This is a genomic window from Pedobacter sp. SG908, assembly GCF_011759615.1.
GTDB classification, from domain to species: domain Bacteria; phylum Bacteroidota; class Bacteroidia; order Sphingobacteriales; family Sphingobacteriaceae; genus Pedobacter; species Pedobacter riviphilus.
In genome coordinates this window covers 576,683-634,353 of record NZ_JAAOYY010000002.1, presented here as the reverse complement: position 1 = coordinate 634,353, position 57,671 = coordinate 576,683, and the positions used below count along the sequence as shown (strand labels likewise).

Here is a 57,671-nt window from a genome sequence, read left to right as displayed (position 1 = left end):
TTGGGATACCTGTTTTATAGGCCACAATGGAAGCGATGTCCTGTTTGGTAATGCGGTCGCTTTTTTCTGCCGCATATTTTTTTAATTCCTGCAGGCTACTATTGATATAACCCTGATATTCATCCGCTGTTTCGAAAGCATCTGTTTGCGTTTCGTCGGTTAACCGCCCTAACAAAACCGGACTTAATTTATTTTGAAGCAAAGAAAAAAGCCACTTATAATCTGCAAATTTCGCTGTCTCCGCCTGTTCTGTATTGGCATTTAATGTTTCCAGATCAGCTTCCAGACTTTCAATTACCTGATCGGAAGTGTCATTCATCATTTTCATTGCCGCCATGGTTCTATCCAATAAATCGAAAGCAGAATCAGGGAGACGTCTATCTTTCATATACCGCTTGGCTAAACGAACGCATTCGCCCAACGCATCAGGTTCGATCGTTAAAATATGATGTTCTTCATATTTTACAGCCAGTTTTTGCAACATTTTTATCGCGCTTTCCTCGTTCGGTTCATTTACCTGAAGCACTTCGAACCGCCTGCTAAAAGCCTGTTCAGGTTCAATAATTTTGCGGTATTCGTCAATAGTGGTTGCGCCAATTACCGTGATTTCGCCCCGGGCAAGTTCTGGCTTTAGCAAATTGCCAATTCCGGCACCCAATGGGCCTTTGCTATCCAATAACGTATGGATTTCATCAATAAAGAGCACTGCTTTTTCGAACTGTTTTATTTCTTTGATGATGTTTTTTAAGCGGTCTTCAATCTCTCCTTTATAAGATGCTCCTGCTATTAACGAGCCCAGATCCAATTCAAAAAGCTGTACAGGTTTAAGACTTTCTGGCACATTCTGGTTCACAATATCAATGGCAAATCCATCAACAAGTGCGGTTTTACCCACACCGGCATCGCCAGTAAGAATTACATTTGGCTTGGTGCGGCGACAAAGGATTTCCATCATCATCCTGGTTTCTTTATCCCGACCGATTATCGGATCGGTTTTACCATCGCGAACCATCTGTAACCGATCTATACAGTATTTATATAATGCGTTGCCTGTACTTTTATTTTCTACAGATGAAGTTGCCTGACCTGGAGAAACAGCTCTCGAAATTTCTTCATCCTTTACATAAAGGTCTAAAATCTCGCGTTCCTTTATTGGAAAAGATTTTAACTGATCGGGCTGAAAACCGATTCCAGGTTTAGCCAATGCAGTCAGCACACACACAGGCGTAATTAAATCCAACCCTAATTTAATGCGTACGTTATCAGCTTCTTCAAAAATAACGGCAATTTCTGGTGCACCACTAACAGAATCACTAAAACTTGCAGATTTTGTCTGTTCATCAATCCGAACTTCTGCCCACTCACTAATATATTCTTCATCCTTCCCAATTGAAGTGATAAACGACCGTAAGCCAACATCTTTATGCATTAAGCCTTTGAGCAAATGAGCTGCAGAAAATGTTTCATTTCTGTATTCTTTTGCTAATGACTGTGCGATATGCAAGGCCGTTTTAACCGATTCGCTTAAATTTGTAACTGCCATAGCCCTTAGTTGGTTGTAGGCAAAACTGCCGGGTTAAAATTATTTTCGGTGATGTAGTAATATATTTTTCCGTTTGATACAAATTGTTGTTCAATCTGTGTCGCCCTTTTGATCTGTTGTACCGATTGATTTAACATCTTGATATAACTCTCAAACTGATCGAGGGGCATTCTAGAGGTGCTTTTTAAATCGTTTACAGTATATTTTGACAAAAACTCGTTATTTAAAGGTAAACCTGTTACCAATTTGATGTAGCTGGCCAAAGTCATTGCTTTAATATCTCCTGAAGATACTTTCATCCCCAACAGCTGTTTAGGCATTTTGACGTAGTTTTTAACGAGTTTGCTTCTGAAAGAAGACTGATCTGCCTGTAGGTTTTGCCCCAACATAATCGAAAAAACATCTACAATCTGCTTGTATTCCATATTATTTAATACAATGGCATACTGCAGCGTAGAGCGGTTGTTTTTTACAACATCGGCTGATACGTTGGCGGTACTGTAATATTTAAAGGCATTGTGCGGCATACGGTCAGCTACTTCTGCGCCAACAGGTGCAGGTAATAAACCTTCTACATCAGCTGATAAGTTTTTGCGCGATATACCTGTTAAACGGAATGCGCTATCCAAAGAGCTGATCTGGTTGTAGATATCCATATTGGTTTCTTTCACAAAACGGCGCAAAGCGATGGTCATGCTCTGGTTTGAATTTACTGAACCTTTAGTTGGGAAAACCACCCCACCTTGTATTAAACTGTTTTTAGGATAATCTAAATAATAAGAAATTGAATCCTGGAGGCTGGTGTTATAAGGCTGGAAGCTTTTTAAACCTTCTCCTTTAACCATGGTTTTTTTTCTGTATTCGGCAGCACGGATAGCTGATTCTGAAACCAGTTTTCGCGACTGAATTACAAAATCATTAAACGACTGGTTAAAATCGCTATAAACTTGTAGTGCTAAAATTCGGGCATCGGCAAGTGCAACCTGCTCACTCAGTTCGTTAATAAGGTAATTATTGGTACCGCCAACATTACCCGTACTACCAACCAAAACAATTAAATTGGTTTCGTTCTTTTTCGTTTTAAACAAGTTTAATCCGGCCTTTAATGCTGCAAATACAGGTTCTTCGGCAATTTCGCCGTTACACCTCAGGGTATTTTTTGCCTGGTTAGACAGGAAAGTCATCAACTGTCGGTAATCATCCTGAATCGGACTAACAAAAATCCCTTGCAATGAGCATCCCGTTTCGCCACGGTATACTACACCGCCATAATTTACTTTAGTCCCTTTACCAAAATCGCCCATTATGTTTTCAAAAGAAGCAATAGTATTGGTCATTCCGGAAAGATACTTCGTCATCGGGCTTCCTCCATCAACTACAAAAACAACATTAACCTTATTTTTATTTTTACGCAGATTCACATAATCCTGATAAGAAAGTGCTGAACCATTAATGGTTAATATTTTATTGTCTTTTTTATTGTAAACATCGGCAGCTATCCCCACGGCATACGCACCGGCATCATCAGAAACTACAGGAACACTTCTTAAAATCAGGTTTTCTCTTGGCAACAGAGGATCGACCACGAAAGCTGTTCCATTGTTTATTCCATTTTTAATAGCTGTTGAAGTAGAATCATCGTTATCGTAATTACCAGGCTTAACAGATGTTATATACAGCCGATCTCCCCAACTGTGTACTGCCTCAGCAGAAACCCATCCATAAATACTTTTTAAAGCTGTATCAGCAACCAACTGATCATCAGAACCGATCAGATATTTTTTGCCATCTTCCGATTTTTTATAGATATAAGCAATTTCATGCAACCTTACTTTGGTGCGCCTGTCTTTAAGTTCGGGTGTGTTGTAAACCAAAATGGAGTCGGTAGTATCGAAATAAAATTTTGGCTCTGTAAGTGCGTTTTTACCGTTTATAATGCCAATAGCTTTTTCGGCATAACCTGTTTTTTGGTTAGAAAAAGCACGCTGCCACAAAAGAAGTTTAGATTTTGCTATCCAGCCGTAACTGATGGCGCTCTTTTTATCGTTAATTTTTCTTCCTCTGATCATTCCTGCTTTATACTTGATCAGTTTCAGGTATCCGTTTTCTTCCTTTGAAACATAAAAAGGTTCCATGAAGCTGATTTTTTTCATAATCAGGCTTCCACCTGGAGCAGTGGTGGTATAGTTGTCTTCGCGATCGGAAAAAACAATCCAGGGTAAACTGCTGCTACTGGTATTATCGTTAATGTTTATGGTTTCGGCTGGCTTTTCATACGATTTGGGCATGTATTTCACTTTTTTGCCAAAGGATGCCGGTGATTGTGCATAGGCAAACGATATTCCTAAGAACAGGATGGATAAGGCATAATATTTTTTCATAATATTGTAGATGAGCTTTAAAATTAGGTTCAGATGTTAATCTATTTTGTTTTTGCCGGAGCATCGGTAGTTGCTGTTGCTGCAGGCTGGACTGTTCCAGAATGTTGCTTAATGTTTAACAAACTGGCGCAGGTAGAATTTGGCTTAATGGTTAACTGCGCTTCGTCAACCGCGATTTCGCCGCCAAAAGTTAAGCCCATGCAATAAGAGTAAATATCAGTCTGCTTTTTCTTTCCGTTCATCTCCACATTTACAGTTACTTTTTCGTTGCTGCACATGTATTTGTTAATGAGATAATAATAGTTGGAGTTAAAATCAGCACCATTTGCAATAGCTTGTAGGCGGGCTCTGATATCATCAATGGTTTTACGTTCTCCATCTCCGGGTGCAACCAGATCTTCCACTATTTCGGCATTAGGATCGGTAATCAGGATATTTAAAAAAGCTGGTTTACGTGCTTTATCCGATCGAAGGCGTACCACATATTTCCCAGGTGCACGGTAGGTGTATAAAGCGGTTTTTCCTTTAACATCTACACGGCCGGTTTCGCCGAAAGACCATTCGAAATCTTTTCCTTCTCCATCGCCCTCCAGCCTGATCTCTTCATTAACCAGACCGGCAGTTGGCCCGCTTATGGTGAGCACGCTATCGACAACTACTGCTTTTACAGTATCTCGCACGGTTATTGGAAATTCCTGACGTAATTCGCCATCAACGGTTAAACGTACAATATAAGTATCGGGCTTAGTGTAATGATAGGAACCGGTTTTTGTAGTCGCTTTTTCGCCATTACCGAATTCCCATAACCATTTAGTGGCTTTAGGTGTATTATCAGTAAAAACTAAATCCTCGTTTAAATAAATTTCATCTTTGAGGATTCTTGCATCGATGGCTCTTTTTTCGAACAAAGAGCTTTTAAATAAAAAAATCAGGCCTGTTAAGAGCAATACAGCCAAAAGGATGTAAAGGATAACGTAGCCTTGCGAATTTGAGTTAACTTGCTTGGTGTTTGTGTCAGACATAGGTAGCGTTTTTTATAGGTTGTAGGATGTTTATCTTGCAGATATTGTTTGCTGCAGCTGACGCCTGTTGGTAATACAGTCGTCTAATTGCCTTTTGTGCAGTTCAATATCTGTAATATTTCTATTTTGTTCTTGTCTATCGTAAAATAACCTGTCGTACAGTTGCGAGGTTTGAACGAAGATTTTATATCTCGAATCTGATGCTTTTCGATCAAACGCAGCTTTAATGGAGCCCAACGAAAGCTGGATATCATTCTTTAAAAATACCGCTTGCACATTTGGGTTATAGCGTGTAATCTGCTTAAAAGTCGTATCAACGGTAGGCATGGTTTCTTTCACCATATTTTCAAAGGCATCATTTTCACGGATCTTCACTTCAAGTTCTTCTTTAGAAATTTCGTACCGGGATGTACCGCTATAAAAAATCCCAAAGCTTAAAAGCCCAACAGTAAAAACAAATAAGGCTAAAAAAAACAAGAATTGTTCCCGTCTTTCTTTTATGCTAAGTTTTATCATAATCTTTAATTATCGGCCGAACCTACCATTTCTAATTTTGTTAGCTGCTGATTGGTTTGCACGATGGCAGTCGTTTATTTGTTCCTTGTATCTTTGAATATCACCTCTAGATTTAATAAGAGAATCTTGTAAATCGGCCATTGCGCCAACATTGTTATTCAGTTTCCCATATAGGTCGAAACTGGGACTGGATTCGGTCTTCTTCGTAATTAAATCTTTTATCCTGTTGTTTGCGGTTTGAATATCGCCAAGCAAAATGCTCTGTTTGCTCATTTCGTTTGCATTATAATCACGGTATTGGGCAAGCTCTTTAAAGCGGACTAAAATGAGATCGAAATTGGTATTGATATCTTTTCGTAAATAGGATAATTTTTCGGTTTCTTTTACTTTTTTATCGAGTAGTGTGTACTCGTAATCAGAAGCTGCAAAAAAGAGATAAATGCAAAGAATAGAGAAGAGTGTTAGGAAAACAAAGTTTAAAATAAACTTGGTGTATGAATTCCTAATTTCGGTAGCGTTAATGGGTTTCATAAAGATTTAATAGTTTCACATAGCAATAGCCTAATAATTAATCCGACAATCAACCTCACTAAGAATCACACAAACCTTTTCAAATTAACATTGTACTATAACAATTTTTAATATTTGTTGTTTGGTTATTAAAACGGTTTTATTTATTTTACTTTTAACAAACTTTAAGCCAAACATCCATGTCTGAAAATTTTTTCAACAAACCCTTCAGATTTAACGCCGTATTTTCAGGTGCTGGCCTACAGGCAACAGACCTTGGAAAATCGATTTCTAACCACATTGAATTGATTATTTTTACCCGGTTTGGAGAGCATCGATTCCATCATGATTTTGGATGTGAAATATGGGATCTGGATTTTGAGTTAATCGTGAGCGAGAGCATTTGGGAGGAAAAATTCCGCAAATCGTTGCTAAAATCCATAACCAATAGTGAATTTCGGATATATAATACCGAGGTAGAGGTCCGTATTACTGAAGTAGAAAACGTATATCCGCTACGTAAGATAACTGAGATTAAAAAAAAGGTAGATATTAGTGTTAGGGCACTAATAAAAACCACAGGAGAAAAATATTTTTTCAACACCGCTTTATTTCTTAGCCCGCTATCAACTTAATCTAAAACGCCCAAAATATTCTACACATGAAACCAGTTTTTTATTCATCAAAAGATGAGATCCGGAACAGAATTTTAAAAAATGCCGAAGACTTTTGGAGCGTTAAGGATAGTAATGATTTTGATCCGCTTGTAAAATTAATTATTGAAGCCTTAAGTAACGAACTTTTTAATGTGGCCAATGATGTTAAAAATCTTGAGAATAGAATTTTCGATAAGATTAGCCGCATTTTAGCTCCCGATCATTTAACTTCATCGTTACCTGCGCACGCCATTGTCCACGCCAGGCCAATTGAATACGAAGATTACCTTTCTCCATATACACAGTTCGCTTTTAAGAAAAACATCCAGCAAGAAAATGATAAGGCAAAAAAAATAGACATTTTCTTCAGCCCCTTGCACCATGTAAAAGTTCAAAATGCTACTATAAAATATATCGCAACCGGAACTACCCTTTTTAATGTAGAACAATTAAGCAGGCAACCTATTTTAAATACTTTACCTGGATCAGCAATAGAAAAAAACACCATTTACATCGGTTTTAATGGGATAAAAAACTGGATGGACTTTAACAAACTAAATTTATTTTTTGATTGGAAAAACTATTCGGTACCAGAGAACACTTACGATCTGTTATCCTTGGGAAAATGGTTCTATAAAGATAATGAGCTTAGTGCCTATACCGAACGTTTTATGGATGAGCCATTAACCGGGAAACACGAAGCGCCCTTTCAGCATAAACAGTTGCTTAATCTAATTAAGGCTGATGTGCTCCAGTTTTATAGCAACAGGTTTATTACCCTTGGCGATCTTAATGATTTTAATATTGATGAAAGCAAGGAGCTGCCTGCTGCCTTTGCAAACATTTTTCAGCCAGCAAGCTTAAACCAGATTGATGAAAAAGTAAAATGGCTTAAAGTGGTTTTTCCTGCGGCCATCAATCAGGAAATGCTGAATGAGCTTCATATCTATACCAATGCATTTCCGGTGGTAAATAAAAAGTTAAGCCAGATCAAACACCGGCTTAAAACGATGAATAATATCATCCCGATTAAAACCGAAGCTATAGACCAAATGCTGGCTGTAGAAAATCTGAAAGACAATAAAGGCAAAAGTTATAACGAAATTCCATACACCAATGAGAACGATAAAGGCGACGGTTCCTTCTCGATCAGGTATGGAGGCACCGAGCGCTTCGATACCAGAAATGCAAAAGAATTGGTCGATTATCTGTTTGAACTGCTCAGAGATGAGAAGGCTTCTTTTTCTGCCTATGGCCCCGATTTTTTAAGCACCGTGCTTAAAAATTTAGAACAGAATATTGCCCTTATTGAACAGAAGAGTCGCTCGGCATTAAAAGACATCAAAGAATTACCAAGCTATATTGTATTAAAACCGATTGATGATGCCGATATTCTGTTTTTAGATATTTGGGTTACACAAGCTGAAGAGGCTAACCACATTAATGCCGGTAGCCGTTTAGTGGTATACGAAAACAATAAGGTAAATGCAGAAAGCATCTTTTTATTAAGCCAAACAAAAGGCGGACGGTCGAGATTGAATGCAACCAACAGGGTACAGGCTTATAAGTATGGGCTAACCACTGCAGACCGGATTATTACCAAGGCAGATGTGATTAACTTTTGCCGATACGAATTAGGCCAAAAGCTTAAAGGCATTACCCTAGCCAAAGGCATTGTGATGGATAATAAACCCAATGCTGGATTTATTAAAACCACTGATATTATAATTGAGCCAGCAGATAACCTGCAGCTCACTGTGCCGGACTGGGAAGAACTGCTTGGCCTTACCTTGGCCAAATTAAACTTAAGAAGTACCATGAATGTACATTACCGCATGTTATTAAAGCCAACAGTATATAAAATGGTTTAAGTTTTTGTAAGCCGTTACCGAATTAAGGGTAAATAAAAAAGTCGTCAATACGAACCTGGGGGCTGGTTTTAGAAGGATGCGTAAAGTACGCCATTTCATTTTTGACAGCTTAATTATAGAATTTAGGTTATTAATAAAAGTACTTCATATTTGGAGCGCAAGGGCTGTACAACACCATAAGTTCATCCCCGTCTTCCGCTTTTACGCTTCGCCGCCTCGTTCCTCGTTGCTGCAGGGTAACGCTTCAACCGGGGCTAAGTGGCCACAATAGTATTTCATTTGTTGGGCTGCAGGGCGCAAAAACCTTTGTTTCTAAACCCGATTGCAGCGAACACGGAGTGCAACGCAGTAAAGCGTAAAGCGGGGCTGTTGACCTCCAAGAACCACAGGCTACTCATTTCCTAACCCTAAAACACTAACATCACTTGAAGCGCAATACTTATGCATAACAAAAAGTTCCTTCCCGTCTTCCGCTTTTACGCTTCGCTTCCTCGTACCTCGTTGCTGTAGGGTAACGCTTCAACCGGGGCTAAGTGGCCACAATAGTATTTCATTTGTTGGGTTGCAGGGCGCAAAAACCTTTGTTTCTAAACCTGATTGCAGCGAACACGGAGTGCAACGGAGTAAAGCGTAAAGCGGGGCTGTCGACCTCCAAGCACCACAGCTACTCATTTCCTAACCCTAAAACACTAACATCACTTGAAGCGCAATACTTGTGCATAACAAAAAGTTCCTTCCCGTTTTGCGCTTTTACGCTTCGCTGCCTCGTTCCTCGTTGCTGCAGGGTAACGCTTCAACCGGAGCTAAGTGGCCACAATAGTATTTCATTTGTTGGGTTGCAGGACGCAAAAACCTTTGTTTCTAAACCTGATTGCAGCGAACACGGAGTGCAACGGAGTAAAGCGTAAAGCGGGGCTGCAATTGCCAAGAACCACAAAGCGCTCATTTCCAAATAACCTGAAATCGATTATTTCTATTGTTCAATAAGCAAACTTAAAGAGATGCTTGTTGTTCCTTCTCGCAATTAAATATATACAGTATACCCTAAATAAGCGCTTTCTCCATCTGTACTCAGCACTGTTTCCTGATAATCGGTTGCGGTAAGCAAATCAACATTTATTTCTGCATCAAGCGGCATCAGATAACTCATCGCCATATCCAAAATAGCCCTATTCTTTTGGCCCGGAATAAAGCCAATCAATTCTTGCGGTGTGGTGGGGCCAATATTAACGTTATAGGCCTCATGCTCCGGCATAAAACTATCGCCAATAATGGTATCAATGCCCAAGGCGCTGGCACCAAGTTGCATCTGCAGTTCATCCGCAATTTTTAAAGGGCTAATGTTGGCAGTGGTATCAACAAGATTTATGGGCAAATTAAACAAGGCAGTAAGCACCTTAGATACAAAAGTAATATCATTTCTTTTTTGTTGGATTTCGGGCAACAGGTGCATCCAAATAATACTCTGTTCTTTATTCAACAAGTTAAATTCATCCCAGCCGAATTCGAATATCTGGCTTAAATCCGAATAAGTAGTTTTTTTATCGAGCCTGTTTTCATAAAGCTCGGTCATAATCCTTACATGATTAATTTCAGCATCAAATGGAGTAAAAAACAACCTGGCGTGTTTTTCTTCTTCTCTCCTATCCCTGATATCCTTAATCATCGATTCCTCATCCATCCCGGCACTGCCTGTTGGCGGCTTATGAAAAAGTCCTTCAGGCAACATATCGTACAAACTCTCTCTATTGGTATTGATGCGGATACGATCGTGCCTTCTTTTTTCTGTATAGTAGGTGGTTGTATTTTCAATATCCTTTGCAAAAGCGCGCTTATCAGGGCCTACAGGAATAACTTCAATACGATCGGCATCTATCACCTTACGCTCTATTAAGTCGGCGGCATGAGCCACCGCCTTGTAATCTGTAAAGAGTTCGTTATTAATCAAAGTTTCTTTTTTCATTTAAACTTTAAGCTTGCTTATTTGTTATAGGTTAAATTTGTATTATCGAAAAAAATTAGGATTATAATCAAATACTAAAGATACTATATTTGCAGTACATCACATCTATCAAATTTAATGGACGTTCAATCATTTTTTATTCGCTTTCTCTTATTTCCGTTGATATTCATCGTCTCAACGGCAGTACTCTCTATTATCAATAAAAAGAACCAGTTTCTTAATAACAAAAGACTTATCGTAAGTGTTCTGCTCATCGGTATTATTTTAGCTGTTCCCGGTTTCTTAGGTTTTCTGAACTTTAATTTTATGCCCTGGGGTTATATTATTTGCTGTATTTTTTACCTGTTAATGGGTTCGGTTTTCGTTTATCTGTTAACGAAATACCACCCTAAAGATGTACTGGAGCGCAAGGTTTTTATCTTTTTCGCCACTTTAATTTCGGCTATTTTAGCTACCTATTTATTTCAGTTGGCCTTTAATTGGTTAAGCTCGGTAAATTTTGGCTGGTTTGGCGCAGGCAGTATCACTTGCTTTTTTATTCCGCTTATTTTTTGGTGGGCTTACGTTTCGCTGCTCGGCATTCCTTCAGAAATCTACAAAATCTGGAGGTATCCTGATACTCCGTTGGACATTAATATGGACCATGTAGATTTTAACCGTTTACTGGTATTGGAGCTTGAACTATACAAAAAAAGCAGTGATCCTGAACCTTTAAAAGTAAAGGTAAAGGCGGTAGAAAATATGAACTTCGGTATCTGGTTCCATAAGTTTATTGATGACTACAATTTAAAGTTCGCCAAAAGCCCGGTAGAGTTTAGAGGTGATGATATGGAGAACTATAAATGGATTTTCTTTATTAAAACCTCCTTTTTTAAACGGAATATCTTCATTGATCCGGATTTGGATATCATTGAAAACGGCATTACCGAAAAAATGACGATTTACGCTAAACGCGTTTCAGAAAATGTAAATAAGCCTAATGAAGTTGGAGAAAGTGCTATCTTTATCTAACCTATATAAAAACATTTACCATGATAAAGCCACTAAAATATAAATCCATCAACTGGATTAATGGCATGAAACTTTCTAGTGATCATTTTACAGTAAGTGACCTGTATTTACAGGATTTTGTTCGAGATGCCGTATCAATACATTTAAACAATAGCAATTACGGATTCTTACCGCCATTTACAGGTTACAAAAGTTCACACGATATTGAGATTATCGAAAAAGCCACAAATCACATCGAAATTAGGGTAAGGTACTGTAACGCTGTAACTCCAGAAGGCTGTCACATCGATATTGTGCAGTCAGATCATATGATGGATACACTGGTTCATAACCATTATTTTGGCCAATCAGAACCCCGTAACTACGTTATTTTATTGGTGGTAAGTCCATTTAACCGCATTCCAACAGGCACCCCAAATCCCGAAGAAAGCCCAATCCGTTACCCTGAGCTAACAAAAAGCTATTCTATTGCCGTTTTGCCTGAAAGTGAAGTAAGCACACAAACAGCCGATAGCTATTTCCTTACCATTGGACAGGTTTACTACGAGAATGGAAGATTAACGATCAATAACAATTACATTCCGCCGAGCGCTACCATAACGAGCCATCCTGCGCTGATTAGATATTACGAATCGTTCAGTGTTTTATTAAATGATTTACAATTGGCGGCTTTTAAAATTATTGATAAAACCGGAGGTAGAGACAACATTACGCCATTGGGCAAAAACATCCGTTTAATCTCAGAGAAAATTGTAGATTATATTGCAGGTTTATTTTACGAGTATAGAAACATTGCACACCGCGAATCGCCAGCGGTTTTAGTCGGTTATTTCTCCAGTTTGGCGCACATCTTTTTTACGGCCATTAAACTGATCGATCCGCGCGAAAGAGAAGAACTGTTAAAGTATTTTTACGAGTGGAAAGATGTAACACCAGGAAACTTTGAAGAGCTTTTAGCCAAAACCATCGAACTGGTTTACGATCATAAACAAATTAATAATAGTATGTTAATGGCCAGTGAATTTATGAATGTATTAGTAGCACTCTGGAATAAATTAAGTGGACTAGAATACATTGGCCAGCGCAAAGAAAATATCGTAGTTGCCGAACAGCAAGTTGTACAGCAGGTACAGGCCAGAAAAACCTGGACATTGCTGGATTAAATTATTTCTCGGAGTAAATTTTATAATGAAGCTGTACCACTTAATTAGCGGTACAGCTTTTTTGTTAATATAATTTTATGGAGAAAAAAAGCCTCAACTAAGGTTAAGGCTCTAAATTTTGAATATACTAACAGATTTAATCGAAAGCGATCTGTTGCGGACCTGAAATTTTATTGATGTGACAAGCACACTTGCCCCCACTTACTTTAATAACAGCAGATTTAGTTTGACTAGTTTCTACAGAAGTGCCAGTGATTTTCAGATCATCTCCCTGTTCTGACAGACCAAGTTTATTATTATCATCAACGATAATAAATGCACCTTTTATCGTATTTGTATAAATACTCGAATTAGCTGTTACCCGCTCGCCTGTTCTTTGGTTGATTACATTAAAATCTTTTACTTCAGCGCCAGCGCCTTTATTGTCTACAAATTTTAACATTATCGAGGCAAATTCTTCAGTACAGATCTTGTCCCCACAATCAGAAGTTTTATTTTTTTCGCACGAAAGCAGGGCAATCGCCATGAATAGCAGTATTGTTTTTTTCATTGTTTCCCGGTTTTGAATGAGAAACGACAAAACCGATTGAAACGCTACAAGGAAAATTATGAATGGTCCAAAATTGAAAAAATCAATAAGAAGTTGATCACCTATCCTTTCACACCACCATATGCGCATCTTCCTGCATCTAGTGCAATGAACACCAATCTGGCTTTAATAAGACAAACAGCTACATTGATATAAAATAAAATATACAGTCATCGTATGAACATTTGTATAACAAATTTGCTGATTATTAGCCATATCCCAAGTCTAAATACGGTTATTTTGCTTCCCTAACCAATATATATTATATGAAAAAACACAATTCACCGACAAGTGTAACCAGGAAGGTTACCTTTGTTGTGGCTGCAACCTTAGTGTTTGCAAGCACCTCATGTTTAACAGGCTGTAAAAAAGACGAAAAGATGGCACCCGAGGCCGTTACTGCTCCGCCTCCATCTAACAAAGCTGTCGCCACGGTAGAATCATACCAATCGGGTACACATAACGGCTTCTTTTGGTCGCTTTGGAAGAGCGATGGCGCAACCGGCACAGTTAATTATGCCAATGGTAACGGCGGAAATTACAGTGTTAACTGGAACGGATTTAACGGTAATTTTACCTGTGGCAAAGGTTATTCAGTAGGATCAAATAATTACACGATAGGGTATAATCTGGGCACTTACTCAAACTCAGGAGGTGGTACTTTTGGCTGGTACGGATGGAGCAGAAGCCCTTATTATGAGTATTATGTGAATGAAACCTGGGGGGCGGTTTCGCCTCATACCGGTACCTACCTGGGGACATTTGAAACCGATGGCGCGGGTTATAATGTATGGACCAGATGGATGACAGGCAAAAATATAGATGGAGGCGACGGTTTCAGGCAGATTTACAGCTCGAGAGTTACAAAAACGTCTACCGGACAAAATCACACCATTACTTTTGCCAACCACTACAACAAGTGGCAAAGTTATGGATATACGCTTGGTCAGTTAAATATTCCTGCAATTATGGTTTCGGAAACATGGGGTTCTAATACGAATGGCAATATTAACTGTACCATTTGGGCACAGTAAACATTTGTTTAAATCAATTACAAACACATTACTGCCTGGCAATAAGCCGGGCAGTATTTATATGCAGGTAATTCTGATCACTTACCTGAATTAAAAAGCCTTTAATTTTAAACCATTTGTTATCATGAGATCCATCCTTTATTTTTTTGCTTTTTTTATTTTTATTCTTTCCGCCTGCGATTCGCCAAATCCTAAAAATATAGGCGGAAATAAAAAATCACTGATCGGAAAATGGCATCGGTTTTCCACGGCAAATGGATATAGCGAATTTGATATTGATTCGCAATATGTCGTTTTCTATAATCAGAAAGTTGGCCGCTTTAAGCTTCCTTATAAAATAGAAAATGATTCCTTAAAATACCTTACCAAAGATTATGTAGCTAAGATTACAGACTACGGTGACTCACTCCTTTTGGAGGGAAATGATAGTACTCAAGCCGTGTTGCACAGGTTTAAAGAACCGCATATCCCTTTTGAAACCATTCCGGAAGAAAAAGATTCTGTATCATTCGCATCATACATCGCTAATTTTGATAAAAGATTAATCAGCGAGTTTGAGAAAGCCGGAATAAAGATTTCTGATGGTGTGGAAAAACGAGAGGCCCCCGCATACGAAGATCTGTTAAAAAAGAAATCAGCAAACAGGTAAAAGTGTTTCAGCAGGTAGGATAACTTACCGTTGGCCGGCAAAATTTCAAAAAAAAGACCGATTGTTTTATTTTTTATATAATTTTGGAAGAAATTAAAAATTTCTCTGCGATGAAAACGACGAAGTCTGAAAATACCAAGCGGCTGATTATCGAGAAAACCGCATTGGTTTTTAATACAAAGGGTTATGCGGGAACATCGATCAACGATTTAATGGATGCCACCGGACTTTCAAAAGGTTGCATTTATGGTAATTTCCAAAACAAAGACGAAATTGCATTAAGCGTTTTTGATCACAACTTCGATATGGTAACACAGCATATGAAAGAACGCATCTTAGCTACCGAGAATTCGATAGAAAGGTTGCTGGTTTACCCGCAAACGTATAAGAATTATTTCAGGTACCCTTATTTACAAGCTGGTTGCCCGATTTTAAATACTGCTACAGAAGCAGATGATACGCATCCAAAGCTAAAAGAACGTGCACAAAAGGCATTGGGATTCTGGAAGGCATCTATTGTAAACCAAATAAAACGGGGTATCGAAAGAAAAGAAATAAAAGAAGATGCAGACGCAACCGAAATTTCGGTGATCATGATTTCCATGATTGAAGGCGCATTTATGCAGGCAAAGGTCAATAACCATATAACAGAGCTTAAAATAGCAATGTCTTTCCTCGAAAAATTAATTAAGAATCTCAAAGTATAATTTTTTTACCCGTAAAAAGACCGATCGGTTTATTTTTATTAATAATGTTAGAAAAGAAAAATGGAAGAATTTGATATTACCGTCATCGGGTCAGGTCCCGGCGGATATGTAGCAGCGATAAGAAGTGCCCAACTGGGTTATAAAACAGCTTTAATTGAAAAATACAGCGCTCTAGGCGGCACTTGTACCAATGTGGGATGCATCCCCACCAAAGCCTTACTGGATACCACACATCATTATGCAGATGCACTTAAGCATTTTGAAAATCATGGTATTGAATTTTCTGATCTCCACCTTAACTTCGAACAGGTTTTTAAACGCAAAGCCGATGTGGTAACTAAAAATACACAGGGACTGGATTTCCTGATGAGAAAGAATAAGATCAAAGTTTTCCAGGGCACAGGTACCTTTCTCAACAATGAATCCATGAGAATCATAAATGCTGAACAGCAAGAAACTATTATCAGATCAGGTAAGTTCATTATTGCTACCGGATCAAAGCCGGCAACTATTCCAGGAGTTACCATCGATAAAAAAAGGATCATTACCTCTACAGAAGCTTTGGCAATGCAAGAAAAACCGAAAAGCATCATCATCATTGGCGGTGGTGTGATCGGTGTAGAAATGGCTTCCATTTTTAACAGAATTGGCACAAAAGTGACCATATTAGAATATGCCGATAATCTGATTGCTGCAATGGATCAGGAATTGGGAACTACATTAACAAAAATTTTGATAAAGGAAGGTGTAGAAATCAAGCTTCAGCAAGCAGTGTACAAAGCTGAAAACCTCGGCGACAAAGCTAAAGTATATTTTAAAAATAAACAGGGTACCGAACAAGACCTGATTGCGGACTATATCTTAGTCGCTGTCGGCAGAAAGCCATATGTGAATGGTTTGGGCTTAGAAAATACCAATGTAGAATTGAATGCTAATGGTACGGTAAGGGTGAATGACCAGCTACAGACAACGGTTTCAAACATTTTTGCTATTGGCGACGTGATCGGTGGTGCTATGCTTGCCCACAAAGCAGAAGAAGAAGCCATATTTGTGGTCGAAAGAATTGATGGTCAAAAACCGCATATTAACTATGACCGGATTCCGTCGGTAGTTTACACCTGGCCAGAAGTTGCGTCAGTAGGAGCTACAGAAGAAGAATTAAAAAAACGGGAAGTGCAGTATAATCTCGGTAAATTCCCATTTGCAGTAAATGCAAGAGCCAGGGCAGGAATGGAAACGGACGGATTCGTAAAGGTACTGTCTGATCCTAAATACGGAGAACTTTTAGGCGTGCATATAATAGGTGCCAGGGCAGCAGATTTAATAGCACAAGCAGTTGTTGGCCTTGAATACGAAGTTACAGCGAAAGATATGGCTTCAATATGTTATGCGCATCCTACCTATTCGGAAGTGCTGAAAGAAGCATATACCATGGCATCAGGAAGACCATCTGTGAATATTTAATATTATATTGATCAATTCATTAATTATGTCGCAACAGATCAGGCGCGCAACCCCCGGAGATTATATCCGGATCATGGAGATTTGGGAATCAGCAGTTACAGCCACCCATGACTTTCTTCTTGAGGAAGATTTTATTTATTTTAAGCAGATTATCCCAAAGAACTACCTACCGCATCTTAATGTATTCTTGCTTATTGAACAGGGCGAACAAATTGGATTTGTATCTGCATCAGAAGGAAACCTGGAAATGCTTTTCATCCATAACGAATACCGTGGAAAAGGTTACGGAAAAAGATTATTCCATTTTATGAAAGAATTGCAAGGCATCACAAGAGTCGATGTTAATGAGCAAAACCGTCAGGCCGTGGGCTTCTACGCTAAATTGGGTTTTAAAAAAACAGGAAGATCAGAAAAAGACGGATCGGGTAAAAATTATCCCATTCTGCACATGGCGCTTTAAGATGATGAAAATATAATATTATCCATCAATAAAATTTTGAAAAATGATAGAACGAAAGCCTTTTGTAAAATGGTTTGATCGAAAATTCGATACAAACATTGATATAGTACAGTTTGAGGATGTGCTAAGCCGCATGGAACATTTTCCTGCTGTTTTAAATCAATTACTCGAAACTTGCCCTAAAAAAATGACCACCATAAAGACTGGTGCCAAATGGTCTGTGAATGAAAACGTTGGGCACTTGATCCTCCTAGAAGATCTCTGGCGCAGACGATTTCAGGACATAAAGGATGGAAAGCCGGATATGTCTCCTGCTGATTTAAACAATACAGCAACCGATCAGGCTTCTTTCAATGAGCAGGTGCTGAATGAGCTTACTAAAAGTCTAAGTGATGAAAGAGCAAAAACAATTGTATTGCTGAGGGGAATAAGCAAAGAAGACCTTTTGAGGAAGAGTACCCATCCTAGGTTAAATCAGCCAATGAATATCGTTGACTTTATGTATTTCGTAGCCGGGCATGATGAGCATCATATGGCCGCAATGCGATCTATTATCGAAAATCTTGAACACCTTCCAATCGCAGATTTTTGAAAAGCAATAACTTGTTAATCAGTATTTTACAGCCATAAAAAAAGGAAACAACTGATATTTGTTGTTTCCTTTAGCGGAATGGACGGGACTCGAACCCGCGACCTCCTGCGTGACAGGCAGGCATTCTAACCAGCTGAACTACCACTCCTTCTGTTCTTCTTTAAAGTCTGAACCTCTTTCCCCTTTCGGGAATGCAAATATAGACACTATATCCAGTTTATCACTATAGTAATCGACTTTTTAATCAATAATTACGTAACACGCTGAACCTCATTCTAAATATTTTAATCAAAACGATTATTAAACAAAAAAGCCTCAACTTTTTCAAGTTAAGGCCTTTCGAAACAGCATGTTCCGTAGCTAATATCAGATTGTATTACTGAATCTTCACTGTTGATAAAATTCCTTGAATTGATTATTAGCAATATTCGTTATTACAATCGCTAAATCTAGCATACCATTTGCCATCATAATAGTAATCTACCAATTGACATCCATTTTCGTCTCTAAGGTTAGACACGATATACTTAGGTCCCCCAGCTAAACCACCTAATACAGCTTTGGAGCTTTCCAAGTTTAGCTTCTTGTTTTCTAACGAAGACAAGCTTTTTTGCATCTCTTTTAACTTTATCATTTTCTTTTAAAGTTTAATATTTGATTGATAAGCGCCAACTTACCCTGGCGTTTAGGTTTTGGTTAATTTGCTATTTATAAAAACATCAGTTATAGGTCTAAAAAAATATTAATACAAATAGCTAACTACTGCGGTATAAATTTAATTTGCTAGCACTACCACTATAATTTATTTTAAAGCTGAACATAAACATCTAGTAATAAAAGGCATACCTAATATTTGCTGGCTTTCAATAAATATTCGTAACGTTTACCAATAAATTTGCTGAAAGACTCTGCAACCATCAAGAACAGATTGTTAAGTGGGATGTACAGTTTGGGATGAAATCTGTCGCACTCTTAAGTGATACATCGTAAAGAATAAAACATTAATAATCAGCATTATAAATTCTAGGTCCGAATCTTCTGGTCTCCAATCAATTCTTAAGAAACCGACATAGCAAAAAAGAAAACAAGGGATCAAGCGGATGAGCATGGAATTCTTGCGGTGGCTGGTTCCGTTGGTCTAAAAATAAATGATAACCATCTCCGATTGTTTCAGTACGGATAAGATCAAATTGATCTAAAAGATCTGCTGGTAGTAAGAGTTTAGTCTCTTCGGTCTCCAAGGCCAAGTGCTAAAAATACTAAGTTAAAAATTTAAACTTAGCCCCCCCCCAACTTTCACGTTTGATCCGAAAAAAATGAATAATCTGGTGCTTCCAGAAAACGAAAAAGCCTGTAAACATTTAATTTACAGGCTTTTAGTTAAGTTTAAAACTATTTCGCGGAATGGACGGGACTCGAACCCGCGACCTCCTGCGTGACAGGCAGGCATTCTAACCAGCTGAACTACCACTCCATTTGTTCTTCTTTAAAGTTCGAACCTCTTGTCTCTTTCGAGGTTGCAAATATAGAGACTATATCTTAATTTGCAAACTTTTTTTTCAAAAACATTTAACTCCTTAACCTACAGCACCTTCCTGCATCTTCTCTGCATTTTCTGCAAACTGAAGTGCATCAATAATCTCCTGAATATCGCCATCCATAATAGTTGGTAGGTTATACATGGTTAAACCGATACGGTGTTCGGTAACACGTCCCTGAGGATAATTGTAGGTTCTGATTTTTGCCGAACGGTCGCCGGTTGACACCATAGTTTTACGTTTGGCGGCAATATCTCCATTTTTTTTCTGCAATTCGATATCGTAAAGCTTACTGCGCAACATCTCCATCGCAATAACACGGTTACCCAACTGTGAACGTTCTTGTTGACAAACCACTACAATACCTGATGGTTTATGCGTTAACTGTACCTTGGTTTCTACTTTATTTACGTTCTGTCCACCGGCACCACCTGAACGCGAAGTTTGCAATTCAATATCGGCAGGGTTAATATACAGGTCAATTTCTTCTGCTTCTGGCAAAACCGCTACAGAAGCAGCTGAGGTATGCACACGGCCCTGCGTTTCGGTATCTGGCACACGCTGTACGCGGTGTACACCACTTTCATATTTTAGCTGACCATAAACATCATCACCGCTCACTTTCAAAATTACCTCTTTATAGCCTCCGGCAGTACCTTCAGTTACATCAACAGTTTCAACTTTCCAGCCTTTAGTTTCGAAATAACGGGTATACATGCGGTATAAATCGCCAGCAAATAAAGCTGCTTCATCGCCACCAGTACCGCCGCGGATCTCAAAAACCGCATTTTTGGCATCTTCTGGATCTTTAGGAATCAACATCAAACGGATATTACTTTCCATTTCTTCCTGTTGCTTTAACAAAAGATCAAGTTCTTCTTTTGCCATCTCCCGCATTTCAGCATCCTTCTCAGTAGCTAAAATTTCTTTGTTTGCATCAATATTACTCATTACATTTTTGTAGATTTTATATTCATCTACAATCTTGCCTAAGTCTTTATATTCTTTATTTAAAGCCGCAAAACGTTTCATATCCTGAATTACATCCGGATTACTTAACGATTCTTCTACATCTTCCCAACGCAGCTTTATAGCTTCTAATTTATCTAACATATTATTCTTGTTGAAATTTCCTGACGGTTGGTATAGCCCAAAAATTCAGGAAATGCAAAAATAAGGAAAAAAGCTGAATTAGTTTGGAAAGCAAAAACTAGATTTTTATTAAGGATTTTGGAAATGAGCAGTTTTGTGCCTGTGGCAGCCGGTAGCCCCGCTATCACTCCCAGGCCTCACTCATTCCTCGCTCCGGGCTTTCCGTTCTATCTGGTTTAGGAGCAAAGAACAGTGCATTTTAGGCACCATCCGACCTCAAATAGCAGCACCAACCCGCGTACCTAAACAGGATTGAAGTGGCAGCTCCCGATTTTCCTTTAAAAATCGGGACTATAACGAAAAGCCCGACCAACATTAAAAAATGCTACAGGCTTTGCTTTTCAAACAAGGAAGATCTTCATCTACCGCGCAAGTATGAAAAGAAAAGTTGCAATATTATCCAAAGTTTTTTTTAGAAATGAGCAGTTTTGTGCCTGTGGCAGCCCGTAGCCCCGCTATCACTCCAAGTCCTCACTCGTCCCTCGCTCCGGGCTTTCCGTTCTATCTGGTTTAGGAACAAAGAACAGTGTATTTTAGGCGCCATCCGACCTCAAATAGCAGTACGAACCCGTGTACCTAAACGGGATTGTAGTGGCAGCTCCCGATTTTCCTTTAAAAATCGGGACTATAACGAAAAGCCCGACCAACATTAAAAAATGCTACAGGCTTTGCTTTTCAAACAAGGAAGATCTTCATCTACCGCGCAAGTATGAAAAGAAAAGTTGCAATATTATCCAAAGTTTTTTTTAGAAATGAGCAGTTTTGTGCCTGTGACAGCCCGTAGCCCCGCTATCACTCCAAGTCCTCACTCGTCCCTCGCTCCAGGCTTTCCGTTCTATCTGGTTTAGGAACAAAGAACAGTGCATTTTAGGCCCCATACAGCCTCAAATAGCAGCACCAACCCGCGTACCTAAACGGGATTGAAGTGGCAGCTCCCGATTTTCCTTTAAAATCGGGACTATAACGGAAAGCCCGACCAACATTAAAAATGCTACAGGCTTTGCTTTTCAAAAATGAACTTAAAAATTAAGGCTCTGGATTGTAATACTCCAATTTTAAATCCTGGCCATCAAATACCCCGTACGAATTATAATTGAGCCATTCGCCAATATTAACATATCGGCTTCCATTACCTAAATCAATATCGAGTGGTAAGTGTCTATGTCCAAAAATAAAATAGTCGAAATGTGTCTTCTGCAGCTGTTCTTTGGCATAAATGGCTAACCATTCTTTATCCTCACCTAAAAACACTTCCTTTTCAGTCTGCGCGGCCCTACTCCCCTGGCTCCAGCCATTGGCTATACCAATACCCAAATTAGGATGCAAACGGGCAAACAGCCATTGGCAAAACTTACTTCTAAAAATCTTTCTTAAAAATTTGTATTTATTATCTCCCGGGCCTAAGCCGTCGCCATGGTGCAGATAGAATTTTTTATCACCTCTTTCAATGATCAGTTCATCGCTGATAATTTCCATGCCGATTTCCTGAGTGAAATAACTGCGCACCCACATATCATGGTTACCTTTAAAAAAATAGATTTTTATCCCCGCGTCGGCCATGGCAGCCAATTTGCCCTGTAAACGTATAAATCCCTTCGGGATCACTTTAGCATACTCGAACCAGAAATCGAAAATATCGCCCATCAAAAACAACTCGCCGCAATTTGGTTCTATAAAATTTAGCCAATTTACAATACGTGCTTCACGGGCACGGCTTTCTGCATAATTTGGAGTGCCTAAATGAAAATCGGAAGCGAAGTAAATATTTTTTGCCATGTACAAATCCAAAGGTAAGGGAAAAAGCTCAAAGACTAAAGCAGAAAGACCAAAGCCTAAAGTGCAGCAATCTGTGAAATCAAAAAATCTGCGAAATCATACGAAAGGAAAAAAGACATATATTAGTAAACAAATCTCACTAAAGATGAAAAAACAAATTCTATTGAGCTTATTTGCATTAAGTCTGTTTGCTTGCAACCAAGGCAAAAAACCTGCAGAAAAAATAACATTAATGAAATACCCTGAAACAAAAAAAGACAGCACAAAAGATAATTATTTCGGAACAACCATTGCCGACCCTTACAGATGGTTAGAGAATGATACCTCAGCAGAGACAAAAGCCTGGGTTATAGCCGAAAATAAGGTTACCCAAAACTATCTCGAGCAAATTCCCTACCGTACTGACATTAAAAAGCGTTTAACAGCATTATGGAATTACCCTAAAGAAAGCGCACCTTTTAAGGTTGGCGAATATTATTTCTTCACTAAAAACGATGGCCTTCAGAACCAAAGCATTTGGTTTATTAAAAAAGGGTTAGATGGCAAAGAAGAAGTTTTTCTCGACCCTAATAAACTCACGAAAGATGGAACAGCGGCCGTTTCGCTGCTTGGGTTTTCGCACGATAAAAAATACCTGGCCTATTCGGTTGCGCAAGCAGGATCAGACTGGAGCAATATTTATGTAATGGATATTGCCAGTAAAACCAAATTAGCCGACGAGCTAAAATGGACCAAATTCTCTGGGGCAGCATGGAAAGGCGATGGTTTTTACTACAGTAAATTTGATGAACCCACTAAAGGAACCGATCTTTCTGCCGCCAACAAATACCAAAAGGTGTATTTCCACAAACTGGGCGATCAGCAACAAAATGACCAGTTAATTTTTGAAGACAAAACCAATCCAAATTTATATTTCGGGGCTAATATTACAGAAGACGAGCGTTTTCTGGTGGTTTATGCCAGTGCTGGTACTTCGGGCAATGCACTTTATTATCAAGATCTAAAAGTGCCAAATAGCAAAATCACCTTATTGGTTAAAGGCTTTGAAAACAACCACAGCGTTATTGATAATGTTGGCGACAAACTATTGGTAAACACCGATCTCGGTGCCGAAAACAAACAGGTAGTTTTGGTTGATCCGAAAAATGCAGATCCGAAAAACTGGCAGAAAATTATCCCAGAATCGAAATTGGCTTTAGAGGGTATTGGAACTGGCGGAGGATTTCTTTGGGCCTCTTACCTAAAAGATGCAAGCACCAATATTATTCAGTTTGATTTAACCGGAAAGAAAATAGGCGAAGTAAAACTTCCTGCCATTGGAACTGTTGGAGGCTTTGGTGGCTACAAAGATGATAAAGAATTTTTTTACACCTTTTCTAATTTCACCACTCCAGGCACCATTTACCGCTACGACATCACCAAAAGCGAATCGGTATTATATAAAAAATCAGATCTCCAGTTTAATACCGATAACTACGAAACCAAACAGGTATTTTATCCATCAAAAGATGGCACAAAAGTACCTATGTTTATTGTACATAAAAAAGGCATCAAACTGGACGGCAACAACCCAGTTTATCTTTATGCATATGGCGGTTTCCAGGTCAGTTTAACCCCAGGATTTAGCCTTTCAAGAATGCTATTTTTAGAGCGCGGCGGTATTTACGTTCAGCCGAGTTTGCGTGGCGGAAGTGAGTATGGCGAAGCCTGGCACAAAGGGGGTATGTTAGCCAAAAAACAGAACGTTTTCGACGATTTTATTGCCGCAGCCGAATACCTGATTAAAGAGAAGTACACCAACCCATCTAAAATTGCCATATCTGGTGGTTCAAACGGCGGCCTGTTGGTGGGTGCCTGTATGACTCAAAGACCAGATCTGTTTAAGGTGGCTTTACCAGCTGTTGGTGTTTTAGACATGCTTCGCTACCACAAATTTACCGTTGGATGGGGCTGGGCTGTTGAATACGGAACCAGCGATAAAAAGGAGGATTTCGATTACCTGATTAAATATTCACCGCTCCATAACCTAAAAAGCGGTGTTAATTATCCGGCAACTTTGATTACTACTGCCGATCATGATGACCGTGTGGTACCTGCTCATTCTTTCAAATTTGCAGCAACCCTACAGGAAAAATATAAAGGCGAAAACCCTGTTTTAATCAGGATCGAAACCAAAGCAGGGCATGGAGCGGGCAAACCAACCACCAAATTAATTGAAGAAGCAGCTGATGTATGGAGCTTTGTGTTTCAGAATTTAGGAATGAGCTGGTAATAAAACATAATCATGGTAAAAAATAAAGCACTCTGGTCAGCCACTCTTGCTTTTTTCCTGATTATTCAAACAGTATATTTTTGGGAAGGTAAAACTGGGCTATTAACCTTCCCAATAACCATAGGGTTGTGTATCTTTTACCTCATTTTATTTTTCCTTTTAATACAGCAATTAGTTTTGCTTACAAAGAAAAAATTCAAGGAAAAACATAGAATCTACATCAGTTCTATGTTGGCAATAGTTTTGATATCAACAGCTTTTTTCCCTTCGGGCATCATTGATTTTGAAAAATTTGAGGGTAAAGACATATTAATTGCGGGCTGGACTGGTTCGGCTGGCTGCACAACAATATTAAAATTTAAAGAAAACGGCAAGCTTTATAAAAGAGTGACCTGCTTTGGAATAAAAACAATGAATTCTCGATACTATATAAAAAACGATACTATATTCTTTGTTAACAATATCGACTCGAAATCAGAAGATCAATATCAATTTGCGATAATTGGTAAGTCTAGATTATCATGGAACAACAGAGATGGCTTATTTTCTTATAAAACCAAAAATGACAGCCTACCTAACGAGCTGATAATTGTTTATAATAAATCGGCTTTAAAAAAACGATATAAAAATTAATTCTACAATATCCATAGACCAATTATAATTTGCTTTAAACACCTAAAAACCCTTAACTTTTGTTTTAACCCAACACAAAGCATATAAAATATTGAATACAACAGTATTACAAAATTATCTAGAATATTTCTAAATAGCAGGATTGATAATACTTTATTTCGTAACTTTGCGTCAAATTTTTTTTAATGATCACTACTGATATAGCCGTAATAGGCGCTGGTCCGGTTGGTTTATTTGCCATTTTTGAAGCCGGTTTATTAAAAATGCGTTGCCATTTAATTGACTACCTGCCGCAGGTTGGTGGTCAGCTGTCTGAAATTTATCCTAAAAAACCGATATACGATATCCCTGGTTATCCTTCTGTGTTGGCTCAGGAACTTATCGATAATTTAATGGAGCAGGCAAAACCTTTCCATCCAACATTTACTTTAGGTGAGCGTATTGAAGGTTTAGAAAAGCGTGGCGAAGCAGATTTCGTTTTAACTACCAATATGGGTACCGTTATCGAAGCGAAGGTTGTGGTAATTGCAGGTGGTTTAGGTTGTTTCGAACCGCGTAAACCAGCTGTAGAAAATTTAGAAAAATTTGAGAACGGTAAGGGTGTAAATTATATGATCCTGGACCCCGAGAAGTATCGCGATCAGAAAATGGTGATTGCCGGCGGTGGCGACTCTGCTTTAGACTGGACCATTTACTTAGCGGAAGTTTGTTCTGAATTAACCTTAGTGCACAGAAGCGAGAGTTTCCGTGGTGCTCCAGATTCGGTTGCTAAAGTAATGGCATTGGCAGAAAGTGGAAAAATCAATTTAATTTTAAATAGCAATCTTCAAGCGGTACAAGGAACGGATAAATTAGAGCAAGTTGAAATTGTGCAGAACCGCACCATGGAAAAAACTGTTGTGGAGGCTGATCATTTAATTCCTTTGTTTGGTTTGAGTCCTAAATTAGGCCCGATTGAAGACTGGAACTTAAACATCAACAAAAGTGCCATTGAGGTTAATGTTGATGATTACTCGACAAATATCCCTGGAATTTATGCTATTGGCGATATCAATACTTACACCAATAAACTAAAATTAATTCTTTGTGGTTTCCACGAAGCCGCATTAATGAGTCACAGTGCTTATTCTTACATGAACCCAGGTGTAAAATATACCATGAAATATACAACTGTAAACGGAGTTTCAGAATTTTAAGCTTTCTCCTATATTTGTCGCTACAAATCATAAGAGTAATAAAATGGAAAACAACATTAACATATATATGCAGGAGCCGGATGGCTCGGTTACTGAACACGTTGCACCAACCGACATGGGTTTAAGCCTGATGGAGTTTTTAAAAGCATCAGAGTACGATATTCTTGCTACTTGTGGCGGAATGGCGTTATGTGCTACCTGCTGTGTTGATGTATTGGAAGGCGAAGAAAAACTTAACGAAATGACAGACGATGAGTATGCCATGTTAGATACTTTGCCCGATCTGCTACCAAACTCGCGTTTAGCCTGCCAGTTGCAGTTAAACAATAACATGGACGGATTAAAAGTAAAATTACACGGCGTAAGCTAGGTTGTAAAACATATTATAGAGAAAAGGCGATACATAAGTGTCGCCTTTTTTGTTTTATAGACCGTGAATTGCAAACTGAAGATTGAAAGTTGATAACTGATTTGGGCGTTACCCAATCCCGTGAAGTACGGGAAAGGGTCGGGCTTTTCAGGGCTGCGCTTCGCTCCGGTACCGATGAAGGATCGGTACTGAACCCTTACAATCCCTAACGCGGATCTAGCGGTATTTTAGAGCAGCTGCTGCTGTTTCTAAACCTGATAAAGCGGAAAGCCCGGAGCGAGGCACGAGTGAGGACTTGAAGCGATAGCAGGGCTACATTCTGCCATTGTAGCAGAACCCAGCATTTTCAAAAACGTTGAAAATAAGCCTACACTTCATAATTAAAAATCCCCTAAAGACGGGATAACAAACCATGACTAAGCTTCTATTAAAACCCAACCATCATCCGACTTTCATCGGACCATCATCGGAGCTTCATCGGACATTTTGGGTTTTGGCCAGAAGAATGTTATATAGAAATCGATAAATATTACCTCTTAACTGTTAATCAATTTGCAACAGGCTTAAAATAATCCTTTTATTAGTCGAGGTTTGTAATCTCGCATTTGAGTACTCCCACCCAGGATTAAACATCCTAAGTTCTTAAAACGGGATTACAAATCCCGATTAACTTATTGAATATTTACTTTCTGCTTTTCTACATTCCAGCCATATACCTCTACAGCTAAATTACTTTGTTTCCCTGTATATTCTACAGTTACCGTTTTACTTTCCCCAGGTAAAATACTTACATAGTTATCATCATAAAATGCTGGGAGTATACGTTCGCCAGTATTGCCGTTTATTAAAGCAATACGATTAAAAAATGCTACGGGGCCTCCATTTGCATTGCTCAAAGTAACTGCCACCTTACCGTTTTTCTGATCAATTGCCGAAACTTTTAACGGCGCTTGTTTGATACTTTTTAAACCCGAATATTCACCATCCTTACCTGGAAGCCAATAAATATTTTCGCTCAGTATATTTTGCTTCTGGTCTAAAATCCTTAAAGAAACAAATACACCTTCTTTTTTATCCAGCTTGGTTAAGAACTCGTTCATAGGAAAAAGTCTTCTCACCGAAGATGGACCAACCGAATTGAAGGCTTGAGAGTAGAAATAATCTTTGCCATCCATATCGTAAGCTTTTGCTTGCACCATCAGGTTGTTTTTAGTGCTGAACCCATTGTTTACGATGGTAACCATACTATCCAAAGGGTTCATCATCACATGCAAAGGCTCACTCCCTTTCCTTAAACCATATAAACAGGCATTTGGATCAAGATAATAATCGTACATCTGTCCGCGCAAGGCTGTCCAGGGGTTTTGGGTTTTCCAGATGATGGAACCAGTATACCAATCCCACATTTTGTTCGAGAAACCCTCCATTAATGCCCTGTACTGATCGTAATTGGCCAATTGGGCCTTCATTGCAAAATCTTCTGCACTTTTCGGCTTGCCGTATGGATTAAGATATTGCTCGTATGAGATATATTTATGATAATCCCATACCGAATCGGGTTTGGCTTTATATTGTGGTGCAATCAGGTTTTCTTTTGGGATAAAACGCAGCAAAGAAACATAATCGCCCACCCCTACCGAGCCTACTTCGGAGTTGTAAGGAAATGTTCTGGTACCCCAGAAAGTTTTAATATCCTGTATGCCGTACGGCCCATCGCCGTTTCCGCCAATGGAATTATACGACATTTCGTCGCTGTTAGAAAAATCGAAAAGTTTTCTAGTACCATCTAAGCGGGGCAGAATATTGTTCTTTAAAGGTTCCAAAATATCTTCGGGTGGTGTAATCTCATTCCCTCCACACCAAAAAGCAAGTGAAGCATGGTTTCTGATCATCTTGATCTGATCCTCAATGGCTGTTAAGGTTAAATGATGATCATCTGGATAATTTCTGCGTGTCCATTGGTCTTCCTTTTTCATGGGGTCTACCCAACGGCCGTTACAATCGCCACTAAACCAGAAATCCTGAAAAACCAGCAAACCATATTTATCGCAGGCATTGTAAAACTCTGGTCGCTCTAAAATAGCGCCACCCCAAATCCTGATCAGGTTCAGGTTCATATCTTTATGGTAACGCACTTCAGCATCGTAACGGGCATCGCTAAAACGGAGCATTGCATCACTGATAATCCAGTTACCACCTTTAATAAAAATCTTTTGTCCATTTACAAAAGTCCCCATACTCCTGGTGTGCTCATTCCAGGTATTATCAATCTGGCGGACACCCACTTTAAGCTGCTCCTGATCTAATACTTGATTGGCCACTACAAATTCGATTTTTACGTCATACAAGTTTTGTGGTCCGTATCCGCTTGGCCACCACAATTTAGGGTTTTCAAGCTGTAAATCAGGAAGTTTAACCGTAATAGTCTTATTGGCTGCAATAGAGGTTGACAGTTTAATCAACTTTCCGGCAATTTGGTATTGCAATGTACCCGAAACCGCCTGATTAGTTGGATTTTCTACTTCAACTGAAACTTTAACGGTAGCTGGCTTTTGTTCCCCTTCTGGCAAACGCTTGCCCGGCACCAGAGTAATTACCTGTGGATTCTGGATATTGATACTCTTGGTTTTCTCGATGGTCACTTTATCCCAAATGCCCGTGTTACGGTCGCGTGTAGGCTGAATCCAGTCCCATCCGGCAGTATATTGTGTAGTTAAACCTTTGGCAATTGTACCGTCGCCACCCTGTCCGCCATTCGGGTTGCCCGGGAAATCTGGCGGATAAACAATTACAGCAAGCCTGTTTTTCCCATTCGGAGATAAAAGTTTAGTGATGTTATACTGTGCCCTAAGGTGCATACCCACCTGGGTTTTGGGGTTAACTTTTTTTCCGTTTAAATAAATTTCGGCCTTATAATTTATTCCTCTAAACTGTAACCAAACCTGTTCGGTACCCACAGCGCGCTCTTCAAAATCTTTTACAAACCAATAGGTGTAATAATCGTTACCGGTTTTATAAACGTCTGGAATTTTCTCATTGTTCATTCCATAAAATGGATCGGGTACTTTTTTGTTGTTCAGCAAAGTGGTTAATACCGTTCCTGGAACTGTCGCTTGCATCCAGTTGCCGACCGGAAAACCAGCTTTCGAGATTTCTAAGCCCGAAGCATTAGCATCTTTGATATTGGTACATACCCAACCCGAATTTAGTTCATAGCGCTGTTGTGCATTTACGGTCAAAGCCGAACAGAGTAAGAGAAGTAGAAATATTTTCTTCATTATTTTGAAATCTTGTAGATAAAAATTTTGTTGCTGTGGTTAATTTAATGAGAATATATCATATGTCCAGAATGTCATCCTGAGCTTGTCGAAGGACCTTCATTAATATGGAGTGAGGCGTTTCGACAGGCTCAACGTGACAAAATCTAGATAAACTAATTTTATGATACAACCTCATTTTTGTCTAGAACTATTAGTTGATACAGGTCTGTCTTCTTGTTTTACGCCCCAGCTTGCCGATGGTTTATTGCCCATGTAAATTTGTATATTTCCGCCAGCTGTTATGGTTTTATGCAAAATATATGATTTGGTATATGGTTTGCCATTCAGCACAATTTTCTGAATGTACTTATTCTCCGCACTGTTATCCACAACCCTTATACTGAATTTCTTATTCCCAGGCAGCGAAATAATCGCATCATTAACCAATGGCGTTCCGAAAACGTAAGCTCCATTTGCAGGATTTACTGGATAAAATCCCATTGCGGAGAAAATATACCAGGCACTCATTTGACCTACGTCTTCGTTGCCGCACAATCCATCAGGTTTTGACGAATAAAAATCTTTGTCGATTTTACGGATCAGATCGGCAGTTTTCCATGGCTGGCCTGCGTAAGTATATAAATAAGGGATGTGGTGGTTGGGTTCATTTCCCTGCGCATAATTTCCAATCAATCCGCTAATATCAGGCGAACCGTTGGTTCCCAAATCTAAAGGTAAGGTAAACAACGAATCAAGTTTATTGGTAAAAGGTTTATCTCCTCCAAAAAGATCAATCAAACCTTCTACATCTTGTGGCACCAACCAGGTATATTGCCATGCATTCCCTTCTACGTAGTCATCTTCACGGTGTTTGGACGAAAAAGGATCGAAAGGACTTCTCCAATTTCCATTGGCAAGTTTACCACGCATAAACTGAATACTCGGATCGAAGTATAAACGATACAGTTTCGATCTTTTGCTAAAATAAGTGTAATCTGCTGTTTTGTTGAGTGCCTTAGCCATTTGTGCAATGCAATAATCGTCAATAGCGTACTCCAAAGCCTTACCCACTGATTCGTTTATTTTATCAGCAGGAATGAACTTAAGCTCCTGAATGTATTCGATACCATCCGTTTTCTGCATAGCCGATTGTTTTATCGCTTCGTATGCCAGGTTTACATCAAAACCCCGGTATCCTTTTAAATAGGCATCAACAATAACCGGAACAGCATGGTAGCCCACCATGGTATTGGTTTCACTGCCCATTAAATGCCAAACGGGTAGTTTACCCTGTTGTTTATAGATGGCTAACATGGTATTTACCACATCGTTTACCTTATCCTGGTGCAGGATGGTATACAATGGATTAGCCGCACGGTAAGTATCCCACAGTGAAAAGGTAGTGAGGTTATTGAAATTTGCCTTCCTATATACCTTTTTATCTGTACCGAGGTAATCTTTGTTTACATCGTTAAAAAGTGATGGCGCTACCATGGTATGGTACAAAGCGGTATAAAATATCTTTTTGGTCGTATTTGAAGCCTCAATTTTCAACTTGGCCAGCTCTTTTTCCCACTTCGCATCACTATTTTTAACAGCTGCTGCGAAATCCCAGCCCGGTAGCTCTGTTTTTAGGTTTAAAATGGCATTTTCAATGCTTACCGGAGATAAGGCAACTTTAATCTGCAGTTTATCATGATTAATGGTATTAAAGTTAACCGCCGCCTTAAGCTTTTTACCAGATAACGTTGCGCCACTTTTAACAACAGTGCTATCATAAAGTGCAATGCTTTTAATCGGTTGCGAAAGTTTAATTACAAAATATAAACGTTGATCGTTGGCCCAACCTTTCGAATTACGATGCCCTACAATAGTAGTAGCATCAAGCTGTTTAAATGAAGCAGATACAGGCGCATCCCAACCTATACCTTCTATCAAATCGATAATGATATGTGGGTTTTCAGCACCTTTTTTAAAAGTATATTGGTGAAAGCCTACCCTTTCGGTTGCGGTTAGTTCGGCTTTAATTTGGTATTTATCAAGTAATACACTGTAATAACCAGCTTTGGCTATTTCATTTTGATGCGAAAATTTAGATAGGTAGCCGTTCTGGTCTTCGGCTGTTTTACCCTTTTCCAGAAGCAATTTACCAGTTGCAGGCATAATCGAAATATCGCCTAAATCGCCAATACCAGTACCACTTAAATGAGTATGTGCAAAACCGGTAATGGTATTACTTGCATAGTTATACCCACTGCACCAGTCCCAGCCTTCAAAGATATTGTTCGGTCCCAGCTGAACTGCACCAAAAGGAACATTTGCACCTACAAAAACATGTCCGTGTTTTGCTGATCCGATTAATGGATCGACATATTGGGTAAGTTTGGTTTTCTGCTGCGCAGCTGCATTAAGAGAGAATAGAGAGGCTGTTAGAAATAGAATAGACGAAGTTTTCTTGAACTGCATGTGTGCTTATAATTTCTTACATTAGAATTTAAAGCCTAAAAGTAAAACGTTTTACGTTTATTTTCTCATAAATAGGGAAGAATTGTGCTAAAATTAAATAAAAGCATTGAATTTAGTAAATTATAGGAAGATATAGGCTTTTGAACGAGAGAGATCATCATTGCGAGAAGGCTTTTTCAGCCAGCGAAGCAATCTTACAACTATCGCTAACAGCGAAAGCATTAAGATTGCTTCATACCTCGCAATGACGACTCTTTTAATTGAAATTCGGAAAGATTCCTCACTGCGTTTAGGATGACAGCCTATATAAACGTCCACTTACCCAATCTCCAAAACAATCACCTGATCAGGTTCTGTAGTGTTTAAAGTCGTAGTAATGGATAATTTTGCTTTTTTAAAGGTATAGTTTACTGGACTTTTGTCTTTTAGTAAATATGCCTTTTTAATTTTCTTAACGGGAACGTTTTCCAAATCCAGGGATGTTGTTTTTTCGTCTAAAATATGGATAAAAATTTTGTTATCATTTTGCGTAATGCTACCCCAGGTTTGTGGTTTAATAAATCCTGCTTTTGTACCATAAATGCTTTCACCATAAATTTTAAGCCAATTGCCCAGGCCTGCCAAACGGTCTTGAAACTCTGGCTGAATTTTACCGCTCGGCATCGGACCAATGTTTAGTAAAAGATTGGAACCCAAACTGGCGGCTTTAACCAACATGTGAACCAGTTCTTTATTCGATTTGTAATAGGTATCGCTCAAATTATATCCCCACGAATTTGAAATGGTTTCGCAGGTTTCGAGCGGTAATTTATCTGATGCCTTTTGAAAGCTTAAACCTGATTTATTCTCGCCCGGAAGATCGCGTTCGAACATTTGAAAATCTTCTCCTGCAAAGGGGCTAAGGTGATGGTTATTCCCAATCATACACTGTGGCTGAAGTTTGTGGATTAAACCATAAATTTCATTGTATTTCCAGTCAATCCGCGAGGTCCTGTCTTTTGATCCCTCCGGTTCGGTTTGATCCCAATGCCCGTCGAACCAGATTCCACCTATTTCGCCATAATTGGTCAAAAGCTCGGTTAATTGGTTTTTCATAAACTGCAAATAACTGGCATAATCGCCTTTGCCGGTCCTACCCGAGTTCTGCCCAGTCCGTCCAGTTTCATGCGGATAATCTTCTCTACGCCAATCTAACAGTGAATAATACAGATATAGTTTAATGCCTTGTTTATGGCACTCATCGGCCATCAGTTTTACAATATCTTTTTTATAGGGCGTATTCATGATATTGAAATCAGAATATTTGGTATTCCACATACTAAAACCATCATGGTGCCGGGTAATCAGCGTAATGTACTTCATTCCAGCATTCTTCGCCATACTCACCCATTGTTCGGCATTAAACTCAACAGGGTTGAAAAAATCTTTTAGGTTGGTATAATTATGAACATTCAACTTTCGTTCGTTCATTACCCATTCGCCGCTCCCTGGTATACTAAACGGACCCCAATGGATAAATAGGCCAAACCGTGCATCATTAAACCATGCTCTTTGTTTTAAATTAGAGGCAGTAGGAGTATAATCCTGTGCTTTTAACTGTAAGGCAATTAATAGCACAAGGCATATTAGGGATAATTTCTTCATAAGGATGGTGGTATCGTTTGGTTAGGTTTTAGTCTATTGATGCGGTGGCTTTGGTGGGTTTTCCAATCACCTTATAATTTCCATCGCCTTTTAAAATGGCCAGGATTTGCGATTGATTGGTAAAAAGGTTTTTCGCTGCAGCCAATTCTTTATCGTACTGGAAGCTCTGCTCAATTCTTCCTTTCTCGTAAAAATAACGGCTTACAATCTGTGTTTCCAAAACCCTTTTAATTTCTGCTTTATGGCTAACCAAATCAGTTTTTTTAGATGAGGTAAGTTTATATTTAAGATTCTCCAGATCGGTTTTAACTTCTGCAGATTTATTTTCCTTTTCAGCCTCTGCCCGCAAGTCAGAAAGCAATCTTTCTGTACGGCTTTGATAAGACAGGTCTTTATCGGCAAGGCTGCTAGAAAATGAGGCATAATCTGCATCAGATAACTGGAAGTTTTTAGCCGAAGCTAATGTTGGTTTTTCTTTCCTGTACTGATTTGCATAATTAAAGAAAAGGTTTTTATTGATCATCGAAATCGTAATCGGACTTAACTTGGCAGCATCTACCACAATATCGGGGTAAACACCATTGCCGCTGTATACATTTCTGCCTGCTTTGGTTTGGTACATAACCATGGTAGAATCGGCAAAACGTTCGGCTACACCTTCGGCATTTTTATGTGCATAATCCAGTTTCTGGATACACCTGCCTGAAGGGGTATAATATTTAGCCACGGTTACTTTAACCAAACTGTTATAAGGCAGGTTGAAGGTTTGCTGAACCAAGCCCTTACCGTAGCTACGCTGCCCAATCACAATAGCACGGTCTAAATCCTGCAGAGAACCTGCAACAATTTCTGAGGCCGAGGCCGAATTTCCATTTACGAGCACCACCAGCGGAACGGAAGTAGAAACTGGGGTTAAAAGTGTTTTATAGGCAATGGTTTTCTCTGCATTTTTACCTTTTTGGGTTACAATAAGTTGATCTTTATTCACAAAGAGGTTTACAATTTTAACTGCTTCCTGCAAAATACCACCACCATTGTTTCTTAAATCTAAAACAACACCTTTTGGATTTTCTTTTTGAATGGCCAACAGGGCATCTTTGACTTCCTGTCCAGAATTTTCCAGAAATTTATCAAGCTTAATATAACCGATTCCATCGCCAACCATTCCAGAGTAAGAAACGTTAGGCTGTTTTATTTCATCGCGCACGAGTTTTTTAGTAATTTCTTTGCCATCTCTAACCATCAGCAAATCAACCGGTGTTCCTTTAGGGCCACGCAACAACTGGCTAATTTCTTGCCGGTCTTTACCTTTTACTGCGATTCCGTTTATGCTTACCACCTGATCTCCGGCTTTAAGCTCGCTTTTATTTGCTGGATAACCTTCACTGATATCGTTAATAAACAGTTTCCCGTCGATAAAAACAGTGCTGGCACCAATACCTCCGTACTGTGTGCTTACATATTTCAACTTGTAATCTTCAATTTCCGATTCGGGAACATATTCGGTATAAGGGTCTAAACTATCCAACATGGCATCGATCCCCGTTTTCATCAATTGAGGGGCGTTGGTATCATCAACATAATTGATATTGATTTCTTTATAGAGTGAGGCAAAAATATCGAGGTTTTTAGATACCAGGAACAAATCTTCTTTAAAAGAAAAGGATAAAACAGCCACGCCAAAGCCAGCTGCTAAAAGACCATATTTTAGTTTCTTCATTCCCTTATATATTTTAATTCCGAAGGGCAAGTTAAATGAAATACTGCTCTTTTTGGAAGATTATTATTGATTAAGTACAAACGTAAATGTACAAAAACCGATAAATATTAAAAACAGCATATTTGAGCTAAGCGTAAATTAAGCGTTACGCTAAAAAGAAAAACAAGGGAAAGATTTACTAAAGTCTGTTCCCCTTAGTATCGGCAAGCGCTTTTTGAATGGTAAATTCGATGTAGGTACGGTCGCGTTTTACCAAACGCATTAAATCTTCAACCAATTGATCTTCTTTGCCAGGCGTAAATTCTAAAGGCTCGTTCGCCAGATCGCGGTATTTCCTTAAAAATTTAGTTTTTACTTTAAATGCAGTTTCAGAAGTAAGTTGAAAATTAGCCATGGCATATTTTATTTGATGCAAAAGTAAAAAATATTTGTTCAGGTTGATACCTTTTTATGTGATGTGATAAAAAAAGTGGAGATTCGCGAATTCTAATTGCACGATAATTGTGTTAAAACTGCGTTATAAAACTTAATCAGGTGTAAAACCCACATTGTGTAAATTTTAAAAAATGAAACCAGAACCTGAAGAGTGCGCTAAAATGGCATTTTGAGGGATTTATGGAATCACTAACCTTAAAAAAAAGCAAATTAAACAACATGAAAAAAATCATCTTCTCTATTGTTTTCCTAACCTTGGGTTGGGCAACATCACAGGCACAAACGTTTAATCTCGGTGTGAAAGCTGGTGTTAACTTAGCCAAGTTAAACGCAGATTTCGCAAGTGAAGAAAACCGTTTAGGCTATCAGATTGGCGCTTGGGCACGTATTGGCGGTGCTAGCTTTTATGTACAGCCCGAAGCATACATTGGAAGTAAAGGCAACAAGTTTATCAGCTTTACACAGGATAATGGAAATGAAGTTCAGGCTGAAGGAAAAGTAAAATTTACCACTTTAGATGTTCCTGTTTTGTTGGGAACAAAATTTGGTGCTAAAAATTTAAACTTCAGGTTGATGGCGGGTCCGGTTATTTCGTTTATCCTGGATGAAAACTCGACTTTTAGTTCGGCCTACCAACAGGCAACCGATTTTAGTAACTATAAAAACCAGGCATTGGGTTTACAGGCAGGTGCAGGTGTAGATGTAGGCAGCATTTCGGTTGATTTGCGCTACGAAGCTGGCCTATCAAACATTAGTAAAAGTGAAAAATACAGCCAAAAACCTAATTTATTTCAATTGAGTTTAGGATTCAAAATTTTGTAAGGATTAAAATGCGCCAGGTTATTTTTTCTCTGGCGCTCCTTTTAAATTCAGGTCTTTTAATCTATTTCTGATCCGTTTCATAAAAGACTTACCTGGGTCTGTTTTCTCGGTAAGATAGTTCGGATCGCTTTCTTTCCATAAACCCGTTCCAATAAATTGCCTGTACTCATAGTGCCCAATTACATATTCGATAGGGTATTTGGTTTTCAGGTACCTCACCAGGTTTTCATTAGCCAGCAGCTGTTTCTTTGTTAAGGGTGCGCTTTCGCTCCCCACATTTTCTACCCCTATTGCACAATAGTTTAAGCCGATCACGTGTCTTGCAAATATAGAATCGGGCATTAACCTAAATATGGTTCCATCACGATCGATAAGGTATTGACTTGATACATTTAGCGTTCCGGCTGTAGATATCGCCTTTCTGGCTTCTGGTAAAGTTGGGTTATTAAAAGCATCAAATGTTTTCTCCAAACTTGGTATGGCTGTCCAATGCAATACTACCATAACCGGTTTAATAACCGCATTATCCTGTTTAATGCCGTGCCGAACTTGCAGGTACTCGATACTGAGCTGTTTACGCTGATCGTCGAATATGATGGGTTTATAGAATGTCCGGAAGGTCGGTTTGGCACATCCAACAATTAAAGCCATTGCAAAGGATAAAAAAAGTAGTTGTTTAATTTTCATCGAAATCGAATTAAAAAAGAAAATCCCCGAAAAGAGGATTTTCAAGCGAATCGTCATTAATTAGTGTCCCACCAAAGCGGTGTTAGCAAGCGGTATTTCTCCGAATTGTCGCCCACAGCTCCTGGATTACGGGTTTGTTCGTTCGTTTCATAAACCATTCCTCTAATCCATTGGTTTGCATTATTGGCATCAAAAACAACCGTATTCAGGTTTAATGGGCGAATTAAAGATGGCCCATAAATTGCCTGACTAAAATCAGATCTGCGCATATCAACCCAGGTTTCAGGATTTAAGCATAGTGTAATATACTTTTGACGCATAATGTGGCTTAAACCTTGGGTAAGGTTTGTAAAGTGTGCCACAAGCCCATCCGCCAACTGTGCTGTCCAATAAGTATTAATTTCGGTTGCGGTAACCCCTAGTTTACGCATATTGGCTTTAACACCTTCTTCGTAAGCGGCGAGTGCACCAGCAACATCATTAGAACGCAGCTTAGCTTCTGCTTCAATCAGTTTAATTTCAGAATAAGTGATGAAAGGGATAGGCGAGGTTTGTTTGGTATAAAATCCACTATTACTAAAACGGCCATAATCATTCCCATTTGTTTTAGTGGCATCACCTGCCTGTCCGTTGGCCAACAACCCTTGACCGCCCGCCAAGCCAGCACCGGCTTTTAACCCACGGTACTGCCCGTCTGAAGCCGCAGGCTGCATAATCCGGCTTATCCTTGGATCTTGAAAAGTGGTATTGGTAACCGGAAACGATGATAGCATATTAACAAAGAATTGGCTCCAGGCAAAATAACGTGGATCGTAAAGCGCATTATTTGGATCTGTTGTGGTAAGCACAAAACCACCCCAGCTGTACCATGGGTTTTCATCAGTTTGGATGCCTCCTGATAAATAAGCAAACTGCGCATCCATTCCATCGGCATTAAAGGCATTGCTACAGGCCTCAATAATTTTTGCAGGATTGTACAATGCGCCCTTTTTAGATAAATGGTTCAGATATCTGGCTTTTAACGCCCAGGCAAATCTTTTCCATTTGCTTACATCTCCCTGAAACATAATGTCACCACCGCTGGCATTAAGTCCAGTAGCATTTGTTGTACTATTAAAAGCAACAATTGCTTCATCCAGCAATTTATCAATACGTTGGTAAACTTCTTGTTGTTGTTGCATTTTAGGCAGCAAATTTAACTGGGTTTTGCCATCGTAATAATCATCAACCACAATCGAACCGTATTGGTCGGTAAGCAGGCCAAAATTCATAGCCAGCAACGTTTTACCTGCGCCAACAAAGTAAGGACTTCCTTCCTCTTCACCCAGATTGATCACATCGACACAATTGGGCATAGTATATACGTAGGCGTTTTGCCAAAGAAAATAACTGGCTGTAAAACGCCATTGTTCTGCGTTACGATTGGTACCAGTAAGCAATTTAGTTGTTCCGTACTGCACAAGCCCTGATACTTCTCTCGTGCCCCTCCACAGCGCGGCACCGTTTGATGTGGTGATAGCGCCCACCAGACGGCTCGCAGCCGAAATTTTTGTAGGATTATTTGGATCTTTATTTACATCAAGGTACTTCTTACAAGAGGTATTTAAAAACATACCACTGATTAATGATGCTATTATTATTTTATTTTTCATGACGATGCAATTAAAAAGTTAATCTTAAACCCATATCTATTCCACGTGTAGCAGGAATACCAAGGTTATCGAACCCAAAAGAACCCGATCCACCAACGCCTGCACCACTGCCCGAAACCTCAGGGTCTACTCCCGAATATTTGGTAATCAAGATCAGGTTTCTACCTGTTACTGTAAATGCCAGACCTTTAAGTTTGGTTTTAGCTAAAAAACTGCTTGGCATGTTATACGTTAAAGTTGCATACCTTAATCTATACCAGCTGCCATCTTCAACAAAATCATATCCTTGACTAGCGTAAATAGTTTGGTAATAATTTTGATTTAGTGGGACTGACAGAGTACTTGGCAATCCGGTAGATTCTATAATACCATCAAAAACTTTAGACCCACGATCTAAAGTTTTTGTGCTTAGACCGGAACGGACCAATGAATTTTCAGTTGCGTTGAATACATCTCCGCCTACCCGGATATCAACCATAAAGGATAAAGCAAAATTTTTATAGTTAAAGGTATTGGTGATGCCTGAAGTAAAATCAGGATTACGGTCTCCAATATTAGCATAGGCGACTTGCACCTGTGGATAACCATTATTACCGAGTAATAACTGCCCCTGAGCATTCCGCTTCCAAACATTACCATTAATACCAAATAAACTTCCATTTAAGAATCCTGCTCCCTGAGCTACATTGGCAGCTACCCAGGCATCAGATAGCTCTACCCGATCTAAAGCTCCCGGAAGCTCTTTCACAATGGACTTGTTATGGGCAAAGTTGATATCTATTGTCCACTTGAAATCTTTTTTAACAATGGCCTGTGCATTCAGCACCACCTCAATTCCTTTATTCTGGATGGCCCCACCATTTAAGTAGGTAAGAAAAGCTCCTGCCGATGGCGGAACCCTGGTTGCTAAAATCTGGTTATCTGATTTACTTCTGTAATAAGTAAAATCGATCCCGAAGCGGTTTTTAACAAACCTTAAATCTGCTCCCACTTCAAATGCTCTGGTAAACTCTGGCACCAGCATCGGGTTACCAAATGGATTATTGGCATTGGTAATAAAACCACGAGGATTGATGGTGAAAGTGTTGGTAACTGCAGCAAGTGATGTGGTAGTTACATGTGGCGGTGCATCTTTACCAACATTGGAATAGGCCGCTCTGATTTTTCCGTATGAAAAAATCTGATCATCCGACTTCAGTTTAAGTTCTTTCAATAAATCGGTTAAAACAACAGAAGTACTTATAGCCGGATAAAAAAAAGCATTATCGCCAACCGGAATAGTTGATGTCCAGTCGTTTCGTGCCCTTAGGTTTACATAAATGATGTTTTTCCAGTCGAAATTAAAATCACCAAATACGCCTACAATTCTTCTGCGGTTTAGGGTTTCAGAAACAGACCTATCGGTAGCGACAGTGTTGTTAATACTTGGAAAAGTTGGATCTATAAAATTGATAGCATTAGCCGTTAAGGTTTGCACCCTTGTATTTTCGATATTATTGCCAATAGCCAGGCTGAAATTGTAATCATCCCAGAAAGTTTTCTTTGCTGTAGCAATAAAAGTTGAGGTGGTGATCTGATTAGTGTTGGTGTTTTGACCGATAGCTCCTTTAAGTGCATCAGCTTCTAAAGTACCGGGCATGCGTACCGCCTTAAAATTCTCGGTGTATAAATCAGTACCCAGGCGATAGGTTAAATTTAGAAAACTAAAGGGATTGTAGTTGATATTTGCTATTCCTATAAAACGGTTAATGCCGCTGGTAATCGGCTTGTTCTGGATGGTCCAGTAAGGGTTATCATTACCTCCCGGGAAAACCCTTTGCGAGCCATTCGGGTTCAAATAATTGGTCATATCATCATTACGTGGCCAATATAACGCACCCATAGTGCCATTTGCACTCCCTTGCGGCACCGAAGTACGATCGGTACGCACATAGTTGGCCGAACCACCTACGGTAAGTTTTTCGCCAATTTTGGTGTCGGCATTAATCCTGAATGATTTTCTTCTAAAATCAGAATTATCTACAATTGATCCCTGATCTAAAAGTGATGCAGAGGTATAAAAAGTACTCTTTTCAGAGCTTCCGCTTACCGAAAGATCATGACTTTGGGAGAAAGCGGTTTTAAAGAAATTTTTCAGATTATCGTAAACCGTTTCATTAGCTGCAAATTCGGGCCCCCAGGAGTTTGGTGCAGTTGCGCTGAAATTACCAGCCTCGCCCTGTTTATATTTACCCTGCAACTCTGGTAACTGATTTACATTGTCTAACGAAAAAGTATTCTGATAAGTAATTTTTGCCGCGCCGCCAGAACCTTTTTTGGTGGTAATTACAATGGCACCCGAGGCAGCCCTGATTCCATAAAGTGCAGCAGCAGCGGGACCTTTTAGTACTGTTAACGACTCAATATCTTCAGGATTAATATCGATGGCGCGGTTTGATGCCGGAGCAGTACTGGCTGCAAGCCCTGCCTGACTTACCGGCGTAGTATTGTCAACAGGAATACCATCAACCACAAAAAGTGGCTGGTTGTTTCCACTCAGCGAACTTCCTCCCCTGATCATAATATTTGCAGAAGAGCCAGGTGCACCACTTGAATTGGTAATTTGAACACCAGCTACCTTTCCCTGCATCGCGTTAACCAGATTGGGCTGTTGCGAATCGACAATTTCTTTGGCTTTAACGTTCTGGGTAGAGAAACCTAAGCTTCTTACCTCCTGCTTAACCCCAAATGCCGTTATGGCTACCTCATTTAGCGTTTTAGCATCTTGCTTTAGCTGAACATTGATTACCCTGTTATCTCCAATATGACGTTCTTCGGTTATCGAACCGATATATACAAAAACCAAAACCTGATCGCTTGTGGCTTTAATGGTATAACGCCCGTCAGAATCAGTGCTGATTCCGGCTGTAGATCCTTTAACCTTTACAGAAACACCAGGCAACGGCGTACCGTCATCTGCTGATGTTACTTTACCGGAAATGGTGACTTGCTGGGCGAATACCTGCCCAACCCAAAAACACACTCCCAGAAACAAGAATAGTAGTTTTTTCTTCATAAAATTGATTAATTAGGATTAGAAAATGATGAATTAATACAAAAAAGACAGATTAACACTCAGTTATCTTAAATATCAAGAATATTTTCTTATCAAAAGAAACCATCTCAGCCTTTTTACATAAAGCTTGGTGATGGCTCAAATAGATAAACACGTTCAACAAAATCAACTTAGGACAAACAGTTTATCAGAATACCTCTAAATCCTGGAAATAAAAAGGCGTCATTACCAATGGTGAATTGTTTGAATTTAGCCCCCCCCGTTTAATCTAATTCTTAATCCAACAACACCTTTATAAACATGTAATATTGGTATTACAGCTCTGTTTTAACCTTAAAAAAATCCGATTTTTATAGTTAAACAATTTAACGAAAAACAAATGAAATATCCCATTCTTTTACTGTTTGCTGTCCTGTTCTCGCTCTCTGTAAAAGCCCAAAATTTTAAATATGCTTTTGTAACCGATACCCACGTTGGATCGTCAACAGGCGAAGAAGATCTTAACAGAACTGTTGCAGACATTAACGCATTAAAAGACATCGATTTTGTAATTATTACCGGTGATATTACCGAAATGGGTACCAATAATGAACTTAAACTCGCAAAAGACATCCTCGCCAAATTGAACAAACCCTTTCATATTATTCCAGGTAATCACGACACGGGTTGGTCGGAATCAGGAGGTGTGAGTTTCATCAAAGAGTTTGGTAGTGATAAGTTTATTTTTGATCATAATGGTTACCGTTTTATCGCCTGCGCATCAGGGCCTTATGTACGGATGAGTGACGGACATATTCCAAGAGACGCTACCGTTTGGCTTGACAGTGTGCTTAAAGCAACACCTAAAAATATGCCCATTATTTTTGCTAATCACTACCCATTGGATAACAGTTTGGATAATTGGTACGAAGCAACAGATGAGTTAAAGAAGTACAATATCCAATATGCCATTTGCGGCCACGGGCATAACAATCACCCTTATAATTTTGAGGGCATTGAAGCCACAATGGGCCGTTCTAATTTACGGGCAAAAGATAGTATTGGAGGGTACAACATTGTAACCATGACCAAAGACACTGTGTTTTTTCAGGTCAAAAAACCAACACAGGAAATTCTTCCTGTATGGCGAAAAATCGTTTTGAAAACTTTTGTAGATGATCAGAAAAAATACGAACGCCCTAATTTTTCTATCAACAATAAATATCCGGCTACGAAAGAAGCTTGGTCTTACCACTCCAATGCCAATGTGGTAAATACCCCAACTTATGCTTCGAACAATGTTATTTTTGGAAACAGTTTAGGTTTAGTGGAAGCCCTAAACAAGAATACCGGCAAAAAAGTATGGACATTTAAAACTAAAGGCGCCATCTACTCTTCACCAGCAGCGGTTAACGGAACGGTTATTTTAGGTTCAGGCGACGGAAACATTTATGCATTGAATGCTAAAACAGGAAAAGAAATCTGGCATAAAGAAATAACGAATTCGGTATTGGGATCACCAGTAGTTAATGGACAACTGGTATACATTGGGGGTAGCGACAATACTTTTAGGGCCCTGGATATTAAAACAGGGAAAGAAATCTGGGCATTCAATGAAGTTGAGGGTTCTATCGTAGGCAAACCGCTTATTTATCAAAATAAAATTATTTTTGGATCGTGGGGCAGACATCTTTACGCACTCGATATCAATACAGGAAATCTGCTTTGGAAATGGAATAACGGCCAGGCAAACCGGATGTTTTCGCCGGCTATGGTAACGCCTGTTGCCTACCAGGGTATTGTTTATATTGCAGCCCCCGATCGTTATTTAACAGCTATTGATGTAAAAAATGGCAGTACACTGTGGCGGAACAAAGAAGCTACGGTTCGCGAATCGATCGGCCAATCTGCAGATAGTACCATCATTTACGGAAAAACCATGCAGGATGAGATTGTGGCCTATAAAGCACAGGCAAAAGATCCGGGCATTTTATGGCGCTATAATGTAGGCTTTGGATATGAGCACACACCATCAATGCTGATAGAAAAAGACGGAAAGGTGTTTTTTGGAACGAAAAACGGCGTTGTTTATGCCATTGACCCTAAACAACAAAGCACCGTTTGGGCGCACAAAATAGATAACTCGATGATCAATACGGTGAATGTAATCGAAGGTAAAAACATCCTTGTGAGTACTATGGATGGTAAAGTGGTTTGGTTAAAAACAAACTAAAAGTAGAAAAAAACCTCCTCAAAAATTAATTCGAGGAGGTTTTTCGTATTTATAATTACTTAAAACATTACCAACCTGGGGTTTGTGTAAGCTTATAACCCTTTTCTTGATATTGAATAATCTGAGCTTGCCCTACCGGTGCTAAATATGCCCGATCCGTAAATGCATTTCTATTTGCCGCATTGGTAACCATCCAATAACCTACCATGGCTGCTGCATTTGTACCATCATAAGTAACAATGGTACCATCAGCTTTTCTTACCTTAACGTTACGTGCGGTTGCATTTGCAGCGGTTAAATAACTCGGCGCCTCAGCTTGTACATTTACCCATGGCCCTAGGAAATAATCGGGATTGGTACTAAAATCCATATTATTAAGTTTTTTCCACCGTTTTAAATCCAGTAAACGGGTATGCTCAAATACAAACTCCATACGACGTTCTCTGCGGATTTCCCAAATCAAATCAGGAACATCGGCATCTTTAGCGGGATCGACCGGAAGAGCACCTATCGTTAGCGGTGCTGTTTTTAACACCCCTTTTGCAGCGGCAGCAGCGTCAAGCGGGCGGTTCCTAATAGCATTTATTGATTTATTCAGATCAGACTGCGTGATGGCCGCCCCAGAATAATATTGCGCCAATACGGCTTTGGCTTCTATCCAGTTTAACACCACTTCGGCCAAACGCATTACAGGCGCATCACTTGTATTGGTGTTACTGCCCCAAGCAGCCGGATAAGTTTTACCGATATAAGTTAAGGCCTCTCTTGATGCAAATTTAAAACCATAAAGCAAAGTTGCCGAAGGAACCAGGGCTTTATCATAAAATGATGCTTCGAAACGTGGATCTCTTGTTTTTACCAGATCAGCAATTGTAAATGAATTTGCTCCGGTAACAGCAGAGTTTTGCCATACTTTACCATCGTTAAGCAAGAAAGATTTTATTAAAACCAAATTGGCATCCACTCCAACAACCTCAGTTCCATTTTGGTACGAACCGATACTGTGCGTAACAGCTAGAGCCGCATCATAAGTTCTATACAACAACACTTCTGGATGCCCGGCTAAATTATCACTTGAAAACAGTGACTTAAAATCGCGTGTGAAATTAAATTTGTTGCTATTAATCACATAATCGCCTGCTTCCACAGCAAACTCTAAATATTTTTTGGCTCTTGCTGCGTCTAAGCCATGGTAATGTTCATACGTCCCTTCGAACAACATAAACCTCGAAATAAATGCCGCAGCGATATATTTATTCAGGAACTGCGCTCCATCATTATCTCGCATGTTAGCCATTACATATTTAAAATCATCGTACACCTTATCCATCACCACACCCCTTGCATCTCTATCTTTATATAAAGTTGGCAGATCGGTATCCAAAACCTCTTTATCAAAATAAGGTACATCGCCAAAAACACTAACCAAACGGCTATATTCAAAACCCCTGAAAAAACGGGCTACCGCTGTCCAGTGGTTATAAGCTTCGGTAGTAATTTTTGGCTTTGCAACGTCGTTTAAACGGGCCAACATTACATTTGATTTTCTAACCCAAGCGAAATCCCATGTTGGACCTGCATAGGTACCTAACCAATCGGCAGCTTCAGAAACAGAGCCCCTTGTTGTAGGCACACTACTTTCAAAACTGGTTTGCGCATTTTTACCTGTTAAATCATCAGAGAAGGTATAACCCCTTACTGGCGCATAATCTACACCAAAGCCCGAGTTGTATCCATTAAAGTAATTAGTATAATAACTATTGGCATACATGCGGATATCATCCTCACCGCGCCAGTATTGCCCATCTATATATGATGTTAGTGGCGTGCGATCTAAAACGTCCTTATTACAAGATACCAGAAATAGGGCGGCCATAATTGGCAAACCATATATGTATTTAAAATATTTCATCTTCTTAATTTTTAAAAATTCAACTGAACACCAAAAGAAATACTCTTAAAAGCAGGGATTCCGGTTCCTGTACGGCCGCTATTGTAATTTGATTGATCCCATACAGAATACCCGTTAATACTTTCCGGATCGATCGGCAAATCCCCTAAATGATCCCAAGTAAAGAAATTCTCGAGCGCGGTATACACCCTTAGCGAACTAATACCAACTTTTTTGGTCAGCATTTGCGGAAAAGTATAACCAACTGTTAAATTTTTCAATCTTAAATAAGCCATATTTAACAAATACCTATCTTGAACCTGCATGTTATTGGTGGTTCCGCTCGCTGCATTGTTATAGGCAGCAGGGTAAAAGGCATCAGGCGTTTGCGGTGTCCAATAATTGCCTGCAATGGCTTCTGGCATTGCACCATCGGCTGAGTTAAATCCTGGGATGGCTAAAAATCCAGCGCCCCAAATTTTGCGGCTTCCCACTCCCTGAAAAAACGCGCTGATATCAATGCCCTTGAAATCGGCTCCTAATCTAAAACCATACTCATAACTTGGATTGGAATTCCCAATTACCTCTAAATCGCCGTGATTAGCCAAAGTACCATCGCCATTGCTGATTTCCCCATCACCATTTACATCGATGAATTTAACATCGCCAGGACCAAAACGGAAAGTTGATGCATTTTGTAAAAAAGGCTGATAAACTGGTTTTTCGCCGTTTGGTCCGGCTTTTAGTTTATAAGTTTGTTTCCCTGCGTTTAACTTACTCTCGGCATTAGTTAAGGTGATTAAAATAGGTTTGCCAGAGCCATCCAGTTCAAAGTCGCTCGTTTGATATAATCTATCTGTGCGATAGCCCCATATTTCGCCAATATCTTTACCGTTATAGTTACCAACAACCTGTGTGCCGGAGCCATAAGCGGTTAATCTTGTTTTGGCATCAGAAATATTACCTTTGAAATTAATACCCAAACCATTTTTAAACCTATGGTTGAAATCTAAAGTTAATTCCCAGCCCCTGGTTTGTAATGCACCAAAGTTACCTTGCGGCGCTCCCGCTCCAAAAGTAAAAGGAATACCCTCTTGAGGCACAATCATGTTATCGGTGTTTCTTTGGAAAACATCAAAAGAAACATTTATCTTATTGTTTAACAAGGTTGCATCTAGCCCTAAATTGGTAGTCACAATATCCTGCCATTGAATCGCTTCTTTAATTGCGTTTGGCGTGCCTACAAAATTTACTTTTGCACCATTTGCACCAATCCAGCTCGACTGTCCGCTTGGCATAATTGGGATGTACAAATTGTTCGGCACAGTCTGATCGCCGATTGATCCCCAAGACCCTCTAAATTTTAACTGATTCAAGAGTGGTTTGGTCCATGCCATAAAATTTTCTTCGCTGGCTACCCAACCCGCAGAAAATGAAGGGAACCATCTCCACTGCAAATCGGTTGGAAATTTTGAAGAACCATCGTAACGTAAGTTAGCTTCGATAAGATATTTGTTTTTAAAGGCATAATTGATACGGCCAAAATAACCTAGTTGCGATTCCCATTTTTTATCTGACCCTGCAATATCTATTCCTCCCGGAATAATTCCCATTACTGCCGAGGATGGAATTACGGTTTGTATACCGGTACCAAACCTAAACTGTGGGTTATAGATATCAGCCAAATTGGTAATCTGACCGAACTGCGATTCTGCTGTAGAAGTAACCCGATTTAAACCCAAAATAAATTTAAAATTGTGGCTCTCCTTTAAATTTAAATTATAAGTAGTAAAAGCATTAATGGTATGGCTAAAATAACTTGTTGCAGATCTAGCAAAATGATCGGGGCTTGAACCTGGTGTAGTGTACATATCCAATGATAAATCGTATGCTGCAATTGCACCAGCCGCGGTGCTTGAAACCACTTGGCCCTGATCATTTACATAAACAGGCGCACCACTTGCATCTAAACGTGCCTTCGGTGCCACCCATGAATTTCTTGCAGTAAACCTTGTACCCGGTCTTTTCCAGTCTTCAGTTTGATTGGTAAAAGTATAATCAAAATCTACTTTCCAGTTTTTTAGGATGTTAACAGTAGAACCCAAATTTACATTAGCATAATTTAATAAGATGTTGGCTGTATTTGCCGAAGCAACCTCACTTTCGGGACTGCGGATGGCATCGCCATTTTCATCTTTTCCCAATGGATACAATGAACTCCAGCGATATAAATACAACCATGGATCGGCCGTAGTAGAGTTAGTGGTATATGCGTATTGTTTATTTCTTCTTGAATATAGTGCCCCTCCACGGATGGTAAGATACTTGTTGATTTCGCTTGATATCTTGATTGATGCATTGTAGCGTGTAAAACGATCTTCTTTCGCCGGTTTTAACATTCCGCTCTGATCGAGCAATGCAAGGCCTAAATTATAAGTTGTTTTTCCGGTTGTACCACCAACTGATAGGTTGTGTTGTTGGGTAGGGGCCCATTCTTTGATCATGTATTCGTAAGGATCGTAAGTCCTCACGCCCATTTTCAGGTTGGCTCCCTGTACATACCAATCTCTCCCAAACACAGTAGGATCGTCTGGCCCGATTGTACTTCCGTACTTTTCCTTCCACGCTACCGCTTTTTCATAACTTGCCCTATCTACATAATAAAATGCACCAACCGGGGTGGTTACTCCTACCCGTTCAGCGGCATCAACGGTATATTTCAAACCGTTTACATCAGCCATTTTTAGGTCTTTCCAAACGTTCTGGAAAGAAAAGTTATTTGAGTAATTAATTGAAGGCTTATCAGACCCAGATCCTTGCTTAGTCGTTATCAATACCACACCAAAAGCAGCCTTGGCACCATAGATAGAGGATGCAGCAGCATCTTTTAAAATGGTAATTGACGCGATATCGTTGGGGTTAACCAGTTGGATGCTCGGGATCTCTACATTATCCAATAAAATCAAAGGAGAACTCCCTCCTGCAAATGATGCCAGTTGCCCCCTGATTTTAATTACCGGATCGGAGCCAATTTCGCCACTTGGAACGGTTACACTTAAACCTGATGCTGCCCCTTGAAGTGCCCTGCCTACATCGGCAATCGGCCTGCCCTCCAATGTCTTTTTCACATCAATGGTAGAAACAGCGCCTGTAAGGTTGCCTTTGCGTTGGGTTCCATAACCCACCACAACCACATCATCAAGCCCTTGTGCATCGGTTTTTAGGCTTACATTGATGGTTTTAGTAGCGCCAACTGTTTTTTCGGCAGTTACATAACCAATGTAAGAGAACACCAGTATGCTACCATTTGCGGCACTAATGGAGTAACTTCCGTCAGCGTTGGTTTGCGCAACAGTATTGCTGCCCTTAACCCTAACAGAAACCCCCGGTATCGGCCCATCTTCTGATGTAACCTTACCTGTGATGGTGATTTGTTGCGCAATGGCATGGGCCACCAGCAAAAACACGCCAAGAAAGATTGATAGTAATTTTTTTTTCATAAACACGAGTTAATGATGTTTGTTGTTAGTTTAGATTCATAAACACGCACAATTCCGCATATTCCTGAATTTTAAGTAAATATCATAATTGTTTTCCACTTATTTACAAATATTTAAGGGGTATATATTGTAATTAGTTTGATATTATTGCAAAAAACCGCACAAAAGCGCAATTAAAATGGGTTCTAATCTCATTTTAACACTATGCATTTTTAATAAAAAAGCCACCACTAAACGAGTGGCGGCTTAAACTAAAACAAAGGAGACAAAAATTATCTGATCAGAAAGAAAGATACATATGGCCTCCGTGGCGCAGTGGTAATACCGCTATAGCCACTGGCAAAAATGGTATATACCCTCTGATTTAAAAACGTGCTTGCACTGGTGTAGTTGGCCAAAACCGTTGCGGTTGTTATCGCTGCTCCAGCCGGCCTGATTTTCCAGGTTTTTGATTGTGCCGACCTTAATTTAATCTCATTGGTAATATTCAAATAATTCACATTTCCTGCAATTAGCGAATCTTTCGTATTATCAGTAGCACTGGTTCCATAATACAGATCTACCGACGGAACATTGGGCATCAGGTTAATAAACCTGTATTTACAATAAGCCGTATCTGGCCTAACGAAACTCTCTTCTGTTAGCACATTTTTGGTAAAGGCAGCAGTATCGGTAATGTGGGCAACATAGTTTTTGCCTGCCTGGATTTGGAAAGTGGTGCTGTAAAGCACCAGCGAATCCGTTCCGTCATCTTTCTTTTTTGGAAGAATAATGGAGAGTTTTAAATTCCCTGGGGTTACCGAAAGAAAATCGGCAGTAGAACTCCCCCCGGTATTGTACCCGCCACCAGGAAAAGGGGTGCGGGCGGTAATAACATTACTTACCCTTTTATCATTAATTTTAATGGCTATTGCTCTATTGTTGTAATAATAGGACGCATAATTTATTTTCAACAAAGCCTGATCGCTGGTTAGCTTTTCAGTTTCACCATAATCGAGTACATTTTTGGTGCAACCTGTTAATGCCGATGCAATAAACAGACCCACAACTAAATAAGAAAATATTTTCATTTTGATATTTTTAAATTAATAAAATTATGGCTGGCTGAACCAGGTTTCTTTAGTCATATAATCGGGTTCTAAACCTCCCCACTTCCTGAGTTCCTCGGCATTCCACACGTACTCGGAATTATAGCGGGGCCTGAAACGGTAAGCATATTTGCCGCCCAATAGAAGATCTGCCGTAGGAATCTGATAGAACTGCCTGAAAACATTTGCGTCGTAATGGTATTTCCGAAGGTCGGTCCACTGTTCTAAACCGGCCCAGCCCCATTGTGCAATGTATTTTTGCCCCATAATATCAGCCAGGGTTAAGGTTCCTTCGCTTTGCGCCACTTCTGTAGAAGCCAGGTAAGCATTGATCTCAGCATCGGTAATCAGCGGATCGGGGGTTTTTGAAGAACGGCCATATGTATTGCAAAAAACCATATGCCCGGATATACCCGCTTTATATGCAGTATAAGCTTCTGCTGTTTTTCCCTGCAAAAACAAGGCTTCAGCTTTTGCAAATTGCAATTGCGAATAGGTCATGATCGGATACCTGGCTGCATCGGCAAAAATATATTTTCCATTATAGATAGTAGCACCTGCAGGAATTGATCCGAAAACGATCGGAAGACCCGATGTACTGCTGCCCTGGGTGGGAACCCCGGCAATATACCTGCCTAAAGTAGCCGTAGCCGTACTTGCAGGCAACATTCTGCTTAAACGCGGATCGAGCGAACTTGTTGGATTAACTGTAGGCGTTCCCTTTACTCCACCAGCAAGATAATTTAAGATGGTAGTCGAAATTCTTCCATAATAGGTAGAAGTTGTACCTGAAGTGTTAATATATCCCAAAGTTGGCCCAAAAGGATTGGTATCATCCTGACTTGCCGCCGAAAAATAAACCGTTGCCGATTCGGCCTCGTTAGCAAAAGATAAGTTGGTGTATTTTACCACACTATCCGCATACCTGGTTTTAAACTCCGGTTTATTGATTAAATGGCTATATTGCAAAGCATAAATGGCATATATGAATTTTCTCCACTTCGCCATATCACCCTTGTAAATGCCGTCACCCGTAACACTTGCCAATTGCGTAGCATAGTTAAGCGGACTTTTCATGGTTGAATATTTTAGCGATTGTTCGCAATAGAAACGCACCTTTGCATACACCTCCGGCTGATCATGGTAAGGAAATTTTAACAAGCCAGGTGTAAAGGCCTCATCCAAAATAATCGGACCATGCAGATCTGTTGTTTGCTGATAGGCCCAGGCTTTAATGGCATAACCTATAGCAGCATATTCGTATTTTTGATTGGTTACGGCATCATTAATCAAATTCTCCAGGTTCAAACCCAGATCGACATAAGTCATCCTCCAAATTACGCCCCCGTTATCACTGTTGGCCACAAAAGAGTGCTTTTCAGGATAAAGTGAAGCAATATCGGTAGAGGCACCGATCATATTCTGCGTAAACTTCCAAAGCAAACGGTAATCCTGCGAAGTTCCGTTCGTCATCTGAAATAAAATCGGCGGAAGCAACAACTCTGCCTTACTGGTTTGAGGCACAGCAGGATTGGTATTGATGTCGAGGTATTTTTTACAGCCTCCTGCCATTAATAATATTGCTGCAGCAATATATAGTTTATATAATCTTTTCATGTTATTCGCTATAATTTAACCCTAAATCCTAAATTGAAACCGATTGGCTTACCTACGTTACCGTAATCGATACCGTAACCACCAATACCGCCTACACCCGGCGAGTTCGAGTTACTCTCCGGATCGCCACCAGAATAATTGGTAATCAAAACAGAATCGGTCACCGTAAAAAAGGCTCCAAAGCTTTGGATAAGACCGATACGTTTAACCAATGATGGCGGAAAATCGTAAGCCAAAGTAACATCTCTTAAACGAAGCGTATTAATGTTCTTTTCTACAAACATTTCTGGAGCAACATTTAAAGAATAGTAGTTAGAAGCATAATAAGGCGTTACAGCAATCGTATTAACCGTTGGATTTGTCGTATTCTGCAAACCATCGTTCAGCACACCAGTAATAATCCTCGGCACTTCCCTATCCAATGTTTTTAAACTGATTCCTTTTCGGTATGATTCATATTCGGTACCGTTAACCACATCGCCGCCATACCTGAAATCCCATAAGAAAGAAAGGTTAAAACCCTTATAACTAAACCTGTTTACAAAACCTAAAGTGAATTTCGGATTCCTGTCGCCGATGGGATAAAATTGGGTATCGGTAACTGATGGCAAACCTGATGATGGATTGATCAGAATATCGCCCCTATCATTTCGGGCAAACCTGGTACCGCTGATTGCTCCTGTACTGTACCCCGGATGAACTGCACTCCTAACGTCGCCAACTATCCAGGTATCCGATTCGTAAAGCTCAGGAAGTTGATTGGCCAGCGATAATACTACCCCACGGTTACGGGTAAAATTTAAAGTAGTGTTCCAGCTAAAGTCTTTTCCTTTGATCGGGTTACCGGTTAATTGCACCTCGATACCACGGTTACGTACCGTACCACCATTCATCATTTCTAAAACGAAACCTGTACCATAACTTAAACGTGGATTAATGATCTGGTCTTTACTTAACAGGTTATAATAGTTAAAATCCAGCCCAATGCGGTTTTTGAGGAACTGCATCTCGGTACCGATCTCAAAATTTTCTGATACCTCTGGTTTTAAATCCGGGTTACCTCCATAGTACGAATAGGCATAACCACCACCTGTAAATCTTTTGGCCTCGTAGTTGGTTCCGGTAGAATACTCTCTCCAGGGTTCTTTACCCGTTAAAGCATAAGAAGCCCTTAACTTACCATAATCCAACCAGGGCAAAGCTTTTTTAACACCGGCCAGATCGGTAAAATTAAAAGCCAAACTGGCTGATGGATAGGCAAAATACGGATTATTGGGCATCAGGCGCGAGGCACCGTCGACCCTGCCCGACAACGTCAGATACAATAAAGTTTTATAACCCAAAATGGCCTGGGCAAAAGCACCTACAGTACGGTAACGGTTCACATAGGTTAAGGTACGCTGTGTAGAAGGCAAGGTATTGTTAATGCTGTAAAAATTGGGGTCATACATATTCGTTCCGCGCTGAGAATCAGTAGTAGAATTGTAATCATTAAATGTTGCCCCAATTACATAAGTATTATTAAAATCGCCAAATTTATGTTTAGCAGTAGCAGTTAAGGAGCCGTTAAATACTTTGGCCAGCTGGCCGTAAGTCATTACTGTACCACCTGTTGGGGCGGCAGCCGACCCTGAACCGCGGTAAGATTGCGCATGATATACTGATAGTCCCTTGGTACTGGCAACATCAGCCCCGACGATACCATTAATACGCAGCCATTTTAAAGGGGTTAGTTCCACGTTGGTATTGGCAATTATACGGTTAACTTTATCGTTATTTACGTTTTTAACTACATCCCAAAGAGGGTTATCGAACTCCGAATAAATACTTGCCAGGTGCAAAATCCGGTTTCCGTTGGCATCCTCATAATCCTTAACGTTATAGGCAGAACTAAAACGCATTAATTGAAGCAACGTACCATTTGTTCCTTTATTGGCTTTATCGTTATTGGAATTGATGTAATTGAAGGTCGTGGTGAGCTTTAAAACCGGCGAAATGGTACCAACCGCGGTTACCCTCGAGGAAATCCTGGTATAACGCGTGGTAGGAATCGTTCCTTTCGTATCGGTATATTCATTAGACCACCGGTAAGAGAATTTATCGGTTCCGCCCTCAAATGATAAATTGTGTTTTTGCGTAAAACCCGTTTCAAAAAAATTGTGAATGTTATCGTAAAGCGGTGTATTTGGTAGAAATGCAGGGCCAAAAAAGTTAGATGAACCGCCATCGTAAACACCATTAGAAGCACCGGTATTGTACTTGGTCTGTATTTCCGGAAATTTATTCAACTGCTCTATCCTAAACGAGTTACTGTAATTAATACTTCCCCGTCCGGCTTTACCTTTTTTTGTTGTAATTAAAATGGCTCCACTGGCACCTGCACTTCCGTATAAAGCGGTAGCTTCCGGACCTTTCATAATCACATAACTTTCAATATCGTTGGGATTGATATCCATCCCCCTGTTCGAATAATCCTGATCTCTGTTTGCTGCACCTGTTACCAGCTCTCTGGTCTGGTTTAATGTACTGTTATTGATCGGAACACCATCTACCACAATCAATGCATTATTATCTCCACTGATCGATACAAATCCTCGTAAAACAATCTGTGCAGAGGCTCCTGGGTTTCCATTGGTACTATTAATCGATAAACCTGGGACACGGCCTTGCAAGCCTCCAAAGAAATCGTTTCTCTGGGTTTCAGCAACCTCGGATCCGGAAACTTTTGGTGTTGAATAGCCTAACGATTTAGCATCGCGATCAATCCCATAGGCAGTAACCACAACCTCATTAAGATTGCTGGCATCGGCAGAAAGGGTTACATTAATTGTGCTATTCACTCCCACAGCTCTTTCAACACTTTTATATCCAACATAAGAGAATGTTAATACGTCGGTTTTTAATGCCTTTATCGAGTAATTTCCATTACCATTGGATTGTGACACCACGGTACTCCCTTTTACCCGAATAGAAGCGCCGGGAATGGGGCCGTCAGCGGAGCTGACCTTACCGGTAATCGTTATCTGTTGCGCGAAAACTTGTGCACACAGCATAATCATACCGATAAAACTAAAGAATAGTTTTTTCTTCATAATTTGTTAGTAAGAAAGTGGTTATTAGAAGTTGTTGTTTGTATTCCGGTTTATCAAACACGCAAATTGCCGCATATTTGATGTTAGTTAAGTAAATATGATGAATGTTTTTGATAAAAAAAACAAATAGGAAAGATTTATTATGCTAACAAACAAAACTTTATCGCACAAACACGCATAAAAACGCAAAGAATATAATTTTAAAATCTTTTTATACATTCGTAGAAAATCAAATGATTTATGCTGAAAAAAGAACGCCACGACTTCATCATGCGCCAGATTAATTTACATAACCGCGTATTAACTTCTGATCTGGTTCAACTGCTTAATGTTTCGGAAGATACCATCAGACGGGATTTGCAAGAGCTTGTTGATGAAAACTTGCTTTATAAGGTTCATGGAGGTGCTTTATCGAAATCTTATCACAGTTCTTTTGACGATAGTACGGTTTATGCCAGAGATAGCAAGATCGCGATTGGTAAAAAAGCCGTTCAGTTGATAAAAGATGGCATGGTAGTTTTAACCGGAGGAGGAACAACGATTTTAGAATTTGTGAAACGACTTCCACAGGGCCTATCTGCTACATTTTTCACTATTAGTCCCTTGGTGGCAGTAGAACTGGCCAAATACAACAATATCGAAGTGATTTTGATCGGAGGCTTGTTTTCAAAAAATTCGCAAGTTACCTATGGCGGGCAAGTAATTACACAGTTATCGGAAATTAAGGCCGATTTATGCCTGATGGGAACAAGCGCCATCCACCCAGATGAAGGCTTAACGGATACTTATTGGGAAATTAACCAACTTAAAAAGGCCATGCTGGCCTGTGCCAAAAAAACGGCCGTGCTTTGTATCTCCGAGAAATTGGATATTGCTTTAAGATTGAGGGTTTGCCCAATAGAAAGCATTAGTTATTTGATAACGGAGTTAGAAGTAGAACATGAATCTTTAGCCGGTTACCGCGCGAAAGAACTAAATATTTTATAAAAAAGAGGCTGTACCATAAATACAGATTTGTCACCCTGAGCCTGTCGAAGGGCCTGTTTAAATACTGTTTAAGGTGTTTCGACAGGCTCAACATGACAGCATCTGAGCTGAAATTGTCTTTATGACACAACCTCTTTCATTTTGCTAGAAAGTTGGATCTGCAGGGGTATTGGTATTGTTATCTCTTTCTGCGAAAGGATAAGGGAAAAAATTACGCTTACGATCAGCTAAAGGCTGATTAAATCTTCTCATATCTTCAAGTTTTAAGCCCGACATGAAGAGTTCAATACAGCGGTGCTTGTAAATCAGATCTAAAAGCTGTTGTTGTGTATAAGGACCAGTTAATGCTGGTAGTGCTGCCCCAACTCCAAAAGGATCAGCTGCAGCGGTTTTAGTCACAATCTTGTTCAGCTCAGTAAGTGCTGAAGTTAAATCAGGAGTAGCCTGACGGGCATATGCCTCTGCTTTAATCAAC

The 57,671-nt window shown here is 39.6% G+C and carries 41 protein-coding genes and 2 tRNA genes (2 of these 43 running past the window's edge); 17 read left to right on the top strand and 26 right to left on the bottom strand.

Annotation, left to right across the window (positions count from 1 at the left end; all coding sequences use genetic code 11):
* The 5 genes in view from FHT21_RS17650 to tssO (FHT21_RS17630) are tightly spaced (at most 41 nt apart) and all read right to left on the bottom strand, a layout consistent with a single transcriptional unit that may run on beyond the window.
* On the bottom strand, positions 1-1,543 hold the 5' portion of the coding sequence (locus tag FHT21_RS17650; protein ID WP_167296067.1) for an ATP-dependent Clp protease ATP-binding subunit. 974 nt of this gene lie to the left of the window's left edge; the window shows 1,543 of its 2,517 coding nt (coding positions 1-1,543); it begins with the start codon at positions 1,541-1,543; its stop codon lies off the left edge, out of view.
* Positions 1,544-1,548: 5 nt separating this feature from the next.
* Positions 1,549-3,924, bottom strand: a complete 2,376-nt coding sequence (gene tssR / locus FHT21_RS17645; protein ID WP_167296066.1) for a type VI secretion system protein TssR domain-containing protein — start codon at positions 3,922-3,924, stop codon at positions 1,549-1,551.
* 41 nt (positions 3,925-3,965) lie between these two features.
* Positions 3,966-4,946, bottom strand: coding sequence for a PKD domain-containing protein (locus FHT21_RS17640; protein WP_167296065.1), 981 nt, complete (start codon positions 4,944-4,946; stop codon positions 3,966-3,968).
* A 30-nt stretch (positions 4,947-4,976) separates the two neighbouring features.
* Positions 4,977-5,462 (bottom strand): type VI secretion system TssO, encoded by a 486-nt coding sequence (gene tssO, locus FHT21_RS17635; RefSeq protein ID WP_167296064.1) that lies wholly within the window; start codon positions 5,460-5,462, stop codon positions 4,977-4,979.
* Positions 5,463-5,471: 9 nt separating this feature from the next.
* On the bottom strand, positions 5,472-5,993 hold the full coding sequence (tssO, locus tag FHT21_RS17630; protein WP_167296063.1) for a type VI secretion system TssO: 522 nt from the start codon (positions 5,991-5,993) through the stop codon (positions 5,472-5,474).
* A 179-nt stretch (positions 5,994-6,172) separates the two neighbouring features.
* On the opposite strand from tssO (FHT21_RS17630), the gene FHT21_RS17625 reads away from it, so the two are divergent.
* Positions 6,173-6,607: a GPW/gp25 family protein gene (locus FHT21_RS17625; protein WP_167296062.1), complete on the top strand. Its 435-nt coding sequence runs from the start codon at positions 6,173-6,175 to the stop codon at positions 6,605-6,607.
* Between the two features lie 26 nt (positions 6,608-6,633).
* Positions 6,634-8,499 (top strand): type VI secretion system baseplate subunit TssF, encoded by a 1,866-nt coding sequence (locus FHT21_RS17620; protein WP_167296061.1) that lies wholly within the window; start codon positions 6,634-6,636, stop codon positions 8,497-8,499.
* Between the two features lie 1,024 nt (positions 8,500-9,523).
* Here the strand turns inward: FHT21_RS17620 and FHT21_RS17615 are convergent.
* Positions 9,524-10,462, bottom strand: coding sequence for a type VI secretion system baseplate subunit TssG (locus tag FHT21_RS17615; protein ID WP_167296060.1), 939 nt, complete (start codon positions 10,460-10,462; stop codon positions 9,524-9,526).
* Between the two features lie 117 nt (positions 10,463-10,579).
* On the opposite strand from FHT21_RS17615, the gene FHT21_RS17610 reads away from it, so the two are divergent.
* Both FHT21_RS17610 and FHT21_RS17605 read left to right on the top strand, forming a co-directional pair.
* Positions 10,580-11,473 (top strand): TssN family type VI secretion system protein, encoded by an 894-nt coding sequence (locus tag FHT21_RS17610; protein WP_167296059.1) that lies wholly within the window; start codon positions 10,580-10,582, stop codon positions 11,471-11,473.
* Between the two features lie 20 nt (positions 11,474-11,493).
* The gene (locus FHT21_RS17605) at positions 11,494-12,636 is read left to right on the top strand and encodes a hypothetical protein (protein WP_167296058.1); all 1,143 of its coding nucleotides are present in this window, start codon (positions 11,494-11,496) and stop codon (positions 12,634-12,636) included.
* 136 nt (positions 12,637-12,772) lie between these two features.
* Here FHT21_RS17605 and FHT21_RS17600 read toward each other — a convergent pair whose 3' ends face one another.
* Entirely contained in the window at positions 12,773-13,186 is a 414-nt protein-coding gene (locus tag FHT21_RS17600) for a hypothetical protein (protein WP_167296057.1), read from the bottom strand.
* A gap of 305 nt (positions 13,187-13,491) precedes the next feature.
* On the opposite strand from FHT21_RS17600, the gene FHT21_RS17595 reads away from it, so the two are divergent.
* The 6 genes from FHT21_RS17595 to FHT21_RS17570 all read left to right on the top strand — a co-directional run bounded on the left by FHT21_RS17595 (position 13,492) and on the right by FHT21_RS17570 (position 18,131).
* Positions 13,492-14,259 (top strand): glycoside hydrolase family 11 protein, encoded by a 768-nt coding sequence (locus FHT21_RS17595; protein WP_167296056.1) that lies wholly within the window; start codon positions 13,492-13,494, stop codon positions 14,257-14,259.
* Between the two features lie 124 nt (positions 14,260-14,383).
* Positions 14,384-14,908 carry a hypothetical protein gene (locus FHT21_RS17590; protein WP_167296055.1) on the top strand — a complete coding sequence of 175 codons (525 nt, stop codon included), beginning with the start codon at positions 14,384-14,386 and terminating at the stop codon, positions 14,906-14,908.
* Between the two features lie 110 nt (positions 14,909-15,018).
* A complete protein-coding gene (locus FHT21_RS17585; protein WP_167296054.1) occupies positions 15,019-15,615 on the top strand; it encodes a TetR/AcrR family transcriptional regulator in 597 nt (198 codons plus the stop codon).
* Positions 15,616-15,675: 60 nt separating this feature from the next.
* On the top strand, positions 15,676-17,079 hold the full coding sequence (lpdA, locus tag FHT21_RS17580) for a dihydrolipoyl dehydrogenase (protein WP_167296053.1): 1,404 nt from the start codon (positions 15,676-15,678) through the stop codon (positions 17,077-17,079).
* A gap of 25 nt (positions 17,080-17,104) precedes the next feature.
* Positions 17,105-17,539, top strand: a complete 435-nt coding sequence (locus FHT21_RS17575) for a GNAT family N-acetyltransferase (protein WP_167296052.1) — start codon at positions 17,105-17,107, stop codon at positions 17,537-17,539.
* Between the two features lie 43 nt (positions 17,540-17,582).
* Positions 17,583-18,131, top strand: a complete 549-nt coding sequence (locus FHT21_RS17570) for a DinB family protein (RefSeq protein WP_167296051.1) — start codon at positions 17,583-17,585, stop codon at positions 18,129-18,131.
* Between the two features lie 74 nt (positions 18,132-18,205).
* Here the strand turns inward: FHT21_RS17570 and FHT21_RS17565 are convergent.
* From FHT21_RS17565 to FHT21_RS17545, 5 genes are all read right to left on the bottom strand, one after another.
* Positions 18,206-18,279, bottom strand: a tRNA-Asp gene (locus FHT21_RS17565).
* Between the two features lie 270 nt (positions 18,280-18,549).
* Complete coding sequence (locus FHT21_RS17560; RefSeq protein ID WP_167296050.1) at positions 18,550-18,765, bottom strand: TIGR04139 family peptide modification target; 216 nt, start codon at positions 18,763-18,765, stop codon at positions 18,550-18,552.
* Positions 18,766-19,531: 766 nt separating this feature from the next.
* Positions 19,532-19,605, bottom strand: a tRNA-Asp gene (locus tag FHT21_RS17555).
* A 103-nt stretch (positions 19,606-19,708) separates the two neighbouring features.
* Positions 19,709-20,782 carry a peptide chain release factor 1 gene (gene prfA, locus FHT21_RS17550; RefSeq protein WP_086548609.1) on the bottom strand — a complete coding sequence of 358 codons (1,074 nt, stop codon included), beginning with the start codon at positions 20,780-20,782 and terminating at the stop codon, positions 19,709-19,711.
* A gap of 1,065 nt (positions 20,783-21,847) precedes the next feature.
* Complete coding sequence (locus tag FHT21_RS17545; protein WP_167296049.1) at positions 21,848-22,597, bottom strand: UDP-2,3-diacylglucosamine diphosphatase; 750 nt, start codon at positions 22,595-22,597, stop codon at positions 21,848-21,850.
* 145 nt (positions 22,598-22,742) lie between these two features.
* Here FHT21_RS17545 and FHT21_RS17540 point away from each other — a divergent pair, with 145 nt between their 5' ends.
* The 4 genes from FHT21_RS17540 (at position 22,743) to FHT21_RS17525 (ending at position 27,068) form a co-directional block, all read left to right on the top strand.
* A complete protein-coding gene (locus FHT21_RS17540; protein ID WP_167296048.1) occupies positions 22,743-24,869 on the top strand; it encodes a prolyl oligopeptidase family serine peptidase in 2,127 nt (708 codons plus the stop codon).
* A gap of 12 nt (positions 24,870-24,881) precedes the next feature.
* Positions 24,882-25,502 carry a hypothetical protein gene (locus tag FHT21_RS17535; protein WP_167296047.1) on the top strand — a complete coding sequence of 207 codons (621 nt, stop codon included), beginning with the start codon at positions 24,882-24,884 and terminating at the stop codon, positions 25,500-25,502.
* A gap of 185 nt (positions 25,503-25,687) precedes the next feature.
* Entirely contained in the window at positions 25,688-26,698 is a 1,011-nt protein-coding gene (locus FHT21_RS17530; RefSeq protein ID WP_167296046.1) for an NAD(P)/FAD-dependent oxidoreductase, read from the top strand.
* A gap of 43 nt (positions 26,699-26,741) precedes the next feature.
* On the top strand, positions 26,742-27,068 hold the full coding sequence (locus FHT21_RS17525) for a 2Fe-2S iron-sulfur cluster-binding protein (RefSeq protein WP_025141835.1): 327 nt from the start codon (positions 26,742-26,744) through the stop codon (positions 27,066-27,068).
* Positions 27,069-27,739: 671 nt separating this feature from the next.
* Here FHT21_RS17525 and FHT21_RS17520 read toward each other — a convergent pair.
* The 5 genes from FHT21_RS17520 to FHT21_RS17500 all read right to left on the bottom strand — a co-directional run bounded on the left by FHT21_RS17520 (position 27,740) and on the right by FHT21_RS17500 (position 36,552).
* The gene (locus FHT21_RS17520; RefSeq protein WP_167296045.1) at positions 27,740-30,346 is read right to left on the bottom strand and encodes a glycoside hydrolase family 2 TIM barrel-domain containing protein; all 2,607 of its coding nucleotides are present in this window, start codon (positions 30,344-30,346) and stop codon (positions 27,740-27,742) included.
* A gap of 174 nt (positions 30,347-30,520) precedes the next feature.
* The gene (locus FHT21_RS17515) at positions 30,521-32,794 is read right to left on the bottom strand and encodes a GH92 family glycosyl hydrolase (RefSeq protein WP_167296044.1); all 2,274 of its coding nucleotides are present in this window, start codon (positions 32,792-32,794) and stop codon (positions 30,521-30,523) included.
* Between the two features lie 318 nt (positions 32,795-33,112).
* Positions 33,113-34,438, bottom strand: a complete 1,326-nt coding sequence (locus tag FHT21_RS17510; RefSeq protein WP_167296043.1) for an alpha-L-fucosidase — start codon at positions 34,436-34,438, stop codon at positions 33,113-33,115.
* Between the two features lie 28 nt (positions 34,439-34,466).
* Positions 34,467-36,158 (bottom strand): S41 family peptidase, encoded by a 1,692-nt coding sequence (locus tag FHT21_RS17505; protein ID WP_167296042.1) that lies wholly within the window; start codon positions 36,156-36,158, stop codon positions 34,467-34,469.
* A gap of 178 nt (positions 36,159-36,336) precedes the next feature.
* On the bottom strand, positions 36,337-36,552 hold the full coding sequence (locus FHT21_RS17500; RefSeq protein WP_010599278.1) for a hypothetical protein: 216 nt from the start codon (positions 36,550-36,552) through the stop codon (positions 36,337-36,339).
* 260 nt (positions 36,553-36,812) lie between these two features.
* On the opposite strand from FHT21_RS17500, the gene FHT21_RS17495 reads away from it, so the two are divergent.
* Positions 36,813-37,415: a porin family protein gene (locus tag FHT21_RS17495; RefSeq protein WP_167296041.1), complete on the top strand. Its 603-nt coding sequence runs from the start codon at positions 36,813-36,815 to the stop codon at positions 37,413-37,415.
* 18 nt (positions 37,416-37,433) lie between these two features.
* Here FHT21_RS17495 and FHT21_RS17490 read toward each other — a convergent pair whose 3' ends face one another.
* Genes FHT21_RS17490 through FHT21_RS17480 form a run of 3 tightly spaced genes read right to left on the bottom strand, consistent with a single transcriptional unit; the run spans position 37,434 to position 42,809 of the window.
* Positions 37,434-38,102, bottom strand: coding sequence for a peptidoglycan recognition family protein (locus FHT21_RS17490; protein WP_208398978.1), 669 nt, complete (start codon positions 38,100-38,102; stop codon positions 37,434-37,436).
* 56 nt (positions 38,103-38,158) lie between these two features.
* Entirely contained in the window at positions 38,159-39,754 is a 1,596-nt protein-coding gene (locus FHT21_RS17485) for a SusD/RagB family nutrient-binding outer membrane lipoprotein (protein WP_167296040.1), read from the bottom strand.
* A 10-nt stretch (positions 39,755-39,764) separates the two neighbouring features.
* Entirely contained in the window at positions 39,765-42,809 is a 3,045-nt protein-coding gene (locus FHT21_RS17480) for a SusC/RagA family TonB-linked outer membrane protein (protein ID WP_167296039.1), read from the bottom strand.
* A 379-nt stretch (positions 42,810-43,188) separates the two neighbouring features.
* Between FHT21_RS17480 and FHT21_RS17475 the strand changes: the two genes are divergently transcribed.
* Entirely contained in the window at positions 43,189-45,021 is a 1,833-nt protein-coding gene (locus FHT21_RS17475) for a PQQ-binding-like beta-propeller repeat protein (protein WP_167296038.1), read from the top strand.
* Between the two features lie 67 nt (positions 45,022-45,088).
* Here the strand turns inward: FHT21_RS17475 and FHT21_RS17470 are convergent, their stop codons facing one another.
* The 5 genes from FHT21_RS17470 to FHT21_RS17450 all read right to left on the bottom strand — a co-directional run bounded on the left by FHT21_RS17470 (position 45,089) and on the right by FHT21_RS17450 (position 56,209).
* Entirely contained in the window at positions 45,089-46,933 is a 1,845-nt protein-coding gene (locus FHT21_RS17470; protein ID WP_167296037.1) for a RagB/SusD family nutrient uptake outer membrane protein, read from the bottom strand.
* Between the two features lie 11 nt (positions 46,934-46,944).
* Complete coding sequence (locus tag FHT21_RS17465) at positions 46,945-50,412, bottom strand: TonB-dependent receptor (protein ID WP_167296036.1); 3,468 nt, start codon at positions 50,410-50,412, stop codon at positions 46,945-46,947.
* Positions 50,413-50,684: 272 nt separating this feature from the next.
* Positions 50,685-51,482 carry a DUF4397 domain-containing protein gene (locus tag FHT21_RS17460; protein ID WP_167296035.1) on the bottom strand — a complete coding sequence of 266 codons (798 nt, stop codon included), beginning with the start codon at positions 51,480-51,482 and terminating at the stop codon, positions 50,685-50,687.
* Positions 51,483-51,506: 24 nt separating this feature from the next.
* A complete protein-coding gene (locus tag FHT21_RS17455; RefSeq protein ID WP_243854041.1) occupies positions 51,507-53,117 on the bottom strand; it encodes a SusD/RagB family nutrient-binding outer membrane lipoprotein in 1,611 nt (536 codons plus the stop codon).
* An 8-nt stretch (positions 53,118-53,125) separates the two neighbouring features.
* On the bottom strand, positions 53,126-56,209 hold the full coding sequence (locus tag FHT21_RS17450) for a SusC/RagA family TonB-linked outer membrane protein (RefSeq protein ID WP_167296034.1): 3,084 nt from the start codon (positions 56,207-56,209) through the stop codon (positions 53,126-53,128).
* Between the two features lie 240 nt (positions 56,210-56,449).
* On the opposite strand from FHT21_RS17450, the gene FHT21_RS17445 reads away from it, so the two are divergent.
* Positions 56,450-57,196, top strand: a complete 747-nt coding sequence (locus tag FHT21_RS17445) for a DeoR/GlpR family DNA-binding transcription regulator (RefSeq protein ID WP_167296033.1) — start codon at positions 56,450-56,452, stop codon at positions 57,194-57,196.
* A 144-nt stretch (positions 57,197-57,340) separates the two neighbouring features.
* On the opposite strand, the gene FHT21_RS17440 is transcribed toward FHT21_RS17445, so the two are convergent.
* Positions 57,341-57,671, bottom strand: the 3' end of a protein-coding gene (locus FHT21_RS17440; RefSeq protein WP_167296032.1) for a RagB/SusD family nutrient uptake outer membrane protein. 965 nt of this gene lie beyond the right edge of the window; the window shows 331 of its 1,296 coding nt (coding positions 966-1,296); its start codon lies off the right edge, out of view; the stop codon is at positions 57,341-57,343.

Coding starts and splice junctions, on each gene's coding strand:
- tssR (WP_167296066.1), bottom strand. CDS start 3,924: ATGAAAAAATATTATGCCTTATCCATCCTGTTCTTAGGAATATCGTTT.
- FHT21_RS17640 (WP_167296065.1), bottom strand. CDS start 4,946: ATGTCTGACACAAACACCAAGCAAGTTAACTCAAATTCGCAAGGCTAC.
- tssO (WP_167296064.1), bottom strand. CDS start 5,462: ATGATAAAACTTAGCATAAAAGAAAGACGGGAACAATTCTTGTTTTTT.
- tssO (WP_167296063.1), bottom strand. CDS start 5,993: ATGAAACCCATTAACGCTACCGAAATTAGGAATTCATACACCAAGTTT.
- FHT21_RS17625 (WP_167296062.1), top strand. CDS start 6,173: ATGTCTGAAAATTTTTTCAACAAACCCTTCAGATTTAACGCCGTATTT.
- FHT21_RS17620 (WP_167296061.1), top strand. CDS start 6,634: ATGAAACCAGTTTTTTATTCATCAAAAGATGAGATCCGGAACAGAATT.
- FHT21_RS17615 (WP_167296060.1), bottom strand. CDS start 10,462: ATGAAAAAAGAAACTTTGATTAATAACGAACTCTTTACAGATTACAAG.
- FHT21_RS17610 (WP_167296059.1), top strand. CDS start 10,580: ATGGACGTTCAATCATTTTTTATTCGCTTTCTCTTATTTCCGTTGATA.
- FHT21_RS17605 (WP_167296058.1), top strand. CDS start 11,494: ATGATAAAGCCACTAAAATATAAATCCATCAACTGGATTAATGGCATG.
- FHT21_RS17600 (WP_167296057.1), bottom strand. CDS start 13,186: ATGAAAAAAACAATACTGCTATTCATGGCGATTGCCCTGCTTTCGTGC.
- FHT21_RS17595 (WP_167296056.1), top strand. CDS start 13,492: ATGAAAAAACACAATTCACCGACAAGTGTAACCAGGAAGGTTACCTTT.
- FHT21_RS17590 (WP_167296055.1), top strand. CDS start 14,384: ATGAGATCCATCCTTTATTTTTTTGCTTTTTTTATTTTTATTCTTTCC.
- FHT21_RS17585 (WP_167296054.1), top strand. CDS start 15,019: ATGAAAACGACGAAGTCTGAAAATACCAAGCGGCTGATTATCGAGAAA.
- lpdA (WP_167296053.1), top strand. CDS start 15,676: ATGGAAGAATTTGATATTACCGTCATCGGGTCAGGTCCCGGCGGATAT.
- FHT21_RS17575 (WP_167296052.1), top strand. CDS start 17,105: ATGTCGCAACAGATCAGGCGCGCAACCCCCGGAGATTATATCCGGATC.
- FHT21_RS17570 (WP_167296051.1), top strand. CDS start 17,583: ATGATAGAACGAAAGCCTTTTGTAAAATGGTTTGATCGAAAATTCGAT.
- FHT21_RS17560 (WP_167296050.1), bottom strand. CDS start 18,765: ATGATAAAGTTAAAAGAGATGCAAAAAAGCTTGTCTTCGTTAGAAAAC.
- prfA (WP_086548609.1), bottom strand. CDS start 20,782: ATGTTAGATAAATTAGAAGCTATAAAGCTGCGTTGGGAAGATGTAGAA.
- FHT21_RS17545 (WP_167296049.1), bottom strand. CDS start 22,597: ATGGCAAAAAATATTTACTTCGCTTCCGATTTTCATTTAGGCACTCCA.
- FHT21_RS17540 (WP_167296048.1), top strand. CDS start 22,743: ATGAAAAAACAAATTCTATTGAGCTTATTTGCATTAAGTCTGTTTGCT.
- FHT21_RS17535 (WP_167296047.1), top strand. CDS start 24,882: ATGGTAAAAAATAAAGCACTCTGGTCAGCCACTCTTGCTTTTTTCCTG.
- FHT21_RS17530 (WP_167296046.1), top strand. CDS start 25,688: ATGATCACTACTGATATAGCCGTAATAGGCGCTGGTCCGGTTGGTTTA.
- FHT21_RS17525 (WP_025141835.1), top strand. CDS start 26,742: ATGGAAAACAACATTAACATATATATGCAGGAGCCGGATGGCTCGGTT.
- FHT21_RS17520 (WP_167296045.1), bottom strand. CDS start 30,346: ATGAAGAAAATATTTCTACTTCTCTTACTCTGTTCGGCTTTGACCGTA.
- FHT21_RS17515 (WP_167296044.1), bottom strand. CDS start 32,794: ATGCAGTTCAAGAAAACTTCGTCTATTCTATTTCTAACAGCCTCTCTA.
- FHT21_RS17510 (WP_167296043.1), bottom strand. CDS start 34,438: ATGAAGAAATTATCCCTAATATGCCTTGTGCTATTAATTGCCTTACAG.
- FHT21_RS17505 (WP_167296042.1), bottom strand. CDS start 36,158: ATGAAGAAACTAAAATATGGTCTTTTAGCAGCTGGCTTTGGCGTGGCT.
- FHT21_RS17500 (WP_010599278.1), bottom strand. CDS start 36,552: ATGGCTAATTTTCAACTTACTTCTGAAACTGCATTTAAAGTAAAAACT.
- FHT21_RS17495 (WP_167296041.1), top strand. CDS start 36,813: ATGAAAAAAATCATCTTCTCTATTGTTTTCCTAACCTTGGGTTGGGCA.
- FHT21_RS17490 (WP_208398978.1), bottom strand. CDS start 38,102: ATGAAAATTAAACAACTACTTTTTTTATCCTTTGCAATGGCTTTAATT.
- FHT21_RS17485 (WP_167296040.1), bottom strand. CDS start 39,754: ATGAAAAATAAAATAATAATAGCATCATTAATCAGTGGTATGTTTTTA.
- FHT21_RS17480 (WP_167296039.1), bottom strand. CDS start 42,809: ATGAAGAAAAAACTACTATTCTTGTTTCTGGGAGTGTGTTTTTGGGTT.
- FHT21_RS17475 (WP_167296038.1), top strand. CDS start 43,189: ATGAAATATCCCATTCTTTTACTGTTTGCTGTCCTGTTCTCGCTCTCT.
- FHT21_RS17470 (WP_167296037.1), bottom strand. CDS start 46,933: ATGAAATATTTTAAATACATATATGGTTTGCCAATTATGGCCGCCCTA.
- FHT21_RS17465 (WP_167296036.1), bottom strand. CDS start 50,412: ATGAAAAAAAAATTACTATCAATCTTTCTTGGCGTGTTTTTGCTGGTG.
- FHT21_RS17460 (WP_167296035.1), bottom strand. CDS start 51,482: ATGAAAATATTTTCTTATTTAGTTGTGGGTCTGTTTATTGCATCGGCA.
- FHT21_RS17455 (WP_243854041.1), bottom strand. CDS start 53,117: ATGAAAAGATTATATAAACTATATATTGCTGCAGCAATATTATTAATG.
- FHT21_RS17450 (WP_167296034.1), bottom strand. CDS start 56,209: ATGAAGAAAAAACTATTCTTTAGTTTTATCGGTATGATTATGCTGTGT.
- FHT21_RS17445 (WP_167296033.1), top strand. CDS start 56,450: ATGCTGAAAAAAGAACGCCACGACTTCATCATGCGCCAGATTAATTTA.